Annotated in this window: 52 protein-coding genes (2 of these 52 cut by a window edge); 18 read left to right on the top strand and 34 right to left on the bottom strand. The window is 70.4% G+C overall.

Features of this window, described 5'->3' with window-relative positions; translation table 11 throughout:
* Window positions 1-375: the 5' portion of a hypothetical protein gene (locus GGQ91_RS10380; RefSeq protein WP_182591919.1), read on the bottom strand. Its footprint begins 15 nt before the window's first position; only the first 375 of its 390 coding nucleotides appear in the window; it begins with the start codon at window positions 373-375; the stop codon falls past the left edge of the window.
* A gap of 159 nt (window positions 376-534) precedes the next feature.
* Here GGQ91_RS10380 and GGQ91_RS10375 point away from each other — a divergent pair, with 159 nt between their 5' ends.
* The gene (locus GGQ91_RS10375) at window positions 535-1,149 is read left to right on the top strand and encodes an NIPSNAP family protein (protein WP_075379699.1); all 615 of its coding nucleotides are present in this window, start codon (window positions 535-537) and stop codon (window positions 1,147-1,149) included.
* Window positions 1,150-1,799: 650 nt separating this feature from the next.
* Here the strand turns inward: GGQ91_RS10375 and GGQ91_RS10370 are convergent.
* The 3 genes from GGQ91_RS10370 to GGQ91_RS10360 all read right to left on the bottom strand — a co-directional run bounded on the left by GGQ91_RS10370 (window position 1,800) and on the right by GGQ91_RS10360 (window position 5,440).
* Window positions 1,800-1,991 (bottom strand): hypothetical protein, encoded by a 192-nt coding sequence (locus GGQ91_RS10370; protein ID WP_139231584.1) that lies wholly within the window; start codon window positions 1,989-1,991, stop codon window positions 1,800-1,802.
* Window positions 1,988-3,073 carry a PepSY-associated TM helix domain-containing protein gene (locus GGQ91_RS10365; RefSeq protein ID WP_246410644.1) on the bottom strand — a complete coding sequence of 362 codons (1,086 nt, stop codon included), beginning with the start codon at window positions 3,071-3,073 and terminating at the stop codon, window positions 1,988-1,990. Before GGQ91_RS10365 ends, GGQ91_RS10370 begins: the two co-directional genes overlap by 4 nt.
* A 129-nt stretch (window positions 3,074-3,202) precedes the next feature.
* The gene (locus tag GGQ91_RS10360; RefSeq protein WP_182591917.1) at window positions 3,203-5,440 is read right to left on the bottom strand and encodes a TonB-dependent siderophore receptor; all 2,238 of its coding nucleotides are present in this window, start codon (window positions 5,438-5,440) and stop codon (window positions 3,203-3,205) included.
* 693 nt (window positions 5,441-6,133) lie between these two features.
* Here GGQ91_RS10360 and GGQ91_RS10355 point away from each other — a divergent pair.
* On the top strand, window positions 6,134-7,189 hold the full coding sequence (locus tag GGQ91_RS10355) for a serine endopeptidase (protein WP_182591916.1): 1,056 nt from the start codon (window positions 6,134-6,136) through the stop codon (window positions 7,187-7,189).
* Window positions 7,190-7,306: 117 nt separating this feature from the next.
* Here GGQ91_RS10355 and GGQ91_RS10350 read toward each other — a convergent pair whose 3' ends face one another.
* Window positions 7,307-8,383 carry a tartrate dehydrogenase gene (locus tag GGQ91_RS10350; protein ID WP_182591915.1) on the bottom strand — a complete coding sequence of 359 codons (1,077 nt, stop codon included), beginning with the start codon at window positions 8,381-8,383 and terminating at the stop codon, window positions 7,307-7,309.
* Window positions 8,384-8,641: 258 nt separating this feature from the next.
* Here GGQ91_RS10350 and GGQ91_RS10345 point away from each other — a divergent pair, with 258 nt between their 5' ends.
* The 4 genes from GGQ91_RS10345 to GGQ91_RS10330 all read left to right on the top strand — a co-directional run bounded on the left by GGQ91_RS10345 (window position 8,642) and on the right by GGQ91_RS10330 (window position 11,602).
* Window positions 8,642-9,376 (top strand): response regulator, encoded by a 735-nt coding sequence (locus tag GGQ91_RS10345; RefSeq protein ID WP_043388629.1) that lies wholly within the window; start codon window positions 8,642-8,644, stop codon window positions 9,374-9,376.
* Window positions 9,376-10,749: a sensor histidine kinase gene (locus GGQ91_RS10340; RefSeq protein ID WP_053610960.1), complete on the top strand. Its 1,374-nt coding sequence runs from the start codon at window positions 9,376-9,378 to the stop codon at window positions 10,747-10,749. The genes GGQ91_RS10345 and GGQ91_RS10340 overlap by 1 nt, the downstream gene beginning before the upstream one ends.
* 184 nt (window positions 10,750-10,933) lie before the next feature.
* A complete protein-coding gene (locus GGQ91_RS10335; protein WP_053610959.1) occupies window positions 10,934-11,197 on the top strand; it encodes a GCG_CRPN prefix-to-repeats domain-containing protein in 264 nt (87 codons plus the stop codon).
* Between the two features lie 69 nt (window positions 11,198-11,266).
* Window positions 11,267-11,602, top strand: coding sequence for a GCG_CRPN prefix-to-repeats domain-containing protein (locus GGQ91_RS10330; RefSeq protein WP_043388635.1), 336 nt, complete (start codon window positions 11,267-11,269; stop codon window positions 11,600-11,602).
* 57 nt (window positions 11,603-11,659) lie between these two features.
* On the opposite strand, the gene GGQ91_RS10325 is transcribed toward GGQ91_RS10330, so the two are convergent.
* From GGQ91_RS10325 to GGQ91_RS10310, 4 genes are all read right to left on the bottom strand, one after another.
* Window positions 11,660-12,646, bottom strand: a complete 987-nt coding sequence (locus tag GGQ91_RS10325) for an inorganic phosphate transporter (protein WP_043388636.1) — start codon at window positions 12,644-12,646, stop codon at window positions 11,660-11,662.
* A gap of 15 nt (window positions 12,647-12,661) precedes the next feature.
* A complete protein-coding gene (locus GGQ91_RS10320) occupies window positions 12,662-13,303 on the bottom strand; it encodes a DUF47 domain-containing protein (RefSeq protein ID WP_053610957.1) in 642 nt (213 codons plus the stop codon).
* Window positions 13,304-13,438: 135 nt separating this feature from the next.
* The gene (locus GGQ91_RS10315) at window positions 13,439-13,696 is read right to left on the bottom strand and encodes a hypothetical protein (protein WP_043350773.1); all 258 of its coding nucleotides are present in this window, start codon (window positions 13,694-13,696) and stop codon (window positions 13,439-13,441) included.
* Window positions 13,697-13,802: 106 nt separating this feature from the next.
* The gene (locus GGQ91_RS10310) at window positions 13,803-14,015 is read right to left on the bottom strand and encodes a hypothetical protein (RefSeq protein WP_179698297.1); all 213 of its coding nucleotides are present in this window, start codon (window positions 14,013-14,015) and stop codon (window positions 13,803-13,805) included.
* Between the two features lie 477 nt (window positions 14,016-14,492).
* Here GGQ91_RS10310 and GGQ91_RS10305 point away from each other — a divergent pair, with 477 nt between their 5' ends.
* Complete coding sequence (locus GGQ91_RS10305; RefSeq protein ID WP_182591914.1) at window positions 14,493-14,690, top strand: hypothetical protein; 198 nt, start codon at window positions 14,493-14,495, stop codon at window positions 14,688-14,690.
* A gap of 122 nt (window positions 14,691-14,812) precedes the next feature.
* Here the strand turns inward: GGQ91_RS10305 and murI are convergent, their stop codons facing one another.
* Entirely contained in the window at window positions 14,813-15,688 is an 876-nt protein-coding gene (gene murI / locus GGQ91_RS10300; protein ID WP_182591913.1) for a glutamate racemase, read from the bottom strand.
* Between the two features lie 263 nt (window positions 15,689-15,951).
* Here murI and egtB point away from each other — a divergent pair, with 263 nt between their 5' ends.
* Genes egtB through GGQ91_RS10285 form a run of 3 tightly spaced genes read left to right on the top strand, consistent with a single transcriptional unit; the run spans window position 15,952 to window position 19,299 of the window.
* Entirely contained in the window at window positions 15,952-17,220 is a 1,269-nt protein-coding gene (gene egtB / locus GGQ91_RS10295; RefSeq protein ID WP_043388643.1) for an ergothioneine biosynthesis protein EgtB, read from the top strand.
* 18 nt (window positions 17,221-17,238) lie between these two features.
* Window positions 17,239-18,213, top strand: a complete 975-nt coding sequence (egtD, locus tag GGQ91_RS10290) for an L-histidine N(alpha)-methyltransferase (protein WP_182591912.1) — start codon at window positions 17,239-17,241, stop codon at window positions 18,211-18,213.
* A 21-nt stretch (window positions 18,214-18,234) separates the two neighbouring features.
* Window positions 18,235-19,299 (top strand): adenylate/guanylate cyclase domain-containing protein, encoded by a 1,065-nt coding sequence (locus GGQ91_RS10285; RefSeq protein ID WP_182591911.1) that lies wholly within the window; start codon window positions 18,235-18,237, stop codon window positions 19,297-19,299.
* Between the two features lie 51 nt (window positions 19,300-19,350).
* Here the strand turns inward: GGQ91_RS10285 and GGQ91_RS10280 are convergent, their stop codons facing one another.
* The 5 genes from GGQ91_RS10280 to GGQ91_RS10260 all read right to left on the bottom strand — a co-directional run bounded on the left by GGQ91_RS10280 (window position 19,351) and on the right by GGQ91_RS10260 (window position 24,537).
* Window positions 19,351-20,649 carry a flavin monoamine oxidase family protein gene (locus GGQ91_RS10280; protein WP_182591910.1) on the bottom strand — a complete coding sequence of 433 codons (1,299 nt, stop codon included), beginning with the start codon at window positions 20,647-20,649 and terminating at the stop codon, window positions 19,351-19,353.
* 61 nt (window positions 20,650-20,710) lie between these two features.
* Window positions 20,711-20,995: a hypothetical protein gene (locus GGQ91_RS10275; RefSeq protein WP_043350748.1), complete on the bottom strand. Its 285-nt coding sequence runs from the start codon at window positions 20,993-20,995 to the stop codon at window positions 20,711-20,713.
* A 91-nt stretch (window positions 20,996-21,086) separates the two neighbouring features.
* Entirely contained in the window at window positions 21,087-23,576 is a 2,490-nt protein-coding gene (gene clpA, locus GGQ91_RS10270; protein WP_043388654.1) for an ATP-dependent Clp protease ATP-binding subunit ClpA, read from the bottom strand.
* Between the two features lie 37 nt (window positions 23,577-23,613).
* Window positions 23,614-24,000, bottom strand: coding sequence for an ATP-dependent Clp protease adapter ClpS (clpS, locus tag GGQ91_RS10265; protein WP_182592132.1), 387 nt, complete (start codon window positions 23,998-24,000; stop codon window positions 23,614-23,616).
* A gap of 189 nt (window positions 24,001-24,189) precedes the next feature.
* Window positions 24,190-24,537 (bottom strand): phasin family protein, encoded by a 348-nt coding sequence (locus GGQ91_RS10260; RefSeq protein ID WP_043352003.1) that lies wholly within the window; start codon window positions 24,535-24,537, stop codon window positions 24,190-24,192.
* A gap of 338 nt (window positions 24,538-24,875) precedes the next feature.
* On the opposite strand from GGQ91_RS10260, the gene GGQ91_RS10255 reads away from it, so the two are divergent.
* Window positions 24,876-26,345, top strand: a complete 1,470-nt coding sequence (locus GGQ91_RS10255) for a D-alanyl-D-alanine carboxypeptidase (protein ID WP_043388658.1) — start codon at window positions 24,876-24,878, stop codon at window positions 26,343-26,345.
* Window positions 26,346-26,449: 104 nt separating this feature from the next.
* Here GGQ91_RS10255 and GGQ91_RS10250 read toward each other — a convergent pair whose 3' ends face one another.
* From GGQ91_RS10250 to GGQ91_RS10240, 3 genes are read right to left on the bottom strand one after another with little or no spacing between them, the layout of a single operon-like run.
* On the bottom strand, window positions 26,450-27,208 hold the full coding sequence (locus GGQ91_RS10250) for a J domain-containing protein (RefSeq protein ID WP_182591909.1): 759 nt from the start codon (window positions 27,206-27,208) through the stop codon (window positions 26,450-26,452).
* A gap of 3 nt (window positions 27,209-27,211) precedes the next feature.
* The gene (locus GGQ91_RS10245) at window positions 27,212-27,475 is read right to left on the bottom strand and encodes a hypothetical protein (RefSeq protein ID WP_111474123.1); all 264 of its coding nucleotides are present in this window, start codon (window positions 27,473-27,475) and stop codon (window positions 27,212-27,214) included.
* Window positions 27,472-28,602 (bottom strand): S1C family serine protease, encoded by a 1,131-nt coding sequence (locus GGQ91_RS10240; protein ID WP_043388664.1) that lies wholly within the window; start codon window positions 28,600-28,602, stop codon window positions 27,472-27,474. Before GGQ91_RS10240 ends, GGQ91_RS10245 begins: the two co-directional genes overlap by 4 nt.
* A gap of 414 nt (window positions 28,603-29,016) precedes the next feature.
* Between GGQ91_RS10240 and GGQ91_RS10235 the strand changes: the two genes are divergently transcribed.
* The gene (locus GGQ91_RS10235; protein ID WP_043352013.1) at window positions 29,017-29,232 is read left to right on the top strand and encodes a hypothetical protein; all 216 of its coding nucleotides are present in this window, start codon (window positions 29,017-29,019) and stop codon (window positions 29,230-29,232) included.
* Window positions 29,233-29,462: 230 nt separating this feature from the next.
* Here GGQ91_RS10235 and GGQ91_RS10230 read toward each other — a convergent pair whose 3' ends face one another.
* The gene (locus tag GGQ91_RS10230) at window positions 29,463-32,900 is read right to left on the bottom strand and encodes an SbcC/MukB-like Walker B domain-containing protein (RefSeq protein ID WP_182591908.1); all 3,438 of its coding nucleotides are present in this window, start codon (window positions 32,898-32,900) and stop codon (window positions 29,463-29,465) included.
* A gap of 176 nt (window positions 32,901-33,076) precedes the next feature.
* Here GGQ91_RS10230 and GGQ91_RS10225 point away from each other — a divergent pair, with 176 nt between their 5' ends.
* On the top strand, window positions 33,077-34,753 hold the full coding sequence (locus GGQ91_RS10225) for a methyl-accepting chemotaxis protein (protein ID WP_053610949.1): 1,677 nt from the start codon (window positions 33,077-33,079) through the stop codon (window positions 34,751-34,753).
* A 166-nt stretch (window positions 34,754-34,919) separates the two neighbouring features.
* On the opposite strand, the gene GGQ91_RS10220 is transcribed toward GGQ91_RS10225, so the two are convergent.
* From GGQ91_RS10220 to GGQ91_RS10185, 8 genes are all read right to left on the bottom strand, one after another.
* On the bottom strand, window positions 34,920-35,546 hold the full coding sequence (locus tag GGQ91_RS10220; RefSeq protein ID WP_182591907.1) for a DUF4194 domain-containing protein: 627 nt from the start codon (window positions 35,544-35,546) through the stop codon (window positions 34,920-34,922).
* On the bottom strand, window positions 35,539-36,909 hold the full coding sequence (locus GGQ91_RS10215; RefSeq protein WP_043345481.1) for a Wadjet anti-phage system protein JetA family protein: 1,371 nt from the start codon (window positions 36,907-36,909) through the stop codon (window positions 35,539-35,541). The genes GGQ91_RS10220 and GGQ91_RS10215 overlap by 8 nt, the downstream gene beginning before the upstream one ends.
* A 37-nt stretch (window positions 36,910-36,946) precedes the next feature.
* Window positions 36,947-37,363, bottom strand: coding sequence for an FKBP-type peptidyl-prolyl cis-trans isomerase (locus GGQ91_RS10210; RefSeq protein WP_053610948.1), 417 nt, complete (start codon window positions 37,361-37,363; stop codon window positions 36,947-36,949).
* A gap of 107 nt (window positions 37,364-37,470) precedes the next feature.
* Entirely contained in the window at window positions 37,471-39,567 is a 2,097-nt protein-coding gene (locus GGQ91_RS10205) for a methyl-accepting chemotaxis protein (RefSeq protein ID WP_091994819.1), read from the bottom strand.
* Window positions 39,568-39,896: 329 nt separating this feature from the next.
* Entirely contained in the window at window positions 39,897-41,120 is a 1,224-nt protein-coding gene (gene coaBC / locus GGQ91_RS10200; protein WP_043755923.1) for a bifunctional phosphopantothenoylcysteine decarboxylase/phosphopantothenate--cysteine ligase CoaBC, read from the bottom strand.
* A 43-nt stretch (window positions 41,121-41,163) separates the two neighbouring features.
* Window positions 41,164-41,886 (bottom strand): di-trans,poly-cis-decaprenylcistransferase, encoded by a 723-nt coding sequence (locus tag GGQ91_RS10195; protein WP_182591906.1) that lies wholly within the window; start codon window positions 41,884-41,886, stop codon window positions 41,164-41,166.
* A gap of 77 nt (window positions 41,887-41,963) precedes the next feature.
* Window positions 41,964-42,353 carry a transcriptional regulator gene (locus GGQ91_RS10190; RefSeq protein ID WP_043345490.1) on the bottom strand — a complete coding sequence of 130 codons (390 nt, stop codon included), beginning with the start codon at window positions 42,351-42,353 and terminating at the stop codon, window positions 41,964-41,966.
* Window positions 42,340-42,957 carry a hypothetical protein gene (locus GGQ91_RS10185; RefSeq protein ID WP_043345491.1) on the bottom strand — a complete coding sequence of 206 codons (618 nt, stop codon included), beginning with the start codon at window positions 42,955-42,957 and terminating at the stop codon, window positions 42,340-42,342. The genes GGQ91_RS10190 and GGQ91_RS10185 overlap by 14 nt, the downstream gene beginning before the upstream one ends.
* A 304-nt stretch (window positions 42,958-43,261) precedes the next feature.
* Between GGQ91_RS10185 and uvrB the strand changes: the two genes are divergently transcribed.
* Entirely contained in the window at window positions 43,262-46,024 is a 2,763-nt protein-coding gene (uvrB, locus tag GGQ91_RS10180) for an excinuclease ABC subunit UvrB (RefSeq protein ID WP_043388682.1), read from the top strand.
* A 15-nt stretch (window positions 46,025-46,039) separates the two neighbouring features.
* Here the strand turns inward: uvrB and GGQ91_RS10175 are convergent, their stop codons facing one another.
* Window positions 46,040-46,252, bottom strand: coding sequence for a hypothetical protein (locus GGQ91_RS10175; protein ID WP_043388686.1), 213 nt, complete (start codon window positions 46,250-46,252; stop codon window positions 46,040-46,042).
* A gap of 136 nt (window positions 46,253-46,388) precedes the next feature.
* On the opposite strand from GGQ91_RS10175, the gene GGQ91_RS10170 reads away from it, so the two are divergent.
* The 3 genes from GGQ91_RS10170 to GGQ91_RS10160 are packed head-to-tail and all read left to right on the top strand — an operon-like array spanning window position 46,389 to window position 49,224.
* The gene (locus tag GGQ91_RS10170; RefSeq protein ID WP_075379716.1) at window positions 46,389-46,922 is read left to right on the top strand and encodes an ankyrin repeat domain-containing protein; all 534 of its coding nucleotides are present in this window, start codon (window positions 46,389-46,391) and stop codon (window positions 46,920-46,922) included.
* A 60-nt stretch (window positions 46,923-46,982) separates the two neighbouring features.
* Window positions 46,983-48,740 carry a pyrroloquinoline quinone-dependent dehydrogenase gene (locus GGQ91_RS10165; protein ID WP_182591905.1) on the top strand — a complete coding sequence of 586 codons (1,758 nt, stop codon included), beginning with the start codon at window positions 46,983-46,985 and terminating at the stop codon, window positions 48,738-48,740.
* A 52-nt stretch (window positions 48,741-48,792) separates the two neighbouring features.
* Window positions 48,793-49,224 carry an acyl-CoA thioesterase gene (locus GGQ91_RS10160; protein WP_051976355.1) on the top strand — a complete coding sequence of 144 codons (432 nt, stop codon included), beginning with the start codon at window positions 48,793-48,795 and terminating at the stop codon, window positions 49,222-49,224.
* A 593-nt stretch (window positions 49,225-49,817) separates the two neighbouring features.
* Here the strand turns inward: GGQ91_RS10160 and GGQ91_RS10155 are convergent.
* The 3 genes from GGQ91_RS10155 to GGQ91_RS10145 all read right to left on the bottom strand — a co-directional run bounded on the left by GGQ91_RS10155 (window position 49,818) and on the right by GGQ91_RS10145 (window position 53,206).
* On the bottom strand, window positions 49,818-51,143 hold the full coding sequence (locus GGQ91_RS10155; protein WP_182591904.1) for an O-antigen ligase family protein: 1,326 nt from the start codon (window positions 51,141-51,143) through the stop codon (window positions 49,818-49,820).
* A gap of 126 nt (window positions 51,144-51,269) precedes the next feature.
* Window positions 51,270-52,172, bottom strand: a complete 903-nt coding sequence (locus GGQ91_RS10150) for an alpha/beta hydrolase (RefSeq protein WP_043346765.1) — start codon at window positions 52,170-52,172, stop codon at window positions 51,270-51,272.
* Between the two features lie 83 nt (window positions 52,173-52,255).
* Window positions 52,256-53,206, bottom strand: a complete 951-nt coding sequence (locus GGQ91_RS10145; protein WP_053610943.1) for a lytic transglycosylase domain-containing protein — start codon at window positions 53,204-53,206, stop codon at window positions 52,256-52,258.
* Window positions 53,207-53,359: 153 nt separating this feature from the next.
* Here GGQ91_RS10145 and GGQ91_RS10140 point away from each other — a divergent pair, with 153 nt between their 5' ends.
* A complete protein-coding gene (locus tag GGQ91_RS10140; RefSeq protein ID WP_043388702.1) occupies window positions 53,360-53,959 on the top strand; it encodes a cysteine hydrolase family protein in 600 nt (199 codons plus the stop codon).
* A gap of 80 nt (window positions 53,960-54,039) precedes the next feature.
* Here the strand turns inward: GGQ91_RS10140 and GGQ91_RS10135 are convergent, their stop codons facing one another.
* The 3 genes in view from GGQ91_RS10135 to GGQ91_RS10125 are tightly spaced (at most 12 nt apart) and all read right to left on the bottom strand, a layout consistent with a single transcriptional unit that may run on beyond the window.
* The gene (locus tag GGQ91_RS10135) at window positions 54,040-55,338 is read right to left on the bottom strand and encodes a leucine-rich repeat-containing protein kinase family protein (RefSeq protein ID WP_182591903.1); all 1,299 of its coding nucleotides are present in this window, start codon (window positions 55,336-55,338) and stop codon (window positions 54,040-54,042) included.
* Window positions 55,339-55,341: 3 nt separating this feature from the next.
* Complete coding sequence (locus tag GGQ91_RS10130) at window positions 55,342-55,533, bottom strand: DUF1192 domain-containing protein (RefSeq protein WP_043388707.1); 192 nt, start codon at window positions 55,531-55,533, stop codon at window positions 55,342-55,344.
* Window positions 55,534-55,545: 12 nt separating this feature from the next.
* Window positions 55,546-55,563, bottom strand: partial view of a phosphopentomutase gene (locus tag GGQ91_RS10125; protein ID WP_182591902.1) — the 3' end only. The gene runs 1,206 nt beyond the window's last position; only the last 18 of its 1,224 coding nucleotides appear in the window; its start codon lies off the right edge, out of view; its stop codon occupies window positions 55,546-55,548.

Below are 55,563 nucleotides of genomic sequence, written 5' to 3'. Positions count from 1 at the left end.
CGTCAGCGTGCCCTGGAATTCACACGAGGCGCCGTGCCACGTCAGGCAGCCGTCCTCCTCCAGAGCGACCGACCGAAGGTCGGGGCTGTAACGGGCCATGATCCGGCAAGTCTGTCCGTTCTCGGTCTTGCTGAAGAGGATCGTACGAGGCCCGGTCGATCGGCCCTTCATGGTCACACCACCACCGCAGCCTCTGGACCCGACCGAGAACTCGGCGACATAGCCGGACGCACCGGACGCCTTCACGACGACGCCCTGCTCGTATCCATCTTCCTTGCGCTCGAAGGTGCCGGTCGCCTGCCGTCCAGGGCCGGCGGCCTGAACTGGAAAAGCGAAGAGGGTCAATGCAATCAGGATCTGGAGCCGGTGGCACATCAGACGGCAACCCTGCCAGCGTGAGCGTACAGGCAGAAATCAAAGATCTTGCCCGGCAGCCATGGCGCTTTTCGCGCTTCCGACCCGTGGCAGGTGCAGATCAGACCCATTGAAACGAACGGCGCTCTCTCGGTTTGAAGGTGCAACGCCGAGGTCCCCATGCTCTACGAACTCGCTACCCTTTCGTGCCCGTTGCTCGCAGTCGATCGAGCATCCGACGGGGTTTATGACTGGGTGAACGACGCGGAGGCCAAGGGTGAACTGTTCGGCTGCTGGCGGACCGAGATAGGGACACTCGGTCGCCTGATCGTGCTGCGCGGGTTCGAGGCACCGGAAGATATGACCGCCGAGCGCCGCCGGGCGCTTCTGAGTGCTAACCCGTTCAATGCGGGGAGCGTGGTGACGGCGCTGGAAATGGACAGCTATGCGCCGTTCGCCTTTCTGCCGCCGATCCGGACCGGGGACCGTGGCGGGGTGTACGAGTTCCGGACCTACCGCCTGAAGCCCGGCGGGCTGCCGCCAACGCTCGCGGGTTGGGAAGCGGCTATCGCACCCGCACGTGAATATACCGAGCATCTCGTCGCGAACATGTACGCTCTCGATGGAGCACCGCGGATCACACACATTTGGGGCTTCACGAGCTTGAAGGAACGGACCGAGTTACGCTCTTGGGCTTATGGTGCCGCTGTCTGGCCGCCCGAGGGAGGCCCGGAGCAGATTGCCGAAGCAACTTCGACTATTGCGCTTCCACAGGGGCCATCTCCCCTGGCCTGAATCATCCTTCGTCTCCGCTCTCAAACGACCCTGAGGGTGGCTCGCAGATGACTGCTTTCGGGTTGCGTTGGCGACCTTCCGTATGACCGGCAGGGGTCGAAAGCGGGAAGGCCGCCTGGGTTGGTTTCCCGCCTGTCCGCTGACCAGAACTGCTGCCGCAAAAACGGACGTGCGGAGATTGGGGTGGTCGGCGGACTTGCGCCCCTCTCGATAATCCGAGGCACCTCGGTCAATTCTCGGCAGCAGACGTCGAGCGCGACAAACGACCCGCAGTACCCTCCGCCCAACTCCACGATATGCGTTGAAAGACGGCGCCTCCAGCTTCGGCCTCCTCGACACCGCGTGGCCCAGATTTTCGAGTCTGTTGTGGGAGCGCGATTGCGCCGTGGTTGATCATGGTGGACAGAAGATTTTCCGCTGCGTCTAAGTCCAAGCTGTAGTCGTCGCCAGCGATGACTTCATTTTGACTGTTGAGCAGGGCGAAGCCGCCGCGGTTCCGGATATACGGCTGGTGCCAGCGCGACCGCGTCAGCTTGAGGCCTTGCCGTTTCGCCCGCCTCCGGAGACGTATGAGGCGCATAGCCTCTTGGTAGGTCGGTGTCGGATTGATCTCTCGCATGGCAGACTTTGCCGTTCACGATTGCTGGCAGCTAACGTCCGTTCTCACGCAAGCGCAGCCCCGCAGCGAGCACGTAGAGGGACATGACGAGCAGAAGGAGCGCAGCAAGCCGGTCCCAGATGCCGTCCGCGACGAGCGCACCGACGAGGCTGATCAGCGTCCCGGCCGCGATCATCGCCGGGATCGGCCAAATGCGATGTGGGGCACCTCTCGTGGCCGTCATTCACCCGGCTCCGCCGTCGTGAGCGTCCGGCTCGCCGTCAGGCGAGGCAGCGCCGAGCGCCTGCGAACGAGCCAGAGATAGAGACCCGAGGCGAGGACGACGATCGTCGCCACGTCCAGCACCGCCCATATGATTTTGAGCGGCAGGCCACCATAATCGCCGAAGTGCAGGGGCTGGGACAGGAATAGCGCCTGGATATACCAAGGCATCGCGCGCATGTCCGTGAGCTGTCCGGTCCCGGCATCGATCAGCGCCGGCATGAGCAGACGCGCGGTCAGCGGCGTGCTCCCGGCCATGAACACGGCGTAGTGATTGTTGCTGCTGAAGCCCGTACCCGGGAAGGCGACCAGCCGAGGCGTCATCGTCCCGGCCGCGGTCCGCGCCGTCGACATCGCGGCATCGAGGGAGACGAGCGTCAGGGGGCGCGGCACGTCGCGATAGGGAGCCGTCATCTCGGCGAGCTGGCCGCCCTGCCACATCTTGAGCATCAGGTCGGCCCAGGTGTTGACCGTACCGGTCGTGCCAACGACGAGGGCCCAGGCCAGCGTCGAGATACCAATCAGATTATGCCAATCGAGCCACTTGATCCGACTTGACCGCTTTCGCCGGACCGTACCGAAGTCGAGCTTCTTCATGAAAGGCCCGTAGAGCACGATCCCGGAGATGATCGCAGCGGCAAACACGAGACCCATTGCCCCGAGGAACAGCTTGCCGGGCAGACCGAGAAACATGTCGGTATGCAGCTGAAGCAGGAAGCCGATCGGCCCGGCGCCGGGCTTGTCGTCGGCTAGAACCTGCGCCGTGCGCCTGTCGAGAACGACGAAGCTGTCGCTCGGGGCCGTCTTGAGGGTCTTACTCAAGCCGGCGAGAACGGTGTTCGTCTCGTCAGGGTCGAAGTAGAGGAATTGCAGGATCTCGCCGGGCTTGTGCGCGATCGCTGCGGCGGCGATCCGATCGAGCGGGACGAACGGAGTTCCCGGAGCCAGGTCCGGCACCGCGGCCTCGTAGCCGAGGGCATGGTTGAGCTCATGGTGGAAGATCAACGGCAATCCGGTCAGGCACAGCAGCAACAGGAACGCCATGCTAACGAGGCTTGTCCATGTATGGATCAGCGACCATAGCCGGAATGCGCGGAGACGCCGGGCCGCGCCGAGCGGATTGCTAATCATCGGGCGCCCGTGACGAAGGTTGCACGCCGGTGCGATGCAGCTCTACCATCGGTAGATCAAGCTGCCGATCACCGTCGCGGGCGCACCGCGATAGCAGAAGCCGGCCTGGCAGTTCGTGTAGTCGCGGTCGAAGATGTTCTGTGCGTTGATCTGCGCGCGGAAGCCTTTGTACTTCGGGTCGAGCGCCGCGAAATCGTAGGCGAGCACCGCGTCGAACAGCGTCACGGTCGGGTTGCGCACCGTGTTCTCGTCATCGGCGTAGCTGGTGCCGGCGAAGCGGACGCCGCCGCCGACCTGAAGGCCGGAGAGCATCGAGCCCGGCGGGAACAGGTAAGTCGCGAAGGCTGTGAAGGTGTTGCCCGGGATGCCAGACAAGCTGTTGCCGTCGATCGGCTGTCCCGTGACCAGCGAGGTCTGGCGCAGGAAGCGCACGTCGAGATGCGTGTAAGCCAGCGTCAGGTTGGTGCCCGGCGCGAAGCTCGCTGTCAGCTCGGCCTCGAAGCCCTTGGATTCGACCGAGCCGGTGGCGACCTGATTGGCGATGTTGGTCGGGTCCTGGCGCAGGATCGAGGTCTGGACGATGTCGAAGCCGGCGAACGATCCGGTGATGTTGGTGTTGGGGATCGCGACCTTCACGCCGGCCTCGATCTGGTCACCGGTGGCGGGCTTGAAGGGGCGGCCATTGGAATCGACACCGACCTGCGGCGTGAAAGTCGTGGCGTAGCTCGCGTAGGGCACGAAGGCGGGTGTCAGGAGGTAGTTGAGGCCGACCCGGCCGGTGAAGGCTCCGTCATTCTGGTCCCGCGGCGTGCCGGGCACGAGGTTCGTGAAGCTCGACGTGCTCTGGAAGACCCAGTCGTGCCGCCCCGTCAGCGTCAGGACGAAGCGGTCCCACTTCGCCTGCTCCTGCAGGTAGACACCGATCTGGTCCTGGCTCTGGCCAGAACCGCTCGTCAGTGGCGGGCGTGCAATGAACGTCCGGTAGCGGAAGTTCGAAAAATCGGTCACGCCCGCGAGGCTGAGGTCGGGCACGTTGAAGTTCAAGCCGTAGCGGCGATCATAGTCGTAATGGGCGTAGTCGACGCCACCGATCACCGTGTGGGCGACCGGGCCCGTCCAGAAGTGACCCTCAAGCTGGGTGTCGACGACGGCGGATTTGATCTTGTCCTTGTAGAGGCCGGCATAGCGTTGTGCCGTCAATCCAGTCACGCCGGTGAAGGCGGTGAACGGAAAGCTGACCGCCGCATCCTGATACCGGAAATTCTGTCGAAAGATCAGATCGGGCGAGAATTTGTGCTCGAAGGCGTAGCCGATGCGGTACTGCTGCTGGCTCGTCTTGTTGAACCCCGCATCGCCGCCGTAGAGCCGCGTCACCTTGAAGCCCGGCTCGTTGTAGAAGAACGCGGTGCCGGGAAGATTGGTGTGCAGGTACTCGCTGAGCAGGGTGAAGCTCGTGTCGGAGTCGGGGCGCCACGTGAACGAAGGCGCGATCATCTGGCGGTCGTCGACGGCGCCGGGCAGGAAGGTGTCGGACTGGCGCACGATGCCGGTCAACCGGTAGGCCATGGTGCCATTCGAGCCCTCGACCGGGCCGCCGACGTCGAAATTGCCCTGGTAGCGGTCGAAGTTGCCGCCCTGGAACCAGACCTCGCCGAAGGGGACGAAGACAGGGCGCTTCGAGGTGATGTCGACGATGCCGCCGGGGGAGCCGAGGCCGTAGAGGCCGGAGGCCGGACCGCGCAGGATGGTCAGCGCCTCGTATCCGTAGGGCTCGGTGCGCGGTATGATCAGACCGACGCCCGGCTGGCGCAACCCGTCACGATAGACGCCATCGTAATACTCCGCAAAGCCGCGCACGTAGAAGGCGTCGTTGCGCGGGTCGAAGCCGAACACGTTGGCGGAAACGCCCGGCACGTAGGACAGCGCCTGATTGAGATCCTGCACGTTCCGGTCGTTGAGCTGCTCGCGGGTCACCACCGAGACAGATTGCGGCGTCTCGATCAACGGCGTGTTGGTCTTGGTGGCGGTGGGGCTTACGCGAGCGACGTAGCCACTCACACCGGAGGGTCCACCACCGCCGCCACTGGTGGCCGCACTGTTGCCGTCACCGCCGCTGACGTTAGCACCGCCAAGCCCGGCACCTGCCGCGTTGACGGTAGCCGGGCGGGCAGCCTCCACCGAAATCTCGTTGAGCTGTACGGCGGCATCTTGCGCCACTGCAGCGTTGGTGATCGCGGTCGACGCGACGAGAAGGCTAAGGAGTGAGGAGCGGTTGACCATAGATCACGCAGAGACGCATCGAGAGCAGGCTCCGCGATGTTGATCTTGGATCGAAGTGCTTAGCAATCCGAGAATGTGTCAAAAATCACACGTTTAGAGTGCTTCAAATTTGGATCGATTCTGAACTTTAAAGCTCTCGTCGCTCGATCCAGCATCGCGGTCGAAGAACTGCCTGACAGGCGATATTTCCCGCGTCGGATCCGATCCGCAGACTGAAAGAATTCCTTCTCATATTTCGCGACAGGCAACGCGGTAAAGTCATTTTTTCCAAATTCATGTCCGGGAGCGATTGGGCCGCAATCGGCGAATGCTTCATTCTCGGACAAGCCGCGGTCCGCTTTCAGGTCGGCGTCGCAGGAGCCTGCGCGGCCGGTTGGGTCGAAAGCCGCCCTTCACCGAACCGATTACCGATGAAGCATCCCGGCCAATCCGCTAAAGTCGGTACGGGACAGTTCGACGAAAAAGTTTGCGCCTCAAAGGCTAGGCTTCTCTCGCAACAAGCCACATGAACCTTGTTTTTACTCAGTTATTTCACTTCTTTCCTGGGCACCAAATGCCTGACAGCAGCCCGCCGACGCATGGGCGGGCTTTGTTGTTTCTGAGGTCTGCCGATCCCGAGCGTCCCGCCCGCATATCCCGCCGGCCGCCGCACGCTATAAAGCCCCGCTTGGGTTTTCGGCGAGGGCGATTCGCGTGCGGTCCGGTTCAAGACTCTCCGAACGCTGGTTCACGCTGGCGCTCTGGCTCGTCGCGGTGGTCTTCGCGTGGTTTCTCATCGGGCTGGGATCGCTGGTCGTCGGCGATCTGCCGCAGGTCGAGCACCGCTATACCCTCGAGCAGTTCCTCGACACCGATCAGGCCAGAGCCTCGGCCGAGGCCCTGAAGCAGATCCGTCAGGAGCAGGACGACAACCGGCGGCAGGTCGAGCAGGATCGGCTCGCCCTCGAGGCGGCCCAGTCCGCTTCGGAGGGCGCGCGCGAGACCTTCGCCAACTGGCTGAAGACCCGGGACGCCACGCAGCGGGTCGACCAGGATCCCGGCCTGATCGCGCGCACGCAGCAACTCGACGCCCTCAAGGCCGCCGAGCGCACCATCGAGGAGCGCCTCGCGGCACGGGCGCAGGCGGGACTCGACCAGTCCGAGCGGGAGGCGACGCGGCTGCGGATGGACGACGAGCTGCGCGCGGCGGCGCAGAAGCAGCTCGACGCGGCCGAGCGCGGCCAGGAGTTGCGCGTCTTCGCCTACCGGCTCGCCCTGACGCTGCCGCTGCTGGCCCTGGCCGGATGGCTCCTGCTCAAACGGCGGCATACCCGCAACTGGCCGTTCGTCTGGGGCTTCGCCCTGGCGGCAGCCTTCGCCTTCTTCGTCGAACTCGTGCCGTACATGCCGAGCTACGGCGGCTACGTGCAGTACGGCGTCGGCGTGATCGTGACCCTGGTCGCGGGCCGCACCGCGATCAATGCCCTGCACGCCTACCGCGCGCGACAGGCCGTCGTGGAGGCGCGACCGGACGCCGAGCGGCGGACCGAGATCGCCACCGACCAAGCCCTGGCCCGTCTCGCCAAGAAGGTCTGCCCCGGCTGCGAGCGGCCGCTCGCCCTCGACGATGCGAGCACGAATTATTGCCCCCATTGCGGGCTCGGCATCTTCGCACAGTGCCCGTCCTGCACGCATCGCAAGAGCACCTTCGAGCGCTTCTGCCGGGCCTGCGGCACCCCGAGCCCGGATCTCGCGACCCCGATCCCGTAGCGGGCGCGCGGCCGCCCGCCCGGACCATCGCACCGCATCGCATCGCGGATCGACGCTATGCCGCCGGATCGTCCCCGCAGGCGCGACGCGGAACGCGGCGATCCGGCCCGGCGCCCCTCAGGCGTTGTCACCCCGGATCGCCGCGATGACCGCGTCGGTGACCTGTCGCGTCGTCGCCCGTCCACCCAAATCGGGGGTATGCAGGCTCGGATCCGCGGTGACGCGCTCCACCGCGCGCATCAGCCGCTCGGCCGCCGGCTTCTCGCCGAGGTGCTCCAGCATCTGACACGCCGTCCAGAAGGTCGCGACCGGATTGGCGATTCCCTGGCCGGCAATGGCGAAGGCCGAGCCGTGGATCGGCTCGAACATGGACGGGAAAGTGCGCTCCGGGTTGATGTTGGCGGTCGGCGCGATGCCGAGGGACCCGGCGAGCGCCGCCGCGAGGTCCGATAGGATGTCGGCGTGCAGGTTCGTCGCCACGATCGTGTCGAGGGTCTCAGGCTTCATCACCATGCGCATCGTCATGGCGTCGACCAGCATCTTGTCCCAGGTGACGTCGGGAAAGTCCCGGGCGACCTCGGCGGCGATCTCGTCCCACATCACCATGGCGTGGCGCTGGGCGTTGGACTTGGTGACCACCGTGAGCCGCTTGCGCGGGCGGGAGCGGGCGAGTTCGAAGGCGTAGCGGATGATCCGGTCGACGCCCGAGCGGGTCATCATCGAGACATCGGTGGCGACCTCGTTGGGATGGCCCTGGTGGACCCGGCCGCCGACGCCCGCATACTCGCCCTCCGAGTTCTCCCGAACGATCACCCAGTCGAGCTCCGGCCCCGAGACGTGACGCAGCGGGCTGGTGATGCCCGGAAGGATCCGGGTCGGGCGGACATTGGCGTACTGGTCGAAGGGCTGGCAGATCGCGAGGCGCAGCCCCCACAGGCTGATGTGATCGGGCACGTCCGGCGCGCCCACCGCGCCGAAGAAGATCGCGTCGTGGTTCCGGATCTGCGCGCGGCCGTCGGCCGGCATCATCACGCCGTGCGTCTTGTAATAGTCCGAGCCCCAATCGAAGTGGTCGAAGCGGAACCGGAACGTTCCGGCCTTGTCGGCGAGGGCGTCGAGCACCGCGATGCCGGCGGCGATGACCTCCACGCCGATGCCGTCCGCAGGAATGGCGGCGATGGTGTAGGTCTTCATGAGGGATCTCCGAGCGTGTCGGGGAGATCTGGCGCCGCTTCCGATCCCGTCGAGACGCGAGGGACCGCAGTTCGGTGATCCGCCGGGTCCGTCGCATCCTCGCGACGCGCCCACACGCGCGGCGGCCGCACCGGTCGCGTCCAGCGCCCGACGGGCAACGCCCGGAACGGCCCGGCCGCTCCCGACGGCCCATGTAACGTTTTGTGACACCGTGCAGTTTCGCGTTGCCGTCCCGCCGGCCGCGCCTATGCTCGGCCCATGCACGAGGGCACCACCATCGCCATCGTCGAGGACGATCCCGACATCCGCGCCCTCCTCGCCGGCTACCTGGAGGGCGAGGGGTTCCGCGCCGTCGCCCTCGACGGCGGCACCGCACTCGACCGGCTGCTCGCATCTGGCCCCGCGCCGGACCTCATCGTCCTCGACTGGATGCTGCCGGGCGAGGACGGCCTGTCCATCTGCCGCCGCCTGCGCGAGGCGGATGGCCCGCCCATCGTCATGCTGACCGCGAAGGACGAGGATATCGACCGGGTCCTCGGCCTGGAGATGGGCGCCGACGACTACGTCTCGAAACCCTTCAACCCACGGGTCCTGCTCGCCCGGATCCGCGCCGTCCTGCGCCGGGCCAACGGCGCCGGCGCCCCGGCCCCCGAGGCAGCGCCCGAGCGGCTGAGCGTCGCCGACCTCATCGTCGATCTCGCGGCCCGCACGGTGATGATCGGAGACCCGGCCTCCGAGGTCCCGCTGACCAGCGCCGAGTACGACCTGCTGCACTGCTTCGTCACCCGGCCGCAGCGGGTGCTCTCGCGCGACCAGCTTCTCGACTGGACCCGCGGCCGAACCGCCGATGCCTTCGACCGGACCATCGACGTTCAGGTCAGCCGCCTGCGGCACAAGCTCGACGCCGCCGGCAGCCAGGCCGCGGCCCTGCTCAAGACCGTGCGCAACGCCGGCTACATCCTGGCCGCCCCGGTCCGCTCCGGAACGCCGTGATGGGCCGCGTCGGCCTCCTCGGACGCATCATGCTGCTCCTGCTGGGCGCGCTCTCCCTGCTCGTCCTCGCCACGGTGGCCCTCGATCACTGGCAGCGCCGGCAGGAGCGGTGGCCCTACGCCACGCGGTTTCCGCGCGTCGATCAGGCCGCCGGCATCATGACGTTGCTGCGCGACGCCGATCCGGCCCAGAGGCCGGCCATCCTGAAGGCCGTGAGCGGCGAAGCGCTGCAAACGGAGATCGTCGATGCGCAACCCGACCGGGCCGACCTGATCCGCGAGCCCCGCCTCGAAGCCCGTCTGCGCCGGATGACGGCCGAATCCGCCGACCGCGTCCAGGCCTATACCGACACCGCCCTGCTGCGCCGCGGCGTCGATCCGGCCGATATCGACAAGGCGGACCGTGCCGGACCGATCGGGCGCCTCGCGATGGCGACCTATCGGTTGCCCGATGGCCGCTTCGCGGTGATCCATGCCACCGAACGCCGCCGCTCGCTCATGCCGTGGCTGTTCGGCCAGCCCCTGAGCCTCTGGGTCGCGGTGCTGGGCGCGGCGGCGGCCGGTCTCGTCCTGGTCGGCACGCGGCACGAGCTCGCGCCGCTGCGGCGCCTGACGGACGCGGTCTCCCGCTTCGACGGCCGCGCCCCGGAACGGATGAGCGCGCCCACGGGCGCCCCCGAGATCCGGCGTCTCGCCCAGGCGGTGCAGGGCATGCAGGAGCGGATCGCCGGCCTCATGGCCGAGCGCTCCTTGCTGATCGGAGCCATCTCGCACGACCTCAAGACCTACCTGACGCGGCTGCGCCTGCGCGCCGAGGCGGTGGCCGAGCCGGCGCTCCGGGAGAAGCTGGTGGCCGATCTCGACGCCATGACCGCGCTGATCGAGGCGTCCCTGGGATTTGCCCGGGGCACCGCCGTCGAGGCGACCCGCGCGCCGGTGGATCTCGCCGATCTCGTCGCCGTCGAGGTCGCCGAGCACGCGGCCCAGGGCGCGCCCATCAGCCTGACCGGCGAGGAGGTGCGGGACGCCACGGTGGCCGGCGACGCGGTCGCCCTGCGCCGCGTCGTGGCCAACCTGATCGGGAACGCCGTCAAGTTCGGGCGCTCGTCGGTGTCGGTGGCGGTGAGCCGGGCCGGGACGGTCTGCCGGATCGTTGTCGAGGATGACGGGCCGGGCATCCCCGAGGCGGAGCGGACGGCGGTGTTCAGCCCCTATTACCGGGTCGAGCGGTCGCGGAGCCGGCAGACCGGCGGGACAGGCCTCGGTCTCGCCATCAGCCGCCAGATCGCGGAGGCCCATGGCGGCACGGTGGTGGCGGAAGCCGGCGCCAACGGCGGCGCACGCCTCGTCGTGACCCTGCCGGGCCTGTCCTGAGCGGCACGCGGCAACGGCCGCGCAACCGGCGGTTACACAACGTTACAGGACGGCGCATCCCGGTCACATCCGGGAAGCGCGCAGGGACGAACCTTCGCTCATACGCCGCGGCCAATACCCCGCCCCGGCGCGGGCCGTCGGCCGAGAGGCCGCGCCAGCCCGATCGAGCAGAAGGAGATCATCGATGTTGAAGAGCCTCGCCCCGGCCGCCTTCCTCGCCAGCCTCGCGGTGCCCGCCTCGGCGCTGCCCCTGGTCCAGGACGCGGTCGCCACCGGCTTCGACGGCGCCCGGATCATCCAGGTCTACGGCGGCTGCGGCCCCTACGGGCATCGCGGCCCCTACGGCGGCTGCCGGACCGGCGGGCAATGGGGCGGCTATGTCCGCGGCCGCTCCTGCCCGGCCGGTTTCCACATCGGTCCCTACGGCCGCCGCTGCTGGCCGAACTGAGCCGCCGCATCGCCTGATCGCACCCTGTCCCTCGTCCGGCCTTGCGGCCGGACGCCCATGGAGTGAGTCATGATCCGTACCCTCGTCATGCCCGTGGCGCTCGCCGCGGGAGTCCTGATGGCCGGTTCGAGCGCCGAGGCGCGCGACGGCTGCGGGCCCGGTTTTCACCGCAACATCTACGGCTGGTGCCGGCCGAATCTCGGCTACGGTCCGGTGGTCTACGTCCCGGCCTATCGGCGCGTCGGCTACCGGTGGCATTACGGCTACCGCTACGGCTGGCACCGCCGGTTCGCATGGCACGGTGGCTCCCGCTGGGGCGGCTTCCGCCGTGTCGGCTGGCATGGTGGCTGGCGCGGTGGCTGGCACCGCGGCTGGCATCACGGCGGCTGGCATCACCGCTGGTGACCCCGCGCCGGATCCGGCCCCGCCCGTCGCGGGGCCGCGACCGGTTCGCGGGCCGTCCTACGGCAGCACGAGGCCCGATGCCGCGTAGGTCAGGGCCGCGACCAGGGCCGCGGCCGGCATCGTGATCACCCAGGCGATCACGATGCCCTGCGCCACGTTCCAGCGGACCGCCGAGACCCGGCGCGCAGCCCCGACGCCGACGATGGCGCCGGTGATCGTGTGGGTGGTCGAGACCGGGATGCCGAAGGCCGTTGCGGCGAACAGGGTCGCGGCGCCTCCGGTCTCGGCGCAGAAGCCCTGCAGGGGCGTCAGGCGCGTGATCTTCGAGCCCATCGTGTGGACGATGCGCCAGCCGCCCAGAAGGGTGCCGAGCGCCATGGCGCCCTGACAGGACAGCACGACCCAGAGCGGCACATGAAAGGCCCCGCTCTCGCCGTGGGCGTAGAGCAGGGCGGCGATGATGCCCATGGTCTTCTGGGCGTCGTTGCCGCCGTGGCCGAGGGAGTAGAGCGAGGCCGAGACGAATTGCAGGCCCCGGAACAGCCCGTCCACCGCGTGCGGGGTCGAGCGGATGAAGATCCACGAGACCGCCAGCATCAGCACCAGGCCGAGGGCGAAGCCGAGGGCCGGCGACAGGACGATGGCGGCGCTGGTGGCGATCACGCCGGGCCAGACGATCACGCCCAACCCCGCCTTGGCGATGCCGGCGCCGAGCAGGCCGCCGATCAGGGCGTGCGAGCTCGAGGACGGGATGCCGGCATACCACGTGATCAGGTTCCAGCTGATCGCCCCGCCGAGCGCGCCGAGAATCACCCGGTCGTCCACCGCCGCGACGTCGATGATGCCCGAACCCACGGTTCCGGCGACGTGGAGCCCGAAGACCAGGAAGGCCACGAAGTTGAAGAACGCCGCCCAGAACACGGCGTAGCGGGGCGCCAGCACCCGCGTCGACACGATGGTGGCGATGGAGTTCGCGGCATCGTGCAACCCGTTCAGGAAATCGAAGACCAGCGCGAGGGCAATGAGGACGATGAGGAATGTCACGCGGCGGCCTGCAGCTTAAACGTGTTCGACAACGATGCTGCTGATCTGGTTCGCCACGTCCTCGAACCGATCCATGACCTTCTCCAGGTGGCCGTAGAGTTCCGACCCGACGATGAAGGCCATGGGGTCCTGTCCCGACGCCTTGAACAGGGCCTTCAACCCGTCATTGTGCAGGTCGTCGGCCCGCCCCTCCAGCTCGATCACGCGCTCGGTCAGGCCGTTCAGCGCGGTGGCATTCTCGCCGAGCGCCCGCAGCTTCGGCAGGGCCTCGGCGGTGACCTGCGCGGCCTCCTGAATGACCGCCCCCATCTCGCGCATGGCCGGCTCGAAGGTGGTCACCTCGAAGAGCTGGACCGCCTTGGCGGTCTTGAGCATCTGGTCGATGGCGTCGTCGAGGGACCCGACCAGGGCCTGAATATCGCTGCGGTCGAAGGGCGTGATGAAGGTCCGGCGGACCGCCAGAAGCGCCTCCCGGGTGATCGCGTCCGCGGCATCCTCATGGGCCGCAATCGCCGCGTAGGCCGCCGGTACGGCTTGCGTGCCGTCGAGGAGCGACCGAAGCGCGGCGGCGCCGTCCGTGAGCGTCGCGGCATGACGCTCGAACAGGTCGAAGAACCGGTCCTCTCGCGGCATCAGGGCACGAAACCAAGCCAGCATGTCGTGTCCGGGTCGAGAGGTCGGCGGTATCCGCCGGGCGCGAAAACGCCCGGCAGGCACAACGGGCGAAAGCGCCGGCCGATCCGGCGGCCGGGATACAATCGACCGTTGCTGATCGCCCTCCGGCCGCGCGGCTCAGCAGGCTTGTCCCGTGGAGGCGTGAAGCCAGCCGAAATCCACCGGGTAACCGAGGCCATGCAGCATCTTCACCCGCTTCCAGGAGGCCGACCGCGCCAAGGCTGCGTCCTGTCCGGCCTCGATCTCGGCGCTCTCCATTTCCTGAAGCTCGCGGCTCAGCGCCTCGCGCAGGCCCGCGTCCTTCATGTTGCCGAGGGCGGCAGTGAAGGCCTGCTCGGCGATCCGAACCTGATCACAAATCTGACGCACGCTCATCAGTCCCCAACCCTCCCGCGCGGCGTGAACACTGCGATCCCGCAGTCCATCAGAGATTATCATGCGCATGGTCGCCGGGAGATGTACGTCTTTGGTGCAGCGGCCCTCACCGCATCGGGAGCGGCCCGATGCGCCGTGCCACCCGCGGCGGACGCCGCCACCGGCGCTTGCGTCCGAAGGTCCGGCGCGGATCCGGCACGCGCGGATCCACCGCGTTCCTCCGGCTAAGGCCCGGCTGGAAGCTCGCCCCGATCGCCACGATCGCGGCCGACCCGATCAGCGCGACGAGCGCCGCGCCCCAAAACATGCTCTCGAACATCAGGCACTCCCGGAGCGGAGCCCCGCCGCAGGCCGCTCGGACCCGCGGGCGATCACGAATCAAGCTAAACCATACTCTCGAATGCGATCAACGCCCAGTATCGAGCTGTATTCAGCTTTCGACATCTGATCGAAGCCCGCCATTGGCCCAAATCGTCTCTGAACGTGCCGGCGCCGTCGGCGCGCTGCGGCCGACGGACCGGCTCCTCCGTCTGTGCGGTGACGCACCGCGCATGCGCCGCGGCCGTCCACCTGTCGCCCCATTCCGGTGCGACACGGCGATCATCCGCTTTCCGGTCGAACGCACCATCATCGTCTTCACGGCGAAGACGATTCTGACCCGCGCCCCGGACCCGGCTGACGCAGCCGGCCCCGGCCTTCGGCAACGGATCGGACGCGGCGATCGAAGGCGGAATTTACGGGTCGTTCATCCTCCGGGTGTCCGATCCGGATGGTCAGAGGCGGAGAAGCGGAAGCGATGCCGAGCGAAACCAACAGGCCGCACCAGGATGCGCCCGCTCAGGAGCCGATCCTCGAACTCTGGCGGATCATCGCCCTCGCACTGATCGTCGCCGCCGGCATGCTGTTCGTCCACCTGATCGTTCCGACCGAAGCCGACGCGTCCGCAGCCCTGTCGACGACCATGCCGCGTGCCGCCGGCCTCAGCGCCTCCTGAGGGGCGCGTGGGCCGGACACGGCACCGAGGGCCGGGCCCGGCGGCGCTCACGCGAGGCGGCGGGCGGATGCGCATCCCAGGGCTCAGGCGCCCGTTGTGGCGCCCGGAATCGCCGCGCCCGTCTACTGCATCGGCAACGGGATCGACTCCACGCCGACCTCACCGATTCCGCGGGCCGCGAGGGCTGTGCGCAGGGCGTCGGTCAGGCAGCTTCCGGCCGTGAAGGCGCCGAGCGCGGAGCCGTGCCGGTCCGCCTCGCGCGGGAGCGGGCCGATCAGTTGCACGACGCGCCGGGCGATGGCGGGGGCTGGGTCGATCCAGGTCACCGGCCAGGGCGCCACGGCCTGCAGGCGCGGAAGCAGCAGGGGATAGTGGGTGCAGGCGAGGCAGATCACGTCGGTGCGCCGGCCGTCCGCCTCGGTGACGAAGCAGGGGGCGATCTCCGCGGCGAGGGCGGCATCGTCCACCGGCGCGCCGGCGAGCTCGGCTTCCGCGTAGCCGGCGAGATTCTGCGAGCCGATCCGCGTGACCGCGCAGGCGCCGGCATAGGTCGCGATCAGGTCGCTCGTGTAGGACCGCGCCACCGTGCCGGGCGTCGCCAGCAGGGTTATCATCCGGGAGTGCGTCACCTCGGCCGCGGGCTTGATCGGCGGCACCACGCCCACGAAGGGCGTCGTGAAGCGCTGCCGGAGCGCTGGAAGCACCAGCGTCGAGGCGGTGTTGCAGGCGATCACGACGAGATCAGGCCTGTGGGTCGCGACGAGCCGCTCCATCACGGTGAGGACGCGGGCGACGAGGGGCGCCTCCCCGAGCCGGCCATAGGGGAAGGCGGCATCGTCGCCGACATAGACGTAACGGGCATCCGGGCGGGCGCGCCGCACGGCGTCGAGGACGGTGAGGCCGCCGAGCCCGGAATCGAAGACCAGGATGGTCGGCTCGGCGGCACTGCGCAGCGCCGCGGCGGACAGGCTGGCCCCGGCCATCAGATCGATCCGCATGAGAACCCGGACTCCTCGAAGAGCGTCCCAAAATCTCGGCCGTGAGGGTTAAGGCGATCTCACTGCGGCGAGAGAAAGATCCGCGATCCCCAACCCGTTCCGTTAACCGCCGCGCGTCCGCGGCGAAGTGCCCCCAGACCGGCTGCGCCGAGCCGATGCTCGTCGGAGAGGTTGTCGGACCACAACCGGGACATATCTTCTGCCGGCCGGCCCGGAATCGAGGAAATGGTTCTCGGTGCGGCAGGATTAAGGGGATCATCGTCATGGCAGCGACGGCCGCACTGCGTCCGGACGAGACGCACGACCCCCGGGCACCGGCCTTTCCGCCGCCGCCCGTCACCGCACGACCGATCGATCGCGCCGCGTGGATCGCGGCCTTCCGGCAGGTCCGGAACGAGACCGAGCGCCGCGCCGCACCGCTCTCGCCCGAGGACCAGCAGGTCCAGTCCATGGCGGATGCGAGCCCGACCAAGTGGCACCGGGCGCATGTCACGTGGTTCTTCGAGCAGTTCCTGCTGCGGGAGCATCTGCCGGGCTACGCCATCTACGACGCGCGGCTACACTACCTCTTCAACTCGTACTACGTGGCGGCCGGCCCGCGGCAGCCGCGCATCCAGCGGGGCATGATCACCCGCCCGACCATGGCCGAGGTCGCTGCCTACCGGGCCCATATCGACCGCGCCGTCGAGACCCTGCTGAGCCAAGCCTCCGATCGCGCCCTGGAGATGGTGCTGCCGATCCTGGAGATCGGCCTCTATCACGAGCAGCAGCATCAGGAATTGCTCCTCACCGACATCCTCCACGCCTTCGCGCAGAATCCGCTCAATCCCGCCTACGATCCGGACTGGCGCTTCCCGGACGCAGCCGCGCAGCGCGGTCAGGTCGAGCTCCGCCGGGAGATCGCCTGGATCGGCCACACGGGAGAGGGGTTCTCGTTCGACAACGAATCCCCCCGCCACGAGACGCTGATCCCGGCCGGCCGCATCGACCGGGCGCTGGTGACCAACCGCCAGTGGCTCGGCTTCATGGAGGACGGCGGCTATGCCAAGCCCGAGCTGTGGCTCTCGGACGGCTGGTATGCCGGTCCGGCGGAGGGCTGGGAGGCGCCCGGCTACTGGCGCCGGGACGGGGAGGGGTGGGCGACCATGACCCTCGGCGGCCAGCGGCCTGTGGATCTCGACGCGCCCGTCACCCACATCAGCTACTACGAGGCCGACGCCTATGCCCGCTGGGCCGGCCGGTTCCTGCCGACCGAGTTCGAGTGGGAGGTCGCGGCCCGGGACGGTGGTCTGCCGGATGCCTTCGGCCTCGTCTGGCAATGGACCCGCAGCGCCTACATGCCCTACCCGGGCTACCGGCCGCTCCCGGGGGCCCTCGGCGAGTACAACGGCAAGTTCATGGCCAACCAGTTCGTGCTGCGCGGCTCGTCGGTGGCGACACCCGAGGGTCATGCCCGGCTGCCGTACCGCAATTTCTTCTATCCGCACCAGCGCTGGCAGTTCACGGGCCTGCGCCTGGCCGATGCCGCCTGACGCCCTCCGGAGCTGCCCTTGACCATCAAGCCCACCTTCCCCGACGCGACGCCGGTCACGCTGGACGCGGCGCCCCTGTCGTTCCTCGACGACGTCCGGACGGGCCTGTCGAAACCCCAGAAGGCGCTCTCGCCGAAGTATTTCTACGACGCGGCCGGATCCGCTCTGTTCGAAGAGATCACCCAGCTTCCGGAATATTATCCGACCCGTACGGAGATCGGCATCCTGGAGGCCAGCGGCCCAGAGATGGCGACGCTGCTGCCCGCGCATGCGGCGCTGGTCGAGTTCGGCAGCGGCTCGACCGTCAAGCTCCGTCGCCTGCTCGGCCATCTCGACACGCTCGCGGCCTATGTGCCCGTGGACGTCTCGGGCGAGTTCCTGCGGGCGCAGGCCGAGGGGCTCCGGGGCGACTTTCCGCATCTGCGGGTCGAACCGGTGGTCGCTGACTTCACCCAGGACTTCGACCTGCCGGACAGTCTCGACGGCCTCCCGCGGGCCGGCTTCTTCCCGGGCTCGACCATCGGCAATTTCGATCCGCACGAGGGCGAGGGTTTGCTGCACCGCTTCGGACGGATCCTCGGCCCGGGCGCCCACATGATCGTCGGCGTCGACCTCGTGAAGGATGCCGCGGTTCTGGAGAATGCCTACGACGACGCCCAAGGCGTCACGGCGGCCTTCAACCTCAACCTCCTGACGCGGATCAACCGGGAACTCGCGGGCCGCTTCGAGCCGGACGCGTTCAGCCACCGGGCGGTGTTCAACCCCAACGCCTCGCGGATCGAGATGCACCTCGTGGCCCGTGACGCGCAGGCCGTGCGGGTCGGCAGCGACACCTTCGCCTTTGCGGCAGGCGAGACGATCCACACGGAAAGCAGCTACAAGTACACAGTGGCCACGTTCCGCGCCCTCACCGAGCGGGCCGGCTGGACATGGCTGAAGGTCTGGACGGATCCGGACCAGCTCTTCTCGGTCCACGCCCTCCGGCTGGACTGAGGACAAGGCCGGGGCCGCCCCATGCGTATCGGGCCGCCCTGGTTCCTCCTGGTGGCGCCTGGATTGGGGGCGCTCGCGGGGCTGCTCTACGGGACGCTCTTCGACGTCGGTCCCCTGACCGGCGCGGCGATCCGCGGCGCGATCATCGGCACGCCGATCCTGCTCTACGAGCGCAAGCTGCTGGCCCCGCGCCTGCGCGACCGCATCCGCGCCCTCGCGACGCCGCTGTTCCTGATCGCCACGGTGGCCCTCTATATCGGGCTGATCGTGATCGGGAATGCGGTCGCCAGCACCGTTCTGAACAAGCTGTTCCGCTTCATGTACAGCGCGCGGAACGCGATGCTGATGACCGATACGGGCCTCCTCTACGCGCTCGGCATCTCGGCCCTCGTGGTATTCGTGTTCCGCGTCCGCGACCTGATCGGTCCCGGCGTGTTCGCCAACCTGCTGATCGGGCGCTATCACCGGCCGATCAGCGAGGAGCGCATCTTCCTGTTCCTCGACGTGACGGGCTCGACGCACTTCGCCGATCGCTACGGCGACCGGGAGGCCCAGGCCTATCTCGGCCAAGTGTTCAACGCCCTGGCGCTGCCGGTGTCGCGCGCCCGCGGCTCCATCGACGATTACATCGGCGATCTGGCGCTGGTGACCTGGCCGCTGGACCGGGGGTTGCGCGATGCGGCCTGCCTGCGCTGCGTCTTCGACTTCGAGGCGCGTCTGGCCGCGGAGGCCGCAAGCTGGCGCAGCCGCTTCGGCCAAGTCCCGCAATTCCGCGCCGCCCTGCATTGCGGCCCGGTGGTCACCGCCGAGATCGGGCTGGAGCGGCACAAGATCGCGTATTTCGGCGACGTCGTGAACACGACCGCGCGGCTCGAGGCCCTGTCGAAGACTCTCGGGGTGCACGTGCTGGTTTCCGCCGATCTCCTCGACCGGATCGGAGAACTGCCCGACGACCTGATTGCGGACGATCTCGGTGCCCATGCCCTGCGGGGGCGCGCCGAACCCCTCGCTGTGGCGGCGATCCGGCGACGGTCCTCACGCGCGGCACCGGTCGTGCCGCTTTCGAGCCGCGCCGCGACGGGCTGAGGCCGGGCGGTCCCGTCCGGCCTCCAGGGCAGAGACGGCGCGCGCGCCCTCTCAGGTCGACAGCGCCTTCAGAACGTCGCGGGCGGCGCGCGCGCCGTCCAGCGTGGCCCCGCCCACCGTCATGGCCCCGCCGCCGGCCAGCGCCTCTCCGGCGAAGAACACGCGTCCCCCCACCGGGTCACGCAGGCGGTCCCGGGCCTCCGCGTGGCCGGGGGCGACGATCGCGTACGATCCGAGGGCGTACGGATCCGTCCACCAGCCGGCGAGCCGCCCCGCCACGACCGCGTCCCGGGCGTCCGCGCCGAGGATCGCGACCAAGCGCTCTGTGGCCAGCGCCACGGCCGCCGCCTCGCCAGCGCGGCACAGGTCGCGGGCGAGATCGCCCCCGAGATTGGCCACCGTCAGGGACCGGCCGAACGGCTTCATCTCGAAGTAGATCGTCGGTCCGCCCTTTGCCAGCGACACCGCATCACCCACGGTCGCCGGATCGAGCTTCGCCGGGTCGAGGCGCAAGCCGATCTTTGTGTAGGCGCCCATGCGCAATCCATCGAGAGCCGCCTGCGTGCTGGCCGGCAGAGCTGGGGTGAAGGCCACGCGACCGGCCTTCAGCACGCCCACAGGCACCGTCACGATCACCGCGGCTGCGGTGAGGGTGCCACACCCCGTCTCGATGCGGACGTCCTGTCCGGACCAGTCGATCGCGTGAACCGGGCAGCCGAGCCGCACCGGCAGGTCGGCGAAATGGTGCGCCACCAGGGCGCCGTAGCCGTCGACCCAGAGGTCCGTGCCGGACCAGAGCCGGTCGTAATCCATGGCCGAGACGCGCTCGGGATCCTCGCCGAGCGAGAGCCGGCTGAGGCCGGCCGCGGCCTGCACGGCCATCGGGCCGCCGATTCCGGCCGCTTCCGCCAACGAGATATCGGCCGCCTTCGGAACGAGGAGCGCGTCGAGGCCCGAGAAGCCGGCACGCCGGTTCGCCATCTCGGCTTCGGTGGCGGGGCGACCGTCGATCACGAGCTTGCGCGCCCAGCCTTCCTCGCCGGCGAAGCGGGCCTTGGCGGCCCGGGCGATGGGCGCCCAGGGATTGCGCTCGGCCCAATGGATATACTCGGCGCCGGCATCGAACGGATACGCCGCACCGAGCGCCCTGTCGGTGAAGGCGCGCCCGCCGATCCGGTCCCGTGCCTCCACCAGGATGAAGCTACGTCCGGCGCTCCGCAGCGCCGATGCCGCCGCCAGCCCCGCCGCCCCGGCACCGACGATGACCACCGGGCCGGTGCGGGCCCAGGCGCGCAGTGCCGGGGCCGCTACGAGGGCAGAGGTGAGGACTGTGCGTCGGGTCGGTCTCATGGCGCACCCGCTCGGAGTCATCCAGGCTCCAGTCCACGGCGCGCGGACCGAAAGCGGTGCGCTAGCCGCGCGCCCCCGGGCTGCCCGAGCGCTTCTCCATCATGGCCTTGACCTGCATCAGCTGGTCCCAGACCTGGCCGGGCGATGTGCCGAAGAAGTCGAAACCGGCGCTGATGCCCAGGTAGATGCCGACGCAGATCAGCGGCACGAGCACCCAGGCGAGCACCTCCTCGCCGCGCCGACGCCGCTGACGACGCCGCCGCCGCTCCTCGCGCCGGGTCAGCTTCTTGGGGGGCGCCGGCTGCGCGACGGGGGACAGGGGTCCCTCGTGCAGGTTGTCTGTCATCGGGCGCCTCCTCGCCGCGGCGCTTTCGCGTCGCGGCGGTCATAGACCGGCGGCCCCTAGTCCGGAAGGCCGCCAGCCGGCATGCACACCATTAGGCGCGCACGAGTGGCACCTTCGGCACGGTCCGGACGCCGCCGCCCGAGCTGCCGCCGCCGCCCTTGTTGTCCTTCGGCGTCTTCTTGCGCGCCGCGGCGCGGGGCTTGGCCCGCTTGTGGCGCTTGGCGGCGTTGGTCACGTCCTTCTCGGGCTTGGGCGTGACAGGGCCGGCCGGGAAATCGAAGCCCAGGCTGTCCTTGGCGCCCGACTTGGCCTCGGCATCCTCCGGCTTGCGCACGACCACGCGGACCGCACCGCCATCCTTCAGCTTGCCGAACAGAACCTCGTCGGCGAGGGGCGTCTTGATGGTCGACTGGATCAGCCGGGCCATCGGGCGGGCGCCCATCGCGTCGTCGTAGCCATGCTCCACCAGCCAGTCGCGGGCCTCGTCCGAGAGCTCGATCGTGACGTTGCGGTCGGCGAGCTGCGCCTCGAGCTGGAGGACGAACTTGTCGACCACCTTGGCCACCACCTCCTTCGGCAGGTGGCCGAACGAGATGATCGCGTCGAGGCGGTTGCGGAATTCCGGCGCGAACAGCCGGTTGATCGCCTCCACGTCGTCGCCGGAACGCTTCGACTGGGTGAAGCCGTAGGCCGCCTTCGCCAGATCCGAGGCACCCGCATTCGACGTCATGATGATGATGACGTTGCGGAAATCGACCTGCTTGCCGTTGTGGTCGGTGAGCTTCCCGTGGTCCATGACCTGCAACAGGATGTTGAACAGGTCCGGGTGGGCCTTCTCGATCTCGTCGAGGAGGAGCACGCAGTGCGGGTGCTGGTCGATCCCGTCGGTGAGCAGGCCGCCCTGGTCGAAGCCCACGTAGCCGGGGGGCGCGCCGATCAGGCGGCTCACCGTGTGACGCTCCATGTATTCCGACATGTCGAAGCGCAGCATCTCGACACCGAGGGAGGCGGCGAGCTGCTTGGCGGCCTCGGTCTTGCCGACGCCGGTCGGGCCCGCGAACAGATACGAGCCGATCGGCTTGTCTGGGTCGCGCAGCCCGGCCCGGGCCAGCTTGATCGCCGAGGTCAGGGCCTCGATGGCATTCGGCTGACCGTAGACCACGCGCTTGAGGTTCTCGGTCAGGTGCTGGAGCACAACCGCGTCGTCCTTCGAGACGGTCTTCGGCGGGATGCGGGCCATCGTGGCGATGGTCGCCTCGATCTCCTTGATGCCGATGGTGCGCTTGCGGCGAGCCTCCGGCACGAGCATCTGCGAGGCGCCCGTCTCGTCGATCACGTCGATCGCCTTGTCGGGCAGCTTGCGGTCGTTGATGTAGCGCGCCGACAGCTCCACCGCGGCCTTCACGGCCTCGGTCGTGTACTTGAGCTTGTGGAACTCCTCGAAATACGGGCGCAGGCCCTTCACGATCTCGATCGTGTCGGGGATCGACGGCTCGTTGACGTCGATCTTCTGGAACCGGCGCACCAGGGCGCGGTCCTTCTCGAAGTACTGGCGGTACTCCTTGTAGGTGGTCGAGCCGATGCAGCGCAGCGTGCCCGAGGCCAGCGCCGGCTTGAGCAGGTTCGACGCGTCCATGGCCCCGCCCGAGGTCGCACCGGCGCCGATCACCGTGTGGATCTCGTCGATGAACATGATGGCGTTCGGGTGCGCCTCGATCTCCTTCATCACCTGCTTGAGGCGCTCCTCGAAGTCGCCCCGGTAGCGGGTGCCGGCGAGCAGCGTGCCCATGTCGAGGGAGAAGACGGTCGCGTCGGCCAGGACCTCCGGCACCTCGTGCTGGATGATCTTGCGGGCCAGCCCCTCCGCGATGGCGGTCTTGCCGACGCCCGGGTCACCCACGAGCAGCGGGTTGTTCTTCTGCCGGCGGCACAGGACCTGGATGGTCCGCTGGACCTCGGTCTCGCGGCCGATCAGCGGGTCGATCTTGCCGTCGCGGGCCTTCTTGTTGAGGTTGACGCAGTAGGCGTCGAGCGCGTCGCCCTTCTTCTTCGCGCCGCCGCGGGGATCCCCCTCGTCGCTCGGGCGCTCGGCGGCGCCCTCGTCCTCGGCACCGCGCACGGGCTTCGCCTCGGAGGCGCCCGGGCGCTTGGCGATGCCGTGGCTGATGTAGTTGACCGCGTCGTAGCGGGTCATGTCCTGCTCCTGCAGGAAGTAGGCGGCGTGGCTCTCGCGCTCGGCGAAGATCGCCACGAGCACGTTGGCGCCGGTCACCTCCTCGCGACCGGAGGACTGGACGTGGATCACCGCCCGCTGGATCACGCGCTGGAAGCCCGCCGTGGGCTTGGCGTCCTGCCGTCCGTCCCCGGTGAGGTTGGAGAGTTCCGTATCGACATAGTCGACCAGGCTGCGCTTGAGCGTGTCGATCTCGACGTTGCAGGCACGCATGACCGCGGCCGCATCCTGATCGTCCACGAGGGCGAGCAGGAGATGCTCCAGCGTCGCGTATTCGTGCCGGCGTTCTCCGGCCAGCGCCAGGGCGCGGTGGAGAGCTTGTTCTAGGCTGCGTGAGAAGCTTGGCAAAGCTGGCCTCTGTGTGGGTGCCTACCGCGAGCGGCGCCTATTTCTTTTCCATAACGCACTGGAGAGGATGTTGGTGTTTGCGCGCGAAGTCCATGACCTGCGTCACCTTGGTCTCCGCCACCTCGTAGGTGAAGACGCCGCACTCGCCGACCCCGTTCTGATGCACGTGCATCATGATGTGGTAGGCGTCCTCGTGGCTCTTGTTGAAGAACCGCTCGACCACCAGGACCACGAACTCCATCGGCGTATAGTCGTCGTTCAGAAGGAGTACCCGGTACAGGCTCGGCCGCTTGGTCCGCGGCTTGGTGCGGGTGATGATCGCCGTGTTGGACCGATCGTCGCCGCCAGGGGCGCGCGAGCCGGACGCCGTGACCGCGGTGCGCGCCGGCCAGTGAACCTTCGTCGAACTCGCGGTGCCCTGCATGGGGACCTGTGTCATGTGCGTCGAACCGATCCCTCGTTTGGAGCGGGCGCCGCCGGCCCTGACGGCCGATCCAGTCCTGGCCTGCCGGGAGCAGCGCTCGGCTCCACGGCCGTTAATCTACAGACGGTGAGCCGACTTCGCCAGACGCCTGTGCGCACTTGTCCGCCTCGCTGATCATGCGCCAGCGGCTCACGTCTGCGCCGATCCGGGACGGGGCGCGCCGTCGAGCGCTGCCTTCGGCCGCAGAAATGCGCCGGTGAGGCCGAGGATCATGTCGCCGGCCGCGGCAGAGCGGGCCGTGGCGCGCGCGCCGGCCCGGTTCAGATATGCCGCCTGAACCGCCACGAGTTCGGCCGGGCCGCGGGCCGCCGCCAGCGCCCGCGAGGTAGCCCCGAGATCGTCGAACGCCGTCTTGAACGAGTCGGCATACGTGATCCCGAGGGTCTGGGCCGCCCGACTCACGATCCCGAACCGATGAAGGGGCGTTCTGAAACCGGAGACGACCGGGCTCAACGGAAGGGCAGGGGGCCTCTGCATCGCCGATCTCCAGACCGCCGCCGAACCTGCCGGCCACCCGCGACCGACCTCTTCGGATCGGCGCGAGAGTGTGCGGCGCGACAGCCAGCGTCAAGCTCGGGCGGGTAAGACCCGCCGGCCGCAACCGGCATGGGTTGGCAGGCCGGTGACGGTCCGCGAGCGATCGACCGTAAACGATGGCCGGAACGACACGATCCGGCATTCGCCGCGATCGCATTAACGGGCCTGTAACTGCACCTGCCTAACTCTCCACTGATGCAGCGGGGCCACGCGATCGGCGGGAGGCTCTGCAGGGGATACGACCGGCCAGATCCGGTCTCGCGAGGCAATCAGGCGTGATGCGTAGCGTAGTAGGCCGCTCCCGGACGATTCCAGCGCTCCCGGCCGCGATCCTGGCCGCCGCGGTCCTGACGGCCCTGGCCTCGCCGGCCGAGGCCCGGCGCGGCCGGCACCAACACCATGCCCGGGCCACCGGCGGCTACAACCCGCCCTACGCCGCGATGGTCGTGGACGTGAAGAGCGGCAAGACCCTGCACGCGGTCAACGAGGACGCCCTGCGGCACCCGGCCTCGATCACCAAGGTGATGACGCTCTACATGCTGTTCGAGCAGATGGAGCGCGGCAAGTTCGCCCTCGATTCCGAACTGACCATCTCGGCCCACGCCGCCGCCCAGGCGCCGTCGAAGCTCGGCCTGCGGCCGGGCCAGACCATCACGGTCGAGGATGCCATCAAGGCGATCGTGACGAAGTCGGCGAACGACGTGGCCTGCGCCATCGGCGAGAACATCGCCGGCTCCGAGGAGCGCTTCGCCCAGATGATGACCGCCAAGGCCCATGCCCTGGGCATGAGCCGGACGCGCTATGCCAACGCCTCGGGCCTGCCCGACCCGGACCAGCTCACCACCGCCCGCGACCTGACCGTCCTCGCCCAGGCGATCCAGGACCGGTTTCCGCGCTATTACCGTTACTTCCAGACCCGGTCCTTCGCGTTCCGCGGCCGGGTGATCGGCAACCACAACCACCTGCTGGGCAACGTCCAGGGCGTCGACGGGATCAAGACCGGCTACACCCGGGATTCCGGCTTCAACCTGATGACCGCCGCGAAATCCGACGGCCGCCAGATCGTGGCGATCGTGCTCGGCGGCAAGTCCGGCGCGAGCCGCGACCGGATCATGGCCGACCTCGTCCGGTCCAGCCTGCCGCGGGCCTATGCCGGCGCCCGGGTCGCGCCCGCCGTCACCGAAGTGGCCGAGCGCGCCCGCCCGGCAGTCGTCGCCGACGCGGTCTCGCGGACCCGCACGCAGGTCGCCTCCGCCGACGACGAGGATGTCGAGACCACCGGCACCACCGGCGAGCCCCTCGACCTGTCGCCCTCGAAGACGACGACGCCGAGCGGCACCTGGAAGCCCGGGCCGCAGGGAATCCCGAAGGCGGCCCAGGCCTATGCCGGCGGCGGCAATGCCCAGCCGCCCTTCCCGGGGGCGTCCAAATCCACGGCCCGGGTGGCCTCCCTCGAGCGCGACGAGCCGCCGAAGGCGGTCTCCGGCGCCCGCGTCGTCCCCACCGCCTGGGTGATCCAGCTCGGGGCCATGGACGACGAGGGCAAGGCCCGGTCGATGCTCTCTGAGGCGCGCGCCAAGGTGGGGGGCAGCCTCTCCAAGGCCGCACCCTACACCGTCAAGGTCGAGCACGGCGGCACCACGCTGTTCCGGGCCCGCTTCTCGGGCTTCGCCGAGCAGGATTCCGCCCAGGAGGCCTGCTCGGCCCTGAAGCGCAGCGGCTTCAGCTGCTTCGCCACCCGGAGCTGAGGCTCCGGAGACCGGCCGGCGCGCCCGCGCGCCGACACGGAACGGCCGCGACCGAGTTCGTCCGCGGCCGACGATCGGTATCTCTCTGACAACGCGCGTGGAGTTCAGCGATGTCGGTTCAGAAGCCTGTCCCGGGCCGCGTTGACGCGCGCCGCCCGCTCGGCGCTGCCTCCCTGGTCGGGGTGAGCCCGCTTCATGAGAGACCGGTGGGCCGACCGGATCTCCTCAGCGGTCGCCCCGCGCTGAAGCCCCAGGACCTGGTACGCCTCCTCCTGCGTCATCGTCCCTGGGTTCGCCGGACGGCGCGGCCGCGGGTCGCGATCGCGCTCAGCGTCTACACGCCATCCGGGCGCCCGGCGGTCGAGATACGGCTCTAACAGGGCGGCGCCCGCGGCGTCGCGAAGGCGGCAGAGCCGGAGCAGATCGACCACGGCACCGGTTGGCATAGCGTCGAGCGACGTGCCGGCGCTTGGCCCGGCGATGACCCGGCCGGTGCGCAGGCTGCCGTCCGGGCGCAGGAGCGCGTCGATCAGGGTCGTGCGGAAGCGGCGATCCACAGGATCGCGGGGCCCCTGACCGGGGTCCGGCCGGATCAGACGACGGAGCCGCGCGGTCATCGCGGCCTGCCCCTCGATCAACCAGACGCCGCTGAGCCCGAGAAGCGCCGCCAGGACGAAGTTCCCGCGCAGGAGCAGGAACCCGGCGGCGAGCAGCGCGAAGGCGCCGAAGGTCGGCAGCCGCACACGTCCGAGGGCTGAGCCGAGGCCCGCCCCGAGGCCGCGCCTGATCCGTCGGCCGAGGCCGCCGTTCTTGGACAGCCACCACAGGGTCAGGCAGGCGAGCAGGCCGGCAAACAGCACCATCGCTCAGCGCCGCACGCCATAGGTGGCGGAGGCGCTCCCGCCGATCTGGATGCTGGTCCCGTCGCCCAGGTCGAAGAAGCCGGGACGGCGCGGCTTCGGCGGGCGGATGTCGGCGTCGCAGCCGGGCTGCGGCGGGAGACGCACGCCCTCGGGCAGATTCTCCGGGCAGAGGCGCGCGCGCGCCGGCGGCTCGCCGGCCTGCGCCGCACCGGCGAGGAGGATGACGGGGAGGGCGATGACAGGGAGGGCCAGGCGCAGGCGCGTCATTGCCGGTTCTCCGCAACGTCAGCCGTGGTGACGCGGACCTGCCGGATCCGGCCGTCGCGCACCACCTTCAGGGTCACGCCGGCGCCGAGGCCGGCTTCCTCGATGGCCGCCGTCAGGTCCGCGAGCCGATGGACCGGGCGGCCGTTGGCCTCGACGATCACGTCGCCGATATCCCCGGTCTGCGGGTCGACGCCGCGCAGCCCGGCCTGCGCGGCGGGGGAGCCGGGCAGCACCCGCACGATCACAACGCCGTCGATGCCGAGCCGCGCGGTGGCCGCCTCCTGGGCGGCGATGATGCCGATGCCGGGATTGCGCACCCGGCCGGCCTTGATCAGCTCCGGCACGATGCGGTTGACGACATCGACGGGGATCGCGAAGCCGATCCCGGCGCTGGCGCCGGACGGCGAGACGATGGCGGTGTTGACGCCGATCAGCCGGCCCGCGGAATCGAGAAGGGGCCCGCCGGAATTGCCGGGATTGATCGCCGCATCCGTCTGGATCACGCCGGACAATTCGCGTCCCTCGCTGGTCGGCATGCGCCGCCGCACGGCGCTGATCACGCCGGTGGTCAGGGTGTGGTCGAGGCCGAACGGGTTGCCGATGGCGAAGGCCGATTGCCCGACCTTCAGATCCGCCGAGGTGCCGATCGCCAGCGGCGGCGGCATGTGCCGCACCCGCCCGAGTTGCAGGACGGCGAGGTCGTAGGACGGCGCCAGGCCGACGAGGGTCGCGGGGACCACCTCGCCGTCGCCGAGCCGGACGGAGACCGATCCGCCGCTCTGCGCGGCGTTCTGCACGACATGGGTGTTGGTGACGATGTGGCCGGCGCCGTCCCAGACGAAGCCGGTGCCAGTCTGCGTCCCGCCCTGGTCGCCACCCTGGTCGTCAAGGTCGAGCAGGTCTCGGTTCTGCGCCGCCCCCTGCGCGAAAACGTGAACGACGGACGGGCTCGCGCGCTCGAACAGCGCGACGGTCGAGGTCTCGGCCGGCGCCAGATCGCCGCGGGCCATCACCGCCCGCGGCGTGTCGGCGGAGTAGAGCAGCGGTTGCAGGTAGGGTTGGGCGACGTAGAGCGCCAGCAGGACCAGGACCGCGGCGAGGACGATGCGCACGGTACGATCCGGCACGGGTGTCTCCGAAAGAAGCGCGAAGGCAGGCCCTCGACGGGCGAAGCCTTAAGTGCGCGTTCAGGATCGGGGCGTCAACACAGAGAGGCACCGCCGCCGACAGGCTCCTGACGTGTTCTGGCGCACGTCGGCAACCGGTGCAGACTGGCTAACGGAATGGTCACCATTCAGGAGCCACAATTCTCGCAAGTCCAGGGCAGCTCAGCTGTGCTCAATACGGACATGGAACACCGAACCCCGCCCACGCTCGTGCCTCGGCACCGGGTGCTGGCTTCGAAAACCGCCCGAATTGATCGCAAAGCTGCCGCAGAGATGCTTGCATTGACGCTCAGACCCTCGATCGCCACCGCTCCTCGGCCCAGTCCGGCGGCGGCGATCTGAACGGTCCAAAACGGTTCGGAAGGACGAGTACCCATGGAAACCGAAGCTCTGGAACGGCCCGCGGATCTGACGATCTGGCGCACGGCCCCGGCGAGCGCCCCGCTTGCGCAGCCCGAGCGCTACGACACCCTGCGCGAGGCGATCGCGGCCGCGGCCGGTGCCCTGGCCGACCCGGCCAAGCAGCCCTGGATCATCACCGAAGAGGGCGAGATCCTCTCGCCGAACTGGATCCGCACCTACCTGAACTGACGCCCGGCGCGACGAAGAACGGGGATACCGGGGATGGCGGCGCGAGCCCCGCCCCGGCCCTGCGCGGGCTCGGTGAGCCCCCCCGGTGATGGCGTCGGCGCGGCTGTCCTGGCGCGCGGCGCGCAGCAACCGCGAGCACCACGTTTCCGAACGTCCCGAAGGCAAGGGTCGCGACGCGCGTCACGACCGTGAGGGCTCTGATCGCCCGAAGGCGCCGACCCCGGCGCCGATCACTCCGCCGCGTCCGGCTGGCGAAACCCCTCGATCCCGATCTGGTCGGGGTTGATCGCGTGCAGCGCCCGCCGGGCCGCCTCGAGGGGATGTTCGGCCTCGATCCGCACCGAGGTGAGATCCGGGCTCTTGTAGACCGTCACGATCGTATCCATCACTTCGGTCAGCGTGGTGCGCTTGTCCTCGGGGGCGGCGATCAGGAGCTGCAGCCCCCAGGCCCGGTACAGATCGACCAGCGCCTGGCTGTTGCGCACGTCGAGCTTCGAGAAGGCCTCGTCGAGCAGGCATAGGCCCAAGCCCGGATTCTCGTCTCCCGGCCGGTCGCCCGGATAATAGGCGCTGGCCAGCGAGGCGGCGATCGCCACGTAGAACGGCGCCTGGGCCTCGCCGCCGGAGCCGCGCAGCGCCCGGGCCGACATCGTGGTGCGGTTGCCCGCCCGGTCGCGCATGCCAATCTCGTAGACGAAGTAGTTGCGGTAATCGGCGAGCCGCGCCGCATCCTCCTCGCCGGCGATCAGCGCGGTGATCTCCTCGAGCGCCGCCGCCATCTGCCCCTCCGCCTCGCCGGCGAGCAGCGCCTGCGCGGCCTCGGGTGAGCGGGCGGTCTCGGTGGCGAGCGCGTGCACGGCGGCATAGCGGCGATCCACCGCCGCCTCGAACGCGTAGGTCTGGCCGGTGAAGCTGCGCGCGGAGAGCCGCTCGTTGAGGGCGGCGAGCCGGGCATGGACCCGCTCGAACCGGTCGGCGAGGCGCGTCAGCAGATCCTCGGTCATCAGGCGGCGCATCTCGACCTCGGCCCGCTCGGCCTGCGCCCTGTAGCGGCGGAGTTCGTGCCCCTCCACGGCCTCGTATTCCCGCCGCACCCAGGCGAAGCCGTCGATCGCCGGGGCGTCCCCGGAGGCGAGGGGGTTCTCCACCCGCCAGGCGGCGCAGGCCTCCGCCAGCTCCCGCTCGGCGATCCGCCCGTGGGAGCGGGCGGCCTCGGCGGACTCCCGGGCGAGGCCGCGCTCGGCGGTCACCCGGGTCCCGGCCGCCTTGGCATCGAGGCCGGCCAGCGCCCGCCGCGCCTCGGCGACCACGCCGAGGTCGAAGGGCTCGCCGCGGGCGAGGCGCACCCGCGCGGCGTCGCCGGCACTGAGCTGGCGCAGGGCCGCGCGGCGGGCCGACAGAGCGGCGCGGACGGCTTCGCGCACCGGTCCCATCCGGGCGCGCAGCGCCGCCTCGTCGGCGAGCAGGCGGTCGAGCTTGGGCTCCAGCTCCTCCGACAATTCCCGCAGGTAGCCGACCCGCTCGGTGGTCAGCGCGGCGATCTCGGCGGCGAGCCCGGCGGTATCGCGCTTCTCGATACCCTCCCGCTCGGTCTGGAGCGTGCGCCGCCGCCCGTCGAGCCCGTCGAGCTCGGCCCGGAGCGCCTCCACGTCGTCGAGGCCCCGGGCGACGCGGGCCCGGATCGCGGCCGCCGTCCGGGCGGCCTCGCGCAGGACCGCGGCCTCGCCGCGCAGGCGCCGCGCCTCGGCGACAGCGATCTCGTGGGCGCGGCGGCTGTCGGCGGTGGGCCCGCGATGGCCGCGGGTCATCAGCAGGTCGACGCTGCGGGTGACCGAATAGGCCATCCCGGCCGTGGTCCGGCCGCTCGGGGCGACCGCCCGGGCGAGGCGGGCCAGTTCGGCGTCGTCCCGGGCGAGGTCGTAGCCGCCGAGCCGCACGCCGAGGAACGCCTCCGCGTGCGGGTCGCTGGTCTCGATCACGGTGAGCGGACCGTCGTCGTAGCGGCGGGACCGCTGCTTGGCGGTGTCGGTGGTCTTCACCAGGATGCAGCGGTGGAACCGGTCGCGGCCGGATTGCAGGACGCCGAGCGCCTCGTTCAGCCGGTCCGGGGGAACCACCAGGGCCTCGCGGGCGCGCCCCAGCAGGCCTTCGAGGGCCGGCCCCCAGGTCGGGTCGACGATCTCGGCCAGTTCGCAGATCGGCACCGCGTCGATGCCGCGGCGCTCCAGCTCCCCGCGGAACGCCACCGTGTCGGAGGACAGGCGCGCGGTCGGGCCGCCGCCGGTGCGCGGCGCCGTGCGCTCGGCCTCGCTCTCCTGGGCGCGGGCCTTCAGCGCCGCGTCCTCGGCGGCCCGCTCCAGCGCCTCGTCGAAATCGGGCAGGCGCACCAGCCCGTCGGCCAATTCGGCGAGCGGCCCCTCGGGGCGCAGGACCTCCTCGGGGGAGGATTCCCGACGCAGGCCCGCCCGGGCGCAGGCCTCGGCGAGGCGGGCCGCCTGCGGGCAGCTCTGGCGCAGGATCGGGGCGACCGGCTGGAGCTTGGCCATCTGCCCGACGAGGCCGACGAGATCGCCGATCCGGCCGATCAGCTCCTTCCGGTCGCGCTCCAGCATGGAGAGGCCCAGCGTCGAGGCGGCGAGCCGGCCCTCGGCGGCGCTCGCGGTGGCCAGCGCCTTCTTCTCGGCGATCTCGCCGTCGATCTCGCGGACGTAGCCGCGGCTCGCCGCGACGCGCTCGCGGGCGATGCGCAGGGTGTCGGCGCCTTCCCGGAGCCGGGACCGGACGGCGATGAGGTCGAGGCTCCGGCGGCGCAGCTCGGCGCTCGCCGCGCGCAGCTCGTGCGTCGCGGCAGCGAGGACCGCCTCACCCCAGGCTTCGTAGCGGTCGCGCAGGCGCCGCAGGCGTCCGAGGCGGCTCTCCAGCTCGGCGATGGTCTCCAGAAGCCGACGCCAGTTGGCGATGGAGTGGCGCACGCGCTCGACGTCCAGGGGCTCCGGGTCGAGCACGAAGGCGCGCACGAAGGCGCTGGTGTCGAAGATCGGCTTGAACGCCACCGCGTTGGCGAAGCTGCGCAGGAAGTGGCGCGGCTCCGGCGACGGCGCCCCCTCGCGCAGGGTGGCGAGGACATCGGCCGTGAAGCGTTCGCCAGAGGTCCGGTACTCGGTGAAGCTCGCCGCGCGGGCCCGCAGGTCCGCGGCGATCTCGCTCCAGGGCGCCGTGTAGGTGCCGCCGGGGGCGGTGCGGGCGTAGTCGGAGACCTCGAACCGGTGCCCGACCGCGATGAAGCGCGAGAGCACCGTCTCCTTGGGCTCCACAGCCCGAGCGGCCAGGGCGAGGCCGACCGAGACCACGCGGCCGGAATCGGGATTCTCGAAGACCAGGACCAGCACGGTCTCGCAGGATTCCCGGGTCGGGCGGCCGCCTTCCGCCGGGTCGCTGATCCAGCCCAAGCAATAGTCGCGCACGGTTCGGGCGCTGCGCCCGGAGGCCGAGGCGTTGAGGGCGAGGCGGCTGGCGTTGTTGCCGGCCAGCACCGTGCCGACCGCATCGAAGATCGTCGATTTCCCGGCCCCCGTCGGCCCGACCAGCGCGGCGGCACCGCGCAGCCGGATCTGCTCGCGGCGGATCAGGTACCAGTTGGAGATGGCGATGTCGGTGAGGACGTACACGATGTGGGTGGGTCGGGCCGGTGGCGAGGAATGTTCGGCCCAGTTGGCCGGACTCGGCCGCGTATGCAAGCCGACACGCGCGAACCTCTGAAGCCCGATCCTACCTCAGGTTATGACACTATTAGCACAACCTGTTCATTTCCTGCCGGTCTCGTCCGCACGACCGGAACCGACCGATGCGTCTCAGTCTCAAAGCAAAACTCAGCGGCCTCTTCGCCCTCCTGCTCCTGGCGGCGCTGGTTCAGGGCGGCGTGACTCTCTACAAGATGCAGGCGGTCGACCAGCGGCTCGCGGAGCTGATCGACAACGCCGTGCCGTCGATCAACGAGGCCCAGGCGATCAACGCCCTCGTGATGCGCTCGCGACTGTGGCAGTTCCGCTACGTGACGGCGGATACCGAATCGGAGCGCGCGACCAGCCTGAAGAGCGCGGACGAGATGATGCGGAACCGCCAGGCGAAGGCCGAGGCCTACCGCACCCTGGTGGCGTCGAAGGAGGAGCAGGCGATCTACGACGACCTGCTCGCCAAGCTCGCGGTGCAGCAGGCCGACTGGACCCGTCTGCGCGCCTTCCCGGCCGATCAGCACGATCAGGCGCTCGCCTATTTCCGCGGGCCGATGAACGCCAACTATCTCGCGGCCTCGACCGCGACCCGCGCTCTGGCCGACCTGAACATCAGGAACGGCGAGGCGGCCGGGCGCACGGCCCGCGACAGCCAAGCGGACGCGGTCCGGACCACCATCGTGAGCCTGCTCGTCAGCTTCGTCATCGCGCTGGGCGCCATGCTGTACGCCTTCACGGGCGTGTCGCGGCCGCTCGCGGGGATGACGCGGTCCATGCGGCGCCTCGCCGACGGCGACACGCAGGCCGAGATCCCCTACGCGGCGCGGCGGGACGAGATCGGCGCCATGTCGGCGACCGTCGCGGTCTTCCGGGAGAACCTGCTGCACGCCCGCGCCCTCGAGGCCGAGACCGCGCAGGCCCGGGCCGGCGCCGAGGCCCAGCGCCGGCAGGCGACGCGCGAACTCGCCGACCGGTTCGAGTCGGCCATCGGCGGCATCGTCGGCTCGGTGACGTCGGCAGCGACGCAGCTCCAATCCACGGCCCAGAGCCTCACCGCGACGGCGACGCAGACGGCCGGCCAGTCGACCAGCGCGGCGGCCGCCGCCGAGGAGGCCTCCAGCAACGTGACCACGGTCGCGGCGGCCGCCGAGGAACTGGGCTCCTCGGTCAACGAGATCGGCCGTCAGGTCGGCTCCTCGGCGGATCTGGCGCAGGCCGCCGTCCGCGAGGCGGCCGCCACGGCCGATCTCGTCCAGGCCCTGAGCACCGGCGCGCGCCGGGTCGGGGAGGTGGTGGACCTGATCTCGGCGATCGCCAGCCAGACCAACCTGCTGGCGCTGAACGCCACGATCGAGGCCGCCCGGGCCGGCGCCGCGGGACGCGGCTTCGCGGTCGTCGCCACCGAGGTGAAGGCGCTGGCCGACCAGACCGCCAAGGCCACGGCCGAGATCTCGGCCCAGATCGCGCAGATCCAGGGCTCGACCGGCCAGGCCGTCCAGGCCATCGACGGCATCGCGGGCCGCATCCGCGAGATCAGCGGCATGGCGACGTCGATCGCCGCCGCGGTGGAGGAGCAGGGCGCGGCCACCCAGGAGATCGTCCGCAACGTCGCCGAGGCGGCGACCGGGACCGAATCCGTCACCGCCAATGTCAGCGGCGTCGCGGGCGCCGCCGAGGAGACCGGGGCGGCCGCCGCGCAGGTCCTGGCGTCGGCCTCCGAGATGGCCCGGCAGGCGGCCCATCTCGGCAGCGAGGTGGAGCACTTCCTGGCGACCGTCCGGGCGGCCTGACCGGATCCCGGCCGGCCGGAGGCGTCCGGGCGATGAGCCCGGTCGCCGCCCGTCGTCACGGGCGCCACGCCTGACCCCGGTCTGCGGGACATCGTCGAGCGGGCCGCCGCCGGGACGCTTCGCTCCGTCCGCGAAGACGACACCCCCTCAAGGACGGACGTCGGCCTCAGGCCTCCCCGGCCTCCGACCACGCCCGAAGGCGTTCCATCCAGGCGTCGGAAGCCAGCACCGTCAGCCCCGGCAGGAGCGAGAGCGGGGTGACCCGCTCGACCCGGTCGCGCTCGCCGAGGCGCAGGCCGCCGCGCTTCGCGTAGAGGCGCAGGATGTCGGCGAGCCGCCCCTCCTCGGGAGGCTCGTTGCGCGCCACGGTGCGGATCTTCTCGACGATCTCGTCGGTGGTGCAGTCGACGATCCCGTCAGTCCCGGCCCGGTGGTCGCGCAGGCCCTCCTCGTAGAGGAGCCGGAGCGCCAGGAGCACCAGCGTCTCGTCCTTGCGCAGGCGCTCCGAGACGATGTCGTGGCGGGGCGCGTCGGCGGCCGGGCTCAGCGAGACCATCTGGTCGCGATGCGAGACCGCGAGCGCGTAGCCGAGGCAGGCGAAGTAGTCGGTGAAGAACGGGGCGTAGTGCCGGGCGAGCTCGTAGGAGCGGCCGATCCCCTGGGTCTCGGCGTAGATCACCTGCCCCTTCAGAAGCACCTGGAGGGCACGGCTCAGCTCTTCGGCATCCGGCGCCCTTGCGCCGGGCGGCGGCGGCTCGTCGCCGTCGATGATCGCGCGGAAGCCCTCAAGCATAGGGGCGGCGCTCCAGAAGGAAATCCGGGCAGTCGAGCCAGCCATTGGCCACCCGCTCGGGCAGCCGGGTGACGGCGTAGCGCTCGCCGAGCTTGGCGTCGAACAGCACGTCGATCTCGCGCAGGCGCTGGAACACGATGAAGTCGTCGACGCCCGCGATCACGATCTGCGACCCGCGCAGCCGCACCGCCTTTCCGAGTCGGGCCTCCACGAAGGCGCTCATGCTTTCGGGCGTCACGGTGGTGCGGCGCCGGAACTCCGCCTTGGCGGCCGCGAAGGCGTCGACCACCGGATCGTCCTCGATGTCGGGCAGGGGCTCCATGTCGATCGCGGCCTTGCGGGCCCGCGGCGCCTGGAGATGCGCGTGCCCGATGGGCGGCCGCAGCAGCGAGACGTCGCCCGGCACGTCGGGGGCGATCTCCGACCCGCCGACGGCGCGCAGCATCGCGGCCACGCGCTCGACGCCGCTCGGATCCGGGCGGTCCATCACGTGCAGGGCGGAGGCGATCCGGCGCTCCAGACGCGCCACCACGGCGTCGACGGCATCGAGATGGTTGTCGAGCCCCTCGAACACCGCGAGAATCTGGGCGAGATCCGTCCGGACGGCCCGCTGCGCCGCGTCGAGATCGGCGCTCCGCCCCTCCCGGATGAGGCCCTCGGCCAGGGCCCGGACGGTGAGGGCGTCGCGCAGCGCCCGGCCGGCCTCGCGCACCACGCTGGCGCGGAAGCGGAACGGGTTGAAGCGGGTGTGGAGCGTCCGGTAGTCGCTGATCAGGTGGCGCTCGACGAAATCCTCGAAGAACAGCCGGAAGGTCTTGGCGCGGTCGGGCTCGCGCAGGATGCGCTCCTCGACCTTGCGCATGCCGGCCGCGAGCCCGCGCACGTGCGACAGGAAGGCGGCCGCGCCCCGGGCGGCGTTGGAGAGAGCCTCAGAGCGGTTCGCCGGATCCGACAGGGCGCTCTCGAGGCCACCCAGAACCTCCAGCACGGCCCCGCCGTAGGAGCGGGTCTCGCCCCGTTCCAGCCGGGACAGCTCCTCCAGGAGGAGCCGCGCCTCGGGGTCGAACTCCGCGACGGGGACGTAGCGCTCGCGGCGCTCGATCAGCCAGCCGGTGTCGAGGAGGCGTCGGTAGAGCGCCGTGCGGCGCTCGGTCGGATCGGCGGAGATCGGCTCGTCGCCGCTGACCTCGGGATCGCTCCAGCCGGCGGCGAAGTCGCCGATCTCGGCCAGAAGCTCGGCCTTGCGCACCGGCTCGGCCCCGAGGACGCGCCGGTGCAGATGCAGGAGCAGGGCCGCGTTGAAGCTGCGGCTCGGCGAAGCCAGCGGCTTGAACAGCTCGTCGGACAGCTGCGCGAACAGCATGGTTCTGGAAACTCTCGCCGTCGCGCAGCCGTGCCGCTTACTTCGCGCCGAGGAGTTCGACGTCGAAGATCAGGGTGGCGTTCGGCGGGATCACGCCACCGGCGCCCCGGGCGCCGTAGCCGAGCTGCGGCGGGATGATCAGGGTGCGCTTGCCGCCGGTCTTCATGGTGGCGACGCCCTCGTCCCAGCCCTTGATCACCTGGCCGGCGCCGAGGGGGAAGCTGAAGGGCTGGTTGCGGTCGCGGGACGAATCGAACTTCTTGCCCTTCTTGCCGCCCTCGTCGAGCCAGCCGGTGTACTGGACGGTGACCTGCTGGCCGGCCTTCGGCTCAGGCCCGGTGCCGACGACCTCGTCCTGATACTTGAGGCCGGAGGGCGTGGTCACGGTCTCGGCATTGGCGGCTGTGGTCATGGCGATCAACGCGGCTCCGAAGAGGGGGGACAGGCGAGGCATGGTTTCTCCCTGGAGCCGGCGCCGTGCGCGCCGGCCGTCGGGAGGCCTTCTATCGCCTCGGACCCGTCCAGGCCAGGGAGCCCGGTCGCCCGAGCCTCCGGGACCGTTCAGGCGGCGCGGACGCTGTCCAGGAACCGGTCGACCTCGGCGGTCAGATGCGCGGACTGGGCCGACAGGGCCGCGGCCGCGGCCAGAACTTCCCCCGCCGCCGCCTCGGTCGCGCTCGAGGCTACGGCCACGCCGGCGATATGGCCGGTGACCGCGGCCGCGCCCTGCGCCGCCTGTCCGACGTTGCGGACGATCTCCTGAGTGGCGGCGCCCTGCTGCTCCACCGCGGCGGCGATCGAGGTCGCCACGCCGTCGATCTCGCGGATCCGGGCCGTGATCGTCCCGATCGCCGCGACGGCCTCGCCCGTCGAGGCCTGAACCCGCCCGATCTGGCCCGAGATCTCGTCCGTGGCGCGGGCGGTCTGAACGGCCAGCGCCTTCACTTCGGCGGCGACGACCGCGAAGCCGCGACCGGCGGCGCCCGCCCGCGCCGCCTCGATCGTGGCGTTCAACGCCAGCAGGTTCGTCTGGCCCGCGATGGTCGCGATCAGCCCGACGACGTCGCCGATCCGCGACACGGCCTCGCTCAGGTCCCGGACCAGCGCGCCGGTCTGATCGGCCTCCGCGACGGCCGCACGCGCGAGATTGGCCGAGCCGTCGACCTGCCGGCCGATTTCCTGCACGGAGGTCCCGAGTTCCTCGGCAGCCGCCGCCACGGTGTTGACGTTGCTCGCCGCCTGCTCGGCGGCGGCGGCGACGGTTGTCGACTGCCCGGCACTCTCGGCCGCGGTCTCCGTCATGCTCCCGGCGGTGGCCTGCAGGGCCGTGGCCGAGGCCGAGACCTGGGCGATGACGCCGCCGACCGCCCGCTCGAAGCGCTCGGCCATCGCGCGCAGTCCGCTGCGGCGCCGCGCCTCGGCGGCCTGCCGGGCCTCTTCGGCCTCGGCTTCGAGGCGACGGGACCGGATCAAATTGTCCTTGAAGACCTGCACGGCCCGGACCATGGCGCCGATCTCGTTGCGCCGGTCCAGGCTTGGGAGCGCGACGTCGGCATCGCCGGCCGCCAGGGCCTCCATCGTCGCGGTGATCGCCCGGATCGGCCGCAGCACCCCGCGGAAGAGCACGATCAGGGCGAGCGCGACCAGGAGCAGGGTTGCCAGCAGGGCCGCCCCATCGCGCAGCAGGACGCGCCGGGCCGCGCCGGACAGGGTCTCGGCCCGCGCGATCATCTCGTCGAGGCAGACGAAGGCGAGGTCGACGAGGGTGACCTGCTCGGGCGTATCGAGCTTGCGCGCCTGCGCGAGCGTCAGACCCGGCGGCGTGCCGCGGCTCAGCGCGGTCGCCACTGCGGACCGGCGGGCCAGGGACGGGCCCTCGAAATTGTTCTCCCGGGCCCGGCGGAACGCCGCGCGAACCGTCTCGGACATCTCCGAAGCGGCCTCGATGGCCGATCTCCAGGCCGCGTCGAGACGTCCCCGCTCCTCGGCGGCCGCCACGGTCTCGTCCAGCGTCCAGGCCGTTCCGGCTGCCAGGGACGTCTGCACGCGCAGGGCGACGGCTCCGTTGGCCATGCGCGTCGACCAGGCCGCCCGCTTGAGGGCGAGGTCGCGTCGGAGGATGCCGTCGGACAGCGGGATCGCGGCATCCACGGCATCGCTCGTGGCGATCAGGGTATCGAGCATCTCCTGGAAGGCGGCCTTCGCCTCGGTCGTCACCGCGCCATCCCGCTGGGATCCCGACAGCTTCAGGGCCGCGTCGACCCGCGGCCGGAGGCGTTCGACGCGTCCGCCGGCAGCCCGCAGGGGGCCGAGGGTCGCAGTCACGGCGGGGAGACCCAGCCCGTCGAGGAGGGGCTGTGCTTCGGCCAGCCCGGCGATCACCCGCTGCCGGTCCGCGTAGAGCGACGCGCGGGTCTCGGCCTCGACGGGCTCGGCGGCGGCGAGGAATTGCAGCGTCGCCCCCCGTTCGAACCGGGCCACGTTCAGGGTCTGGAGAAGGGCGCGGCTCGCCCGCACCAGGGTGATGACCTGCTCGGCCTCCGCCGCCTGCTCCTGCGCCTCCCGCACGGCGCCCGTCGCGAAGGCCAGCATGATCGTCGCCATGGCGACGAGGACGAGACACATGGTCGTCCGGATCGACAGGTCCCGCACCCGCATCATGCTTCACCTCCGACGGCCCGACAGATCGAGCGTATCGCAGGATCATAACAAGTTTTTCTCAGGCACAATCAAAAAATCTGATGTATTTCTATGGTCATTCGACCGCGTATAGCCTCATTCGAAATGTGATTTGAGGGAATTTCCGGCATTTACCGAATGAAACCGCGAATAATCGCGAAAAGCATCTCTTCCAAAATACAAATATCTCAGGACCGTCTCTCACCCGTCTGCGCGCGATCGACGTCGCCGCCGGGGTGCGGGCCGACGAAGCACCTTCGAAGCACCTTCGCGGGGCAGGGAGGCGGGCTCGCAGCGGCCCCGTCGCGTCAGCCGGCCAGAAGCCCCGCGACATGGGCCACGAGCCGCCGGGCGACTTCCTCCTTGCCGAGGCGCGGCCAGGTTTCCACCGCACCGTCCCGTCGGATCAGGTGAACCGTGTTGTCGGCGCCGCCCATGACGCCGCCCTCGGCCGACACGTCGTTGGCCACGATCAGGTCGCAGCCCTTCCGGGCAATCTTCGCCCGGGCGTGCTCGACGACCGTGTCGGTCTCGGCGGCGAACCCGACCACGAGGGGCGGGCGCCCCACCGGCAGGCGGGCGATCGTGGCGAGGATGTCGGGATTCTCCACCAGCGGCATCGGCGCCGGGCCGGTACCGTCCTTCTTGATCTTCTTGCTGCCGGCCTCCTGCTCCGGACGCCAGTCGGCGACCGCGGCGGCGAAGACCGCGATGTCGGCCGGCAGCGCCGCCTCGACGGCTTCCAGCATCTGCCGGGCGGTCTCGACCCGGACGACGGCGACGCCCGGCGGATCGGGGAGCGCCACGGGCCCGGAGACCAGGGTCACGGCGGCACCGGCCGCAGCGGCGGCCGCCGCGATGGCGTGGCCCTGGCGGCCGGAGGAGCGGTTGGCGATGTAGCGGACCGGATCGATCGGCTCGTGGGTGGGACCGGAGGTCACGAGCACGCGCCGACCGGCCAGGGGCCTGTCCCCGGCCTGCTGGCCGAGCATCCGCTCCAGCGCATCGGCGATCTCGTTGGGCTCGGCCATGCGGCCGGGGCCGGATTCGGGCTCCGCCATCCGGCCGGCATTCGGCCCCACGATCCGGACGCCGTCGCCCTCCAGGACCGCGCGGTTCCGGCGGGTGGCCGGATGCGCCCACATCTGGACGTTCATGGCCGGCGCGATCAGGATCGGAAGGGTCGTCGCCAGCAGGACCGTGGTCGCGAGGTCGGCCGCGTGGCCGCCGGCCATGCGGGCCATCAGGTTGGCGGTCGCGGGCGCCACCACCACGGCATCCGCCTGACGGGCGAGCTTGATGTGGCCGATCTCGGCCTCGGAAGCCCGGTCGAACAGGTCGGTATGGGCCCGCTCGCCGGCGAGCGCGGCGGCGGCAAGGGGCGTCACGAATTCCTGCGCCCCCGCGGTCAGCACCGGGCAGACGCTGGCGCCGCGCTCGCGCAGGCGCCGGATCAGGTCGAGGGCCTTGTAGGCCGCGATGCCGCCGCCGATGACGAGGAGGACGCGGCGCTGGGCGAGGGTCTCGGTCATGCCGACGACCCTCTGCGCGCCGGTGCGCGCCCGTCAAGCGGCCTCAGGCCGCGGCCGAGACTGCCGGAGCCTTCAGCCCGCCGAACCGGCGCTCGCGGCGGCCGAACTCGGCGACCGCCTCGGCCAGGTCCTCGGGACCGAACTCGGGCCACATCCGCTCTGTGAAGTGCAACTCGGCATAGGCCGCCTCCCACAGCATGAAGTCGGAGAGACGCCGCTCGCCGCCGGTGCGGATCAGCAGGTCGACATCGACGGGAGAGCCGTGCATCGGGCCGGCCACCAACTTGCCGAAGCTCTCGCGGGTCGGATCTTCGCTCTGGAGGCGCTGCGCCGCGGCGATGATCGCGTCGCGGGCCGAGTAGTCGACGCAGATCCGGAGATGCAGCCGGGTCCCCGCCGCCGTGGCGGCTTCCGCCGCGGCGATCGCCTCGGGGATGCCGTCCGGCAGACGGTCGCGCCGGCCGACGACGCTGAGGCGCGTGCCGGTCCGGGCGAGGCGCTGGGTCTCGTTGCGCAGGTAGGAGCGCAGGAGCCGCATCAGGCCGCCGACCTCTTCGGCGGGGCGCTGCCAGTTATCCGCCGAGAAGGCGTAGAGCGTGAGCGTGCCGATGCCGAGATCCGGACAGGCCTCGGCGGTGCGCCGGATCGACTCCACGCCGCGGTGGTGGCCGGCCAGCCGCGGCAGGCCGCGCTGCGTGGCCCAGCGCCCGTTACCGTCCATGATGATCGCGGCGTGCAGGGGACCCGGCACCGCTTCGCTTTGCATCGTAAAGTCTCCCGGCATGGGCGTGGCGTTCAGGTCTATCGAGACGGGATTAACATTCCCGGCGGGACGGGGCGGTCTCACGCCGTTTTCGTGGCCGGATCGAGGCCGCGGACACCGGATTCGGGGCCGCGCTCGGCGGCCTGCGCGGCGTCGCGCACCACCTGCTCGAGCACGCCGAGATAGCCGATGAAGCGCTGGCGCCCGGTGACGGTGAGGCGGCAGACTGTCTGCGACCGGTTGTGCGCGAAGCCCTTCTCGAGGCTCACCAGATCGGCCTCGCTCAGCACGGCGAGGTGGCGGCTCAGGTTGCCGTCGGTGAGCCCGCACAGGCGTTTGAGATCCGGGAAGGGCAGGCCCTTCGGATGCGCCACCAGGGAGGTCAGCACGCTGAGGCGCGCCCGCTCGTGGATGATCCTGTCGAGCCCCTCGTAGGAAAAGCGCCCGTCGGAACGGTCAGCGGTCGTCATCGAAGGCCCGGGCCGCATGATGGATGATCCCGGCCAGCCACGCTTGACCGAGCAGGAAGGGCAGGCCCATCGTCCAGGGGGACAGGGCCCGGGTCTCGGCCGAGACCGCCAGCACGGCGAGCCCGGCGAGCAGGTACCAGGCGCCGACGCCCTGGACAGCCCGCGGCAGGATCCGGGACGAGGCGAACAGGCCGAGGCCGACCAGCACCTGCCAGAGACCCGGCAGCATCCAGACCTCGTCGGGTGCGAAGCGGGCGACGACCAGGGCGAGGCAGGCCCCCGCGCCCGCGGCCGGCAGGAACACCTCGATGGCGTTCCAAACCATGGCGTCGGCGAGGCCGGAATGCAGGCGCCGGCTGCGCCGGACCGCCTCGACGCCGATCATCATGAAAGCCGCGAGGGCGGCCGCGATCCAGAGGCCGAAGAACAGGCCCGGCCGCGCCGCGGGATCGCCGAGCCAAAGGGCCTGCCCCGCCGCGCAGGCCAGCGCGAGGAAGCCGGTGCCGGCGACCGTCGCCGCCCCCAAACCCCGGAACGCCGTGTCGCGGGCGATCTGCGAGCGGATCGCCACGATGTCGGCCAGCGCCTTGTCCAGGTCCTGCATGTGCCTCAAGCCCCCGGCTGCAGCATGCTTCGCACCGCGCTTTGCATCGCAAAGTATCGACAGGATGGGCTTTCCGCAAGCCGCCTGTCCCACTCCGCGGATGCGGATCTTCTCAGCATCCGAGCCCGAGGTCGAGATCGGCACCCCGTGAATTCTACTTAATGGCTGTATTCGCTACACCTTCTCCAGTGGAAAGGGGTCTCGCCCACCCGCCGGTCCGAGGCGCGAGCGGCCTCCCACGGAAGTTGTCAAACTGCACCCGTGCAGGGTTCCTCGGAGCGGGGTCCAGGCCCATATTGTTCTCATGCCAGCACCGAAGAAACCGCGCGCCGCTTCCGTTTCGGCGTCGTCCGCCAAGGCGTCGAAGCCCGAGCTCAAGCCGCTCGACACCTATCTGGCCGAGCTCCTGAACCCGGCACTCAACCGGAACCGGCCGGCCGCCGTCGAGCCGCCCCCCGAGCCGCCCGCGCGGCCGGGCAAGCCGAAAGGACGAGCCGGCAAGGACGGCACCAAGGCCGCCGCGCGCCGGGGCGCGATCGCCCGCGACGGCTTCGCGGAGGCTCCGCAGGCCGGTTACGCCCTCGGCGACGCGGCCGATGTCGATCCGCGCCTCGCCCAGGCGCTCGGCCTGACGCCACCGGAGGACGGTCCGGTGCCCGAGGGCGCCGACCTGCCGGATCCCGGCGGCGACGGCGGCGCCTCGGCCACGGTGTCGGCCCTGGAGCGGCTGCTCACCGAGGGCAACCCGCTGTTCAAGGACGGCCAGACCTGGGTCCCGCACCGCCCAGAGCGACCGAAGAAATCCGAGGGTGGCGTCCGGTTCACGCTGAAATCCGAGTTCAAGCCCGCCGGTGACCAGCCGAAAGCGATCGCCGAACTCGTCGGCGGCGTGCAGGGACTCGAGCGCGATCAGGTGCTGCTCGGCGTCACCGGCTCGGGCAAGACCTTCACGATGGCCAAGATCATCGAGGAGACCCAGCGCCCGGCCCTGATCCTGGCGCCCAACAAGACGCTGGCCGCGCAACTCTACGGGGAGTTCAAGGCGTTCTTCCCGGACAACGCCGTCGAGTACTTCGTCTCCTATTACGACTACTACCAGCCCGAGGCCTACGTTCCGCGCTCCGACACGTTCATCGAGAAGGAATCCTCGATCAACGAGCAGATCGACCGGATGCGCCACGCCGCCACCCGCGCCCTACTGGAGCGCGACGACGTCATCATCGTCGCCTCGGTCTCGTGCATCTACGGCATCGGCTCGGTCGAGACCTACACGGCGATGTCGTTCACCGTGTCGCTCGGCGAGCGGATCGAGCAGCGCCAGCTCATCGCCGACCTCGTGGCCCTGCAGTACAAGCGGATCCAGTCGGATTTCGCCCGCGGCACCTTCCGGGTGCGCGGCGATTCCATCGAGCTGTGGCCCGCCCACTTGGAAGACCGCGGCTGGCGCATCGGCCTGTTCGGCGACGAGGTCGAGAGCATCGTCGAGTTCGATCCGCTCACCGGCAAGACGATCTCCGAACTGAAATTCGTGAAGGTCTACGCCAACTCGCACTACGTGACGCCGCGCCCGACGCTGCAGCAGGCGATCAAGGGCATCAAGAACGAGCTGAACGGCCGGATCGAGGAATTGACCAAGATGGGCCGGCTCATCGAGGCGCAGCGCATCGACCAGCGCTGCACCTTCGACATCGAGATGATCGAGGCCACCGGCGCCTGCAACGGCATCGAGAACTATTCCCGCTACCTCACCGGCCGGAAGCCCGGCGAGCCGCCGCCGACCCTATTCGAGTACCTGCCCGACAACGCCCTGGTCTTCACCGACGAGAGCCACGTCACGGTGCCGCAGATCGGCGGCATGTACCGGGGCGACTTCCGCCGGAAGGCGACGCTCGCCGAATACGGCTTCCGGCTGCCCTCCTGCCTCGACAACCGCCCCCTGCGCTTCGAGGAATGGGACGCGATGCGCCCGCAGACGGTCCACGTCTCGGCGACGCCCGGCAAGTGGGAGATGGAGCAGACGGGGGGCGTCTTCGCCGAGCAGGTGATCCGCCCGACGGGACTCGTGGATCCGGTGATCGAGATCCGCCCGGCCCGCAGCCAGGTGGACGACCTGCTGGGCGAGGTCCGCGAAGTCGCGCAGGCCGGCTACCGGACGCTGGTGACGACGCTCACCAAGCGCATGGCCGAGGACCTCACCGAGTATCTCCACGAGAACAGCGTGCGGGTGCGCTACATGCACTCCGACATCGACACGCTGGAGCGCATCGAGATCATCCGCGACCTGCGGCTCGGTGCCTTCGACGTGCTGATCGGCATCAACCTGCTGCGCGAGGGCCTCGACATCCCGGAATGCGCCTTGGTGGCGATCCTCGACGCCGACAAGGAAGGCTTCCTCCGCTCGGAGACCTCGCTGATCCAGACCATCGGCCGCGCCGCCCGCAACGCCGACGCGCGCTGCATCCTGTACGCGGACAACATCACCGGCTCGATGGAGCGGGCGATGGCCGAGACCGAGCGGCGCCGCACCAAGCAGCTCGCCTACAACGAAGAGCACGGGATCACGCCGCAGAGCGTGAAGCGCGGCATCGCCGACATCCTCAGCAGCGTGTTCGAGCGCGACCACGTCCAGGTCGATACCGGGCTGGCCAAGGACGCGATCACGGTGGGCCACAACCTCAAGGCCGTGATGGCGGATCTGGAGAAGCGCATGCGCGCCGCCGCCGCCGATCTCGACTTCGAGGAGGCAGCCCGCCTGCGCGACGAGCTGAAGCGGCTCCAGGCCACCGAGCTTCTGGTCTCGGACGACCCGATGGCACGACAGAGCGACGTGGAGCGCGAGGCCGGGAAGTTCGGCCGGAAGGCGCCGCGCGGGGCAGGGGGCGCAGGCGGAGGCGGCAGCCGCATCGCCAAGCCCGACCTCGACAATATGGGCCCCGGCACGGACCGGGAGCTTCCGGTGGGCGGCCTCGCGCCGGCCTGGCAGGAGCGGCCGAAGCCGCGCTCGACGCAGGGGCTCGGCGGGCAGAAGCCCAAATACAAGGGCGGCGGCGGACGGCGGCGGGGCTGACCGGCCGCCGTTGGCTCAGGCGGCCTCGTGATCCCGGCCATGCGCCGTCGCGGCCTCGCCGGCATCGACGATGGCCTGGGCGATCCGGACGGCGAGGGCGTTGCAGGCCTCGTCGTAGGCGTGGGGATCGGCCTGTACGGCCGCCTGTGCGACCGCGCCTGCGCGCTCCCGGACGATGTCGCGCGCGGTGCGCAAGGCGTCGGCGAAGGGCTCGAAGGGTCGGGGCATCGGCGCGCTCCGGAAGCGTCGGGCCTTTGGCCCGGATTGGCGGCTGGAACGAGCAGCGCCCCGAAACTGTTCCCGCCGCCGCTGGACGTGGACGCCGGACCGGCCCAGATCAGCGGCCAGAAGAGACGAGCACGCGATGGCCTCAGAGACGAACACGCCCCCGACCCTCGATGACGAAACCCTGGCCTTCGCCGCCCGCGTCTTCCAGTACGCGCGGATGGGCCATGCGGAGGATCTCGCCGACCTGTTCGGGCAGGGGCTGCCGGCGAACCTGCGCAACGACAAGGGCGACAGCCTGCTGATGCTGGCCGCCTATAACGGCCAGGCGGACGCCACGCGGGTGATCCTGGAGGCCGGCGGCGACCCGGAACTCGCGAATGACCGTGGCCAGACGCCCCTCGCCGGCGCGGCCTTCAAGAACGATCTCGCGATCGCGCAACTCCTGCTCCAGCACGGGGCCAAGGTGGACGGGACCGGCGACGGCACCCGCACGGCCCTGATGACGGCGGCGATGTTCGACCGCACCGAGATGGTCGACCTGCTCCTCCGCCACGGCGCCGACCCGGACCGGCGCGACGCCTCCGGACAGAGCGCCGCCGACATGGCCCGGTCAATGGGTGCCCAGGCGACGCCGGCGCAGCTCGACGGGGCGCCCCGGAGGCAGGCTTAGGCCCACTTTCAGAAACGGATCCAAGCGGGCGCGACTGTCGCCGCACAAGGGAGCACAGCTTTGGCGCGATGGATTGGGGCGGTCCTGCTGGCCTGCTTTGCGGGACCGGCGTCCCTCGGGTCGACCTCCGCCGCTGAATCGCCCTGGCCGGCCTTCGGACACGATCCGAGCAACCGCAACTTCTCCGACCTGACCCAGATCGACCGCGACACTGTCGGTCGGCTGCGCCCCGCCTGGATCTTCCAGACCGGAATCACCGGATACTTCCAGGCCCAGCCCGTGATGGTGGACGGCACCCTCTTCGTCTCCACGACGCAGAACAACGTCGCGGCCCTCGACGCGAAGACCGGCAAGCCCGTCTGGACCTACACCCACAAGCCGCGCACCGAGAAGATCTTCGGACCGCCCTCGAACCGCGGGGTCGCGGTGTCGGGGGGGCTCGTCTTCGAGGCGACCATGGACGGGCGGCTGATCGCCCTCGACGCGAAGACCGGCAGGATCGTCTGGGACAAGGAGGCGGTCCGCCCTGAGGAGGGCGAGAGCGAGACCGCCTCGGGCCTCGCCGCGACGCTCGGCGGCAAGCCCGTCCAGGGCTCGAGCCGCCTCGGCTTCAAGATGCCGCCGCTGGTTGCCGACGGGCTCGTGATCGTCGGCGTCACCGGCGCCGGATACGGCCTCCACATCGAGGACGAGGCGGGCGGCCTCGATGGCGGCGCCGTCGTCGGCATCGAGGGCGGGTACGGGCGACGCGGCTGGCTCGCGGCCTACGACGCGAAGACCGGCGAGGAACGCTGGCGCTGGTACGTCACGCCGTCCGAGGGTTGGGAGGGGGGCTTCGTCGCCCAGACCGCGGACGGCACGCCGCTCCACCGGGACATCGCCGCCGAGAAGGCCGCCGCTCCGGCCAACCGCGACGCTTGGCGCGTCGGCGGCGGCTCCCTCTGGATGACGCCGGCCTATGATCGGGATCTCGGCCTGATCTTCCTCGGCACCGGCAACCCGGCCCCGCAGAATTTCGGCCTCTCGCGTCCGGGCGACAACCTCTACACGATGTGCCTCGTGGCCCTCGACGTGAAGACCGGCGCGCTGCGCTGGTACTACCAGCAGGTGCCGCACGACGAATGGGGCTACGACGTCGCCGCGCCGCCCTTCCTGCTCGACATGCCCGGTGGCGCGAAGGCGGTGGCTTCGGCAAGCAAGACCGGCTGGATCTACGTCCACGACCGTGCCACGGGGACGCTCCTGGCGCGGTCCGCGCCGCTCGTCGATCAGCAGAACCTGTTCGCGCCGCCGACGCCGCAGGGCACCGTGGTGGCGCCCGGTCCCCTCGGCGCGGTCTCGTGGCCGCCCACCGCCTATGACGGCCGGCGCGCCTACGTTCAGGTCCGCCACGGGGCGACGACCTACACGGTGAAGACCGTTCCGGCGGCCGCCGGGCGTCCGGAGATCCGCTACACGGAGACGGGCGAGGCGAAGGGCGAGGCGTCCTTCAGCACGCTGACGGCGGTCGACCTCGTGGATGGCGGCAGGATCGCCTGGTCGGTCCGCAGCGGGAGCCGTCTCTCCGGAGGGACCCTGGCGACGGCCGGCGGCCTCGTCTTCTCGGGAGAGGAGGACGGCCATCTCGACGCCCACGATGCGAAGGACGGCCGGATTCTCTGGCGCTTCCAGTGCGGGGCCGGCATCAGCGGCCCGGCGATGACCTACGCGCTGGACGGCAAGCAATACCTCGCGGTGGCGGCGGGCGGCGCCTCCTTCACCAAGGCATCCGGGTTCGGCACCGGCGACGCATTGCTGGTCTTCGCGCTGCCCGATTGACCGCGACCGAGCTTGGCCGGATGTCTCCCGTCCGTTCGGGGGACGGATGGCCATGGCGGACCTGTGCGAGGACATCGGGGGCGGGGCGACGGTCCAGCCGACGGATCGCGGTCCGCCGGTCATCCGCACCATCGCGATGCCCGCCGACACCAACCCCGCCGGCGACATCTTCGGCGGCTGGCTCATGGCACAGATGGATCTCGCGGCCGGCAACGTCGCGGCCCGCCGGGCACGGGGACGCTGCGCCACCCTCGCGGTCGACGCGATCACCTTCCACCATCCGGTCTTCGTGGGCGACGAGGTGAGCCTCTATGCGTGGCTCCTGAAGGTCGGGCGCTCCTCCCTGCGCATCCAGGTCGAGGTCTGGCGGCGCGAACGGGCGAGCGAGGTCACCATGAAGGTGACCGAGGCGACCTTCACCTTCGTGGCGATCGGCGAGGACCGGCGCCCGCGGCCTGTGCCACCGGCCGAATCCGGGCTCTGATCCGGTTTCGAGGACGGGATCGGGGCGACCTTCAGCGACGCGGCGGGATCCACGGCGCCTGAGAGGACCGGTACGGATCCGGACCGGTGGCGTGCGCCCGAGGGTCAGCATTCTATGCGCGCGGGCGGTTTTGCCGATCCGGGACCGTATCGGATCGGTGCCGGACGGCCGCAGCCCTGTCATCGCGGGCCGTGAGACCGTGGCGACCGTTGAAGCGCCGGGAAACATGCGCCTCGGTGGCGAAGCCGCACCGATACGCGAAGGCGCCGATCGACATGTGGAGGCAGGCCGGGTCGGATCGACGTCCCTCTCCGGGCGCGAGAGAGGCAGTTCCAGGAACCGTCCGGGCTGTCGGCGTCCGACGCGACGCCGCCAGCCCGTCGATCCGGCAGGACGATCCCGCCCGGAGCCTGAACCGAGCGCCGGTCGGCAGGGCGAGCCACATCCATCCTGCGCCGATCCCGCAGGGCGGTCGCCAAGCGGCTGCATCTCGGTCGCGAGGACGGCATTCCGCGCGCGTCCCGCGTCCGGCGGCGATACGCGTGGGATGGCCAAGCGCCGAGGGTCGGGGACGATCGGGCGGCGGATCCGCCTCAGCGCGCCAGGACGGCGTAGCGGGTGCGCAGGCGCAGGCCGAACACCGCCATCATGAACATGCAGCAGGTGGCGTTGTTACCGTTGTAGAGCACCGTCTCGAAGGAGGCCGAGACCAGCCCGAGAAACCACAGCCGCAGGAACAGCATGGTCTCCGCGTCGAGGCGCATTCCGCCGGCCACGCGCTGCAGGTCGCGCACCGGGGCGAGGACGAAGGCCACCACGGTGAGCGCGAGGAACGGCAGGCCGCCGATCAGCGCGGTGTCGAGATAGGCGTTGTGGGCATGGTCGACGGTGGTGACCCAGGTGAGCTCCTCGGAACCGGCGTACATGGTGCGTTCGGTCATCCAGAAGGCGCCGATGCCCCAGCCGCGCCAGGGCCGGATCATGATGTTGTCGATGGCGAACTGCCAGATCTCGCTGCGGCCCGTGAAGGTCGCGTCGGTGAGCAGCGCCCCCACTGCGTCCTGGATCGGCGGCGCGAGCACGGAGCCGATGGAGATCAGCGAGAACCCGATCACGGGGCCGAGGAGCAGCAGGCGCCGCAGGAACCCGCCGGTGAGGACCTGGCACAGGCCGGTGACGGCGAGGATCACCGGAAGGAGCAGGATCGCGGTCTTCGAGCCGCTCGCCACCAGGAAGCCGGCCGCCAGGATCACGATCGCCCAGCCGAGCAGACGGCTCGCGACGGTGGCGACGTAGAGGCCGACGATCACCAAGATCACCATGGCTGCCCCGGCCTCGTTCTTCTGCGGGAAGATTCCGCGCCAGAGACCGGGATGGCTGGGATCGGAATTGACGTCGAAGGCCGAGTGGATCGCGAGATTGGGCACGAGGGCGACCGCGAGGTAGGAACCGAGCACGATCACCAGGGCGGATCCGGCCATGGTCAGCGCCAACTGCCGGGGGGATCGGGCCACGATCAGCACGCCTGCCGAGAGCATCGCCGCGATGGCGAACAGGACGAGCCGCCGCAGCGACAGGCTGGGCTCGATCGACAGGAGCGCCGTCGCCCCGAGCCAGAGGGCGCAGAGGACGAGGGGGCGCGTCAGCAGTGGATGGAGGTGCCGGACGCCGATCCGGTGGATCGCCGCGGCCATGGCGGCACCGGCGCCGAGAAACAGGACCTGCGTCAGCAGGCTTCCATCCTCGGAGGCCGCGAGCATCGACCGATCCGACAGATCCTTCAGCCAGACGTGGTTCCAGAGCAGGACGAAGACGAACCCGTTCAGGAGCACGCGCAGCACGTCGGGCATGTCCCGGCCCGCGACGCCGCGCTGCCGCCCGTCGGCCGGGATCCCGATCGCCGCGTCCGCAGAAGCCATGCCGTCCCACCGCGAGGCCGCGCCGTGCGGCCGAGACCATTCTAGCGGCCCGCGTGTCCGGGGCGATGGAAAATCAGACGTTCCGGCCGACGATCGCGCGATAACCTTGACGTAAGCCCGAAGCGATCAGCGCCGCATCGTGTACTGCGAGCGGCCGGCGGATTGCCGCATCAGGAACGAGGCCATCTCGGCGAGTTCCGGGGCCTTGGAGCGGAAGGTGACGGACAGCGCCAGCAACGTGTCCTTGTGATCGAGCCCCGCATAGATCCGCTCCTGGACCGGGACGTGCTCGGCCCGCAGCTTGGCGGCGAGGCTAACCGTGTGCCGCGGTTTCACCACCGTGTCGGCGTCTCCGGTCGCCAGGAAGGCGGGGGGCGAGAGCGGGCCCGCGAAGGCCACCGGCTGCGTTGCCTCCGGATCGGGAGCCTTCCCGAACACCTTCACGGTGGTGTCCTGATCGAACGGCAGGAAATCGTAGGGTCCGGACAGGCCCGCGACCGCCTTGATGACCTTGGGATCGATTCCGGCCGCGATCACGTAGCGCGGGTCGAGGCCGAGCATCACCGCGTTGTAGGCCCCGGCCGAGTGGCCGGCGAGCACGATCCGGCGCGGATCGCCGCCATAGCCCGCGATGTTGTCGCGCACCCAGGCGATGGCCGCCGCGCCATCCTCCAGGAAGCCGGGAAACGGCGCCTCCGGGTAGAGCCGATAGTCGGGCAGCACCGTGACGAAGCCCTGCGCGGCGAGCGCGTGCCCGACGAAGGCGTAATCGTCCTTGGAGCCGCTCTGCCAGGAGCCGCCGTAGAAGAACACGAGGACCGGCGCATTCTCGGCGGCCGCCGTCGGGACGTAGACATCGAGGTGCCGCCGCGGCCCTTCGCCGAAGGGCTGGTCCTTCGCGGCGAGGCGCCCCCCCGGATCGCGCGGGCCGATCGCGTCGAACAGGGCGAGCGGCGAGGCAGCGGTGAAGCCGAACGCGGCGAGCCCGAGACAGAGGAGGCTAGCAAACGCGGTGAGGAGGCGTGTCATATCCCATCCGGTTATCCCGACCGGCTCATACCGCACCGCCCTCGGGGCGGATTGATGACGGTCCCGCGGCGGATCGTGGAAAATCAGGTCCGCAGGACGATGCAGGCACCCCCGACCTTGCGGATGCGGCCGCACAGGTCGTCGGCCGCCTGCCGGCTCTGCGCCGGGATGCGGATCCGGTAGAAGGCGCGGGTGCCGCGGTTGCGCAGACGGGTACCGATGATCATCGGCCGCACCTCGCCGATCACCCCCGCATAGGCGCTCCGCGCCCGGTTGAAGCTCTGGAGCGCCAGCGCCTTGGAGAAGTTGCCCGCGAGCTGGATCCCCCAGGGAGCGGCCGGTCCCTCGTTGAGGCCGAGGGCGAAGCGGTCGCCGCGGGACGGGACGCGCAGGCTGGCGGTCACCTGCAGGCAGGTCTGCGGTGCCTCCGGATGGGCCTCTTTCGGGTCCTTCGGGTCCTTCGCGTCCTTCGCGTCCTTGCCCTCGGGCTTGGCGGGTGCACCGCCCTCCGGGTACTCGATCGCCTTGGCGGGCCCGGTCCGCCAATCGTCCACCGGCCGGCCCGTGATGACCGCCACGTAGGTCCGGGTCTCGGCGGGCAGGCCGCCATCGCCGGCGAGCCATTTGCTGACCCGCGCGGCGCCACCGTTATAGGCTGCGGCCGCGAGACCGAGATTGCCGAACTGGGACTTCAGATCGGACAGCAGATGGGCTGCGTGCGGGATCGCCTGCTCGGGATCGAACGGGTCGAGGAGGCCGCGCTCCCGTGCCGTTCCCGGCATGAATTGCGCGATGCCCTGCGCCCCGGCCGGGCTCACGACCCCCACGCGAAAGCTGCTCTCGCGCCAAATCAGGCGCGTCAGGAACGGCACCGGCAGGCCACGGGCCTTGGCGGATTCGTCGATCAGGCGGCACAGGGCCTGCTCGACGGTCTCGGTCGCCCCTTCGGACGGGGCGGCCGCGGCCGGATGCGCGCAGGCGAGGGCGAGGAGCAGGGCGCCGAGGCGCAGGGGCGGGGCAATCACGCCGCGCATGTAGCGACCTGCGGGTGCGGATCAATCCAGACCGTCAACCTTCCCGTGCGGTTCGGGCGGTGCACCTTTGCGCTATGGCGCTTCCGGGCCGGTCCGTCGTAGCGTCCCGACATTCGAGCGCCCCACCAAGGCGGCGCCATGGGAGATGCGCCGATGTCCGATCTGGCAACCCTGCGCGGCCTGTCCGGCCTCAGCCCCGCGCCGGCCCCGCTCACGGGTTCCGCTCTGGTGATGATCGACCTGCAGCAGACCTATCGCGAGGGCGTCATGCGGCTCGAGGGCGTCGAGCCTGCGCTCCGCGAGGCCGCGGGCCTGCTGAAGCGGGCGCGCGACGCGGGGATCCCGGTGATCCATGTCCGCCACAATGCCGGGCCGGGAACGCCCTACGATGTGACCGCGCCGATCGGCCAGATCAGCCCGGAGGTGGCGCCGCAGGGCGACGAGCCGGTGATCACCAAGGCCTATCCGAGTTCCTTCGTGGGCACGGACCTGCAGGCACGCCTCCAGGAAGCCGGCGTGCAGGACGTCATCCTGGCGGGATTCATGACGCATATGTGCGTCAATTCCACCGCCCGGAGCGCCTTCAACCTCGGGTTCCGTCCCACCGTCGTGGCCGCCGCCACGGCGACGCGGGATCTTCCCGGGCCGGACGGACACGTGGTGCCGGCAGCCCAGCTCCAGGCCGCGAGCCTCGCCGCCCTCGGCGATCTGTTCGCCGTGATCGCGCGCGGGCAGGGCGACATCCCGGACTGACGCCGTGGGAACAAGGCTCCCGCTCCGCACAGCCCGCGCGGTATCCGCCTGAAGCGGCGGCACGGTCGAATCCGACGGGATCAGGACTGGAGCCGGTCGATCTCGGCGATCACCGCGTCGAGCGCCGGCCGCCCGTCGGGATCCGGCTGCATACAGGCCTGCGCCAGAGCCCGCAGAGTCTCCGGCGGCGTCGCGCAACGATCGAGCAGCTCATCGATCAGGATGCCGACGGCGCGCACCTCGACCCGCGCCAGCACCGCGCCGCCCCGTCCGTCCGGGAGCGCCGAGGCGGCACCGAAATCGCTGAGCACGGCGGCGCCGGTTGCGGCATCCCACAGGGTGTTGTGGGCATACACGTCGCCGTGGAGCAGCCCGCGCCCGTGCAGATGGGTCACCGCCTCCGCGACCGAGCGGGCGATCCGCAGGGCCTCGGCCGGTTCCAGTCGCAGGCTCGGATCGTAGACGTCGCGGCTGCAACTCGCGAGGCTCGGCGGGCCGGCGAGCACCCGCCAGTGCGACGGGAGAAGCCGGAGCAGCAGCCCCTGGACGCCGGCGGGATGATCGTGGAGCCGGCCCAGCGCACCGGTAAGCGCCGGATGCGTGCCGGCAGCGAGACAGGCCTCCATCTCCCGCTCGGGCAGGCCGTCGCTGGTCATGGCGCCCTTGAACAGCTTCAGGGCGACATCCTGCGCGGCGATGGGACCGCGCCAGGCCGCGCGGAAGACGCGGCCCGACGCGCCCTCACCGAGCTGATCGCCGACGTCCAGGTCCGCCCACGGCACGCGCGGCGCGTCCGCGGGCTCGGAGGCCGGCTCGGCGGGATTGCCCGCGTAGGCGACCCAGGCGAGGCGCGGAAGGGTGCCGAGCCAGGGCGGCAGCGCTTCGAGCCGGTTGCAGGAGAGCCGGATCAGCTCGAGACGCGCCGCGCCCGCGAAGCTGTCCGGCAGCGCCGCGATCCGGTTCCCCGACAGCATCAGCTTCTGGAGCAGCGGCCGCTCGCCGAGGGCGGCGGGCAGTTCCGCGATCGCGTTGTCGGTCAGCGTCAGCCAGCGCAGGTCGCGCGGCAGCGACTCCGCCGGGACCTCGCGGATGCCGCAGCCGCGGAAGCCCAACTGGCTGAGCGCGGGGCAGGCGCCGAGCACCGGCGGCAGGCGTGGGAACGGATTGCCGGAGCAGAACAGCACGCGCAGGCGGTGGAGGCGGCCGAAATCGTCCGGCAGGTCGGCGAGGTCGCCCCGGCCGAGATCCAGCACCTCCAGCGTGTCGGCGAGGGCGAACACCTCGCGCGGCACCGCCGTCAGCCCGTCGGGCAGCCGCAGCTCCCGCGCGCCGCCGAGATCGCCGCGCCGCAGGGCCGCGAGGGTTTCGCTGCGGTCCAAGCTTCAGCTCCGCTTGAAGAAAGCGTCGGCCGCGCCCTGCGCCGCCTGCTTGGCGGCCCGCGCCGCCTCGAGCCGGGCGATCTCGGCGCGCAGGAGCGCGACGCGCGCGTCGAGATCCCCGAGGGAGAGCGTGTCGAGGGGCTGCCCGATCTCGTGGGCAACGGCCTTGCGCGGCCGGTCGTCGTCGTCCCGCACGTCGTGTCCTCCCTAATCCAGGAACGATGT

The sequence above is a fragment of the Methylobacterium fujisawaense genome, from assembly GCF_014138435.1.
Classification (GTDB): Bacteria; Pseudomonadota; Alphaproteobacteria; order Rhizobiales; family Beijerinckiaceae; genus Methylobacterium; species Methylobacterium fujisawaense.
This window is presented reverse-complemented; position numbering and strand designations above follow the sequence as displayed.

Coding starts and splice junctions, on each gene's coding strand:
- GGQ91_RS10190 (WP_043345490.1), bottom strand. CDS start 42,353: ATGACGACCGCTGACCGTTCCGACGGGCGCTTTTCCTACGAGGGGCTC.
- GGQ91_RS10215 (WP_043345481.1), bottom strand. CDS start 36,909: ATGCTGTTCGCGCAGCTGTCCGACGAGCTGTTCAAGCCGCTGGCTTCG.
- GGQ91_RS10225 (WP_053610949.1), top strand. CDS start 33,077: ATGCGTCTCAGTCTCAAAGCAAAACTCAGCGGCCTCTTCGCCCTCCTG.
- GGQ91_RS10155 (WP_182591904.1), bottom strand. CDS start 51,143: ATGGCTTCTGCGGACGCGGCGATCGGGATCCCGGCCGACGGGCGGCAG.
- murI (WP_182591913.1), bottom strand. CDS start 15,688: ATGCGGATCGATCTGATGGCCGGGGCCAGCCTGTCCGCCGCGGCGCTG.
- uvrB (WP_043388682.1), top strand. CDS start 43,262: ATGCCAGCACCGAAGAAACCGCGCGCCGCTTCCGTTTCGGCGTCGTCC.
- GGQ91_RS10310 (WP_179698297.1), bottom strand. CDS start 14,015: ATGTTCGAGAGCATGTTTTGGGGCGCGGCGCTCGTCGCGCTGATCGGG.
- GGQ91_RS10335 (WP_053610959.1), top strand. CDS start 10,934: ATGTTGAAGAGCCTCGCCCCGGCCGCCTTCCTCGCCAGCCTCGCGGTG.
- GGQ91_RS10280 (WP_182591910.1), bottom strand. CDS start 20,649: ATGAGACCGACCCGACGCACAGTCCTCACCTCTGCCCTCGTAGCGGCC.
- GGQ91_RS10195 (WP_182591906.1), bottom strand. CDS start 41,886: ATGCAAAGCGAAGCGGTGCCGGGTCCCCTGCACGCCGCGATCATCATG.
- GGQ91_RS10170 (WP_075379716.1), top strand. CDS start 46,389: ATGGCCTCAGAGACGAACACGCCCCCGACCCTCGATGACGAAACCCTG.
- GGQ91_RS10360 (WP_182591917.1), bottom strand. CDS start 5,440: ATGGTCAACCGCTCCTCACTCCTTAGCCTTCTCGTCGCGTCGACCGCG.
- GGQ91_RS10340 (WP_053610960.1), top strand. CDS start 9,376: ATGGGCCGCGTCGGCCTCCTCGGACGCATCATGCTGCTCCTGCTGGGC.
- GGQ91_RS10365 (WP_246410644.1), bottom strand. CDS start 3,073: ATGGCGTTCCTGTTGCTGCTGTGCCTGACCGGATTGCCGTTGATCTTC.
- GGQ91_RS10315 (WP_043350773.1), bottom strand. CDS start 13,696: ATGAGCGTGCGTCAGATTTGTGATCAGGTTCGGATCGCCGAGCAGGCC.
- GGQ91_RS10175 (WP_043388686.1), bottom strand. CDS start 46,252: ATGCCCCGACCCTTCGAGCCCTTCGCCGACGCCTTGCGCACCGCGCGC.
- GGQ91_RS10285 (WP_182591911.1), top strand. CDS start 18,235: ATGCGTATCGGGCCGCCCTGGTTCCTCCTGGTGGCGCCTGGATTGGGG.
- GGQ91_RS10305 (WP_182591914.1), top strand. CDS start 14,493: ATGCCGAGCGAAACCAACAGGCCGCACCAGGATGCGCCCGCTCAGGAG.
- GGQ91_RS10150 (WP_043346765.1), bottom strand. CDS start 52,172: ATGACACGCCTCCTCACCGCGTTTGCTAGCCTCCTCTGTCTCGGGCTC.
- GGQ91_RS10370 (WP_139231584.1), bottom strand. CDS start 1,991: ATGACGGCCACGAGAGGTGCCCCACATCGCATTTGGCCGATCCCGGCG.
- GGQ91_RS10345 (WP_043388629.1), top strand. CDS start 8,642: ATGCACGAGGGCACCACCATCGCCATCGTCGAGGACGATCCCGACATC.
- GGQ91_RS10275 (WP_043350748.1), bottom strand. CDS start 20,995: ATGACAGACAACCTGCACGAGGGACCCCTGTCCCCCGTCGCGCAGCCG.
- GGQ91_RS10145 (WP_053610943.1), bottom strand. CDS start 53,206: ATGCGCGGCGTGATTGCCCCGCCCCTGCGCCTCGGCGCCCTGCTCCTC.
- GGQ91_RS10140 (WP_043388702.1), top strand. CDS start 53,360: ATGTCCGATCTGGCAACCCTGCGCGGCCTGTCCGGCCTCAGCCCCGCG.
- GGQ91_RS10375 (WP_075379699.1), top strand. CDS start 535: ATGCTCTACGAACTCGCTACCCTTTCGTGCCCGTTGCTCGCAGTCGAT.
- GGQ91_RS10235 (WP_043352013.1), top strand. CDS start 29,017: ATGGAAACCGAAGCTCTGGAACGGCCCGCGGATCTGACGATCTGGCGC.
- egtB (WP_043388643.1), top strand. CDS start 15,952: ATGGCAGCGACGGCCGCACTGCGTCCGGACGAGACGCACGACCCCCGG.
- GGQ91_RS10210 (WP_053610948.1), bottom strand. CDS start 37,363: ATGCCTCGCCTGTCCCCCCTCTTCGGAGCCGCGTTGATCGCCATGACC.
- GGQ91_RS10160 (WP_051976355.1), top strand. CDS start 48,793: ATGGCGGACCTGTGCGAGGACATCGGGGGCGGGGCGACGGTCCAGCCG.
- GGQ91_RS10320 (WP_053610957.1), bottom strand. CDS start 13,303: ATGCTGGCTTGGTTTCGTGCCCTGATGCCGCGAGAGGACCGGTTCTTC.
- GGQ91_RS10330 (WP_043388635.1), top strand. CDS start 11,267: ATGATCCGTACCCTCGTCATGCCCGTGGCGCTCGCCGCGGGAGTCCTG.
- GGQ91_RS10250 (WP_182591909.1), bottom strand. CDS start 27,208: ATGGTGCTGTTTGCCGGCCTGCTCGCCTGCCTGACCCTGTGGTGGCTG.
- clpS (WP_182592132.1), bottom strand. CDS start 24,000: ATGCAGGGCACCGCGAGTTCGACGAAGGTTCACTGGCCGGCGCGCACC.
- GGQ91_RS10350 (WP_182591915.1), bottom strand. CDS start 8,383: ATGAAGACCTACACCATCGCCGCCATTCCTGCGGACGGCATCGGCGTG.
- GGQ91_RS10260 (WP_043352003.1), bottom strand. CDS start 24,537: ATGCAGAGGCCCCCTGCCCTTCCGTTGAGCCCGGTCGTCTCCGGTTTC.
- GGQ91_RS10185 (WP_043345491.1), bottom strand. CDS start 42,957: ATGCAGGACCTGGACAAGGCGCTGGCCGACATCGTGGCGATCCGCTCG.
- GGQ91_RS10220 (WP_182591907.1), bottom strand. CDS start 35,546: ATGCTTGAGGGCTTCCGCGCGATCATCGACGGCGACGAGCCGCCGCCG.
- GGQ91_RS10205 (WP_091994819.1), bottom strand. CDS start 39,567: ATGCGGGTGCGGGACCTGTCGATCCGGACGACCATGTGTCTCGTCCTC.
- coaBC (WP_043755923.1), bottom strand. CDS start 41,120: ATGACCGAGACCCTCGCCCAGCGCCGCGTCCTCCTCGTCATCGGCGGC.
- GGQ91_RS10245 (WP_111474123.1), bottom strand. CDS start 27,475: ATGACGCGCCTGCGCCTGGCCCTCCCTGTCATCGCCCTCCCCGTCATC.
- GGQ91_RS10255 (WP_043388658.1), top strand. CDS start 24,876: ATGCGTAGCGTAGTAGGCCGCTCCCGGACGATTCCAGCGCTCCCGGCC.